The sequence below is a fragment of the Streptomyces sp. 3MP-14 genome (assembly GCF_006334905.2).
Taxonomy (GTDB): Bacteria; Actinomycetota; Actinomycetes; order Streptomycetales; family Streptomycetaceae; genus Streptomyces; species Streptomyces triticirhizae.
In genome coordinates, this window is the sequence record NZ_VDLZ02000019.1 from 113,895 (window position 1) to 162,156 (window position 48,262).

The window sequence follows — 48,262 nt, forward strand, 5'->3', positions numbered from 1 at the left end:
AGGTGACGTCGGCCGAGGTCCGCACCGTCTCCGGCGGGGTGCCGGCGCCGGCCAGCCCGTGCGAGAGCGCCATCGAGAAGCACGCGGAGTGCGCGGCGGCGATCAGTTCCTCGGGGCTGGTCCGCCCCTCGGGGGCCTCCGCGCGCGAGGGCCAGGTCAGTTCGAAGGTGCCGAGCCCGGACGAGTCCAGGTTCACCTTCCCGGCCCCCTCCATCAGAGAGCCTTCCCAGTTGGTCGTCGCGGTGCGTGTGGTTGCCATGGGCGATCCTCCCGAAGGAATAACCAGAAGCAGGTCGCGTACACGCTATCGCTGCGCCACCCACGCCCGGAAAGCGGCGGCCCGCGCCGACGGCCGGGGATGCCCGTCCGGGCACCGGCCGGGCAGAGCCGCGCCGGCTCGGCGCGGAGCCGCGCCGCCGCCGGTCAGGCGAGGGCGGCGACGAGCGCCAAAGGCACCCGGGCGGCCAGTTGAGGATCGCTTCGCACGCAGGACGGGCAGGCATGGATCACCCAACCCCCTCCCGAGAGGCTGACCTCCAGGCAGGGGAGGACGAGCTCGGCCGTCTCCTCGCAGCTTTCGCAGAACGGCGGTTCGGGCTGGGCGGGACTGCTGGGGGAGACGGGCATGAACGCTCCTTGGTCAACGCGAACAACGGTTGGTGCGTTCAGCCTCGTTGGTTGTGTGCGGCCCCGACAGGGACGCAACGTCCCCGTTTGGTGGCGTTAGGTGACTGGTGCTGGCGCGTCAGGTGACACCCAGGAGGTCGGCCAGGCGGCGCAGGCCCGCTGGCGGATGAGGGACGGCGGACAGGTCGCGGACCAGGGAGACGGCCAGGGTGTGGTGTCTGATCCAGGTTGGTGCGACGCGATCGAGTCGCTCCAGGACGCGGACCGCACTCGGCGCGTCACCCAGGTCGGCATGGGCCCTGGCCACGTCCAACAGCAGCCAGGTGCGCCAACTCGGCGGCACGTCCGCGCTTAGCCGCATTCCCTTCGCCAGGGCCAGCGCCTCGTCGGGACGCGCGTGTTGCACGGCGAGCCGCACGCGTTCGATGCGGACCGAGGAGCGGGAGAAGACGGAGACCAGGCGGCCGTCCGCCGACGGGGGGAGCGCGGCCAGGCGACCGGCGGCCGCTTCGGCGGCGGTCATCATCTCGTTGGCGCGTTCGTAGTCGCCCGCGCGGGCGGCGGAGGTGGCCGCCGACATCAACAGTCCGCCCCAGACGCGGACCCCGTCCGTGGTTCCGGCGTGTTCGTGCTCGACCTGATCCGCCGCGTGGACCGCGAGGTTCCAGGCGTCGTCGAGGCGGGCCTGCCGCTGGTATGACCAGGCCACCGAGGTCGAGATCATCCCCGGCAACAGCGGGGCGGACGACAGTTCGGCAGCGGTCATCGCGCGTTCCAGGGCGGCGAGCGCCAGGTCGGTCCTGCTCAGGCGGATGGCCAGATGGCCGCCCAGTTGCAGGGACTTGGCCAGCAGCCCGTGCCCGGCGGCGCGCTGGCGGTCGTTTCCGGCGGCGGCGGCGAAGCGGGCGTTGTTGATGAGCCCCGGCAGCCGGGCGAGTACGTCGTCGAACGTCGCGGCGTGGTAGAGCGTCCAGGTCTGCGCGATGGACGCCCGCAGCGCATCAGCCGAGAGGCCCGCCTCGCTGGGTTCGGGCGGGCGGCCGAAGAACGGGGGAGCGATGGCTCGGCGCAACGTCACCAACTGCGGCGGGTCGGGCTGTTCGACCGAGACGGCGGGTGGTTCTCCGAGCAGCGAGGTCAGCTCCACGCCCAGCCCGTGGGCCAGCGCGTGCAGGGTCGGCAGGCGGGCGGAGTGCTTCCGTCCCTGCTCCAGCTTCTTCACCACATCGACCGACACCCCGGCCCGCTCCGCCAACTGCTCCTGCGTGAGCCGGCCGATCCTGCGCAAGCGGGCGATGCGGTCGCCGAGTTGAGCCATGTGTCCAGGGTAACGACGAGACGGGCACCCGGCTGACTGTGTGGTGACCTTGAGACTATGCAACGCCGGAGGTCTCGGTCGCGCGGGCTCACGTGGTCGCGCGTATGAATGCGAACGTCGGTCATGATCGCGTGAGAAGCCGTTAGTCGATGATCCGGACTCGTTCATCTCCGCGTGGTCCCGCAGTCGGGACCGGAGATCGAGGGATGAACAAGCTCGACATCTTCGCGGCGAACGGCGAAGGCTCGCCAGGTGTCCTCGCCTCCCTCGCGGTGGGCGTCCCAAAGCCAGATCCAGGTGCCCGAGCTTCCGAAGGAGAGCACCGGCCGGTCCACGGGTACGGGGCCGTTCTCCACGGGGATCGGCCCCTCGCCTGTCGGCGTCACACACATCATGTTCGGATGTAGCCCGAGGTAGGACGGCGGGGTGTGCCCTTCCCGGAAGTCCGCCATCGCCTGCTCGGCGGCATCACTGGCGCTTTGGGACGCGAGCGCGATAGCCATCAAAATGTACAGGGCGCAGAACACGGTTACGAGCGGAAGCGTGTAGCGCCAAGGGGCGTAGAAGTAGCGCAGCCAACCCACGGATCCGATGACGAACAGACAGAGTGCCAGGCCGACAGCCAGTGGCTTGGCTGCCGCGAGGAACTCCCACAGTTCGTTGTGAGGGCGTACTTCGGATCGGGGCAAGCCGAAACTGTCCAGGTAGCTGGACTGGATGAATCTTCCGATAGCGAACACCAGCACGCCGAGGGCCGGAAGTGTGATCGACGCGATCAGGGCACCGTTTCTGATGAACCAGCTCGCTCGCAGGGCGTGGTACACGCCGGGCGCCATGGCGACGGTGATGGTGACGCCGATCAGTAGGTAGGCGATTGGGCGAAGACCGAGATCCCGGACTGTGTCTTCTGTCACCTGTGCCAGGAACGCGCTGCCGCCCCACACAAGGGCGGCTCCCGCGAGGACCCTGACGAGATGGATGTTTCGGGGCAAGAGGCTGAGCAGTACCGCGCCGGCCAGCCCCGAACCAACGGGAATGATGTAGCCCACCCCGAAGACCAGGGGACCACTCACTCCGCTGATCAGTGCCAGGAGCACCGCAAGGTGCTGACGTACGACCGAGGCAGTGGAGGCGGGCTGGGTGCGCTTGCTCGCCTCCTCGCGGCTGGCAGGTGGGGGCGGCATGATCTGGTGCTCGTCGACGGAGAACCGGTGACCAGCGAACTGATCTCTCGCAAGCTGGGCTTTGATCTCGGCGTCAGTGGTGTCGGCTGGAACCCAGACATGGCGTTCGTGTCCGGAGAGCTTGGCCCGAAGCAGTCCCAACCATGCTCGATGCGCCCGGGCATCATCCTTGGGGATGACTCGGTAAAGCACCCAGCGGCCCGAGTCGTGAGTGAGTCGCACGGACTGTACGATCCGCAGGGCGAGATCGTGCCTGCGCGCTTTTCTCTGAAGGCGGTGTTCGGCGGCCTTGACCGAGCCCCACCGAGCGCCGAACAATCGCACCTCGACAACGAGATGCCGGTAGCCAGGGCGAGGTGAAGCACTTTCCTCTAGGCCGGGATCTCGGATCGGCCAGCCCTTCGCCTCCATGTGTTCCCGGATCGTCGTCGTCTCCCCGTGCCGATCCAGAACTTCAATGAGGACGTTGACGCGCCTGTTGTAGAGACGGGGTGGAACCTGGGGGGCGGTCTGGTCAGCGTCGTCAGGGGCCGTCTGAGTGCTGGCCGACCGCTGCGCCGATCCTCGACGGGCACCCGACTGGGCACCCAGAGGACTTCTTTGTCTGCGTAGAGTAGTCACGGCTCGCGATGTTAGACCTGCCCGCTCCAGGCCAGCAGTGAGGTAGCAAGGTGGGCGAACCGGGTGGTGAGGTGGATGTTGGGGGTGTGCCTCCCACCCAGCCCGACGGATGTAGGAGACTGCACCGAGTGTGGTCGGGGCCAGGTGTGAACCCTGGCGTTCTCCTGCCGAGAGGCGGTTCGGGTGTCCGTGGTGAAGATCAACGTGTTGGAGGTTCCCGCCGAGCAGCGGGAGGAGTTGGAGCGGCGGTTCGCCGGGCGGGCCGGGATGGTGGAGAGCCAGGACGGGTTCGAGTGGTTCGAGCTGCTGCGGCCCGTCGAGGGCACGGACCGGTATCTGGTGTACACCCGCTGGCGGAGCGAGGAGGACTACCGCAGGTGGGCGGAGGGCTCGATGCGGCAGGCCCACGGCGCCGGCAACGGCGGCAACGGCGGCGGTGACGGCGAGCGTCGGAGGCCGGCCGCGACCGGTTCCGAGCTGTGGTCGCTTGAGGTGGTGCAGCAGGCCGCGCCCAAGGGCTGAGCCGGGGCCGGCAGACGCGGGTGGCCGCGACCTCAGATGGTCAGCGACAGCAGCGTCGTGGCCGCCTGGCGGTTCAACTCCTCGGCGGCGCGGCGGAGTCGGTGCGCCTGGCCGACCGGCAGGGACAGCGCCAGGCAGCCCACGGTCGAGCCGGCGGTCAGCGGCACCGCCGCGCACAGCGTGCCGATGGCGTACTCCTGGAAGTCCAACACCGGCATCGTCGGCGGCTGTCGCTCCAGCGCGCTCAGCAGCACCCGCCGGTCGGTGATGGTGCGGGAGGTGAGCCGGGCGGCGCGGTGCCGGGCGAGGTGGTCCTCGCGGCCGTCGTGGTCGAGCTGGCTGAGCAGGCACTTGCCGATGGCCGTGGCGTGCGCGGCGGACCGGAAGTCGACCCACTCGTTGACCACCGGCGCCTCCGGGGTGTCGGAGATCCGGGGCACCTCCAGCTCGCCGTCGGCGTAACGCGCCAGGTACACGGGGGCGTTGAGGGAGTCGCGGAGCGCGTCGAGGGCGGCCTGGAGCCGTTCGTCGCGGAACCGCCGGCGGCCCTCCTCGCCGTCGTCCCCGACGCCGCCGAGCATCAGCAGGGCGCGCCCCGGGGCGTAGACCCCCTCGACCGGCTCCTCCACATAGCCCTCGGCGAGCAGCATCCCCATCAGGTGTTCCCGCTGGTCCGGCGGGAGTCCGGCGGCCTGGGCCAGGTCGCCCGCGCGTATCCCGTCCGGGTGCCCGGCGATCGCCTCCAGCAGTCGCAGGGCGTATCGCACCGAGTGGAACGGGGCCGTGCGCCCGGGCGTTGTCGCCACGTCGTCCTCCTGCCAGCGTTCACGAGGGCCCGCGTCGCGGGGACGCGGGGGCTGAGCATCCACCAGCGTAGCGAGAACGGCCCCGGTGGTGCGCCGGTTCACGAAGGAAGAAACGGCGCCCCACCGGGGCCGGCCGACAGCGGCGTTGACGACAGGCCCGTTGACTACAGCACCGTCGCCAGGAACTCCTTGGTGCGGTCGTGTTCCGGCTCGCTGAAGATCTTGTCCGGCGACCCGGACTCCACGATCTTCCCCTTGTCGAACATCAGCACCGAGTCCGAGATGTCCCGCGCGAACGACATCTCGTGGGTCACCACCAGCATCGTGATGTCGGTGGAGAGCGCGATGTCCCGCAGCACGTCCAGCACGCCGGCGACGAGTTCAGGGTCCAGCGCCGAGGTCACCTCGTCGAGCAGCAGCACCTGCGGCCGCATCGCCAACGCGCGGGCGATGGCGACCCGTTGCTGCTGCCCGCCGGAGAGCTGGCTGGGGTACTTGTCCAGGTGCTCGGAGAGGCCGACCAGTTCGATCAGCTCCTTGGCGCGCTGCTCGGCCTCGTCCTTGGACAGGCCCAGCACATGCACCGGCGCCTCCATCACGTTGCGCAGCACCCGCATGTTGGGGAAGAGGTTGAAGTGCTGGAAGACCATGCCGATCTTCTTGCGCACCTCGCGCACGTGCTTCTCGCCTGGCTTGACGAGCTTCCCGTTGCGCTCCTCGTGGGTCAGGTACTGCCCGTCGACGGTGATGGTGCCCTCCTCGGGGGTGAGGAGGGTCATCAGCAGCCGCAGGATCGTGGTCTTGCCCGATCCCGAGGGGCCGATCAGGGTGACGTGCTTTCCGGTGTCGACCGAGAAGTCGAGCTGGTCGAGCACCGTCACGTCGCCGAACCGCTTGGTGACGTTGGCGAACCTGACCAGCTCCTTGCCGGCGGCCCGGCTGGACGACTCCGACGGGGCCGACGCGGCGGCCGGTGCCGTGGCGTCGGCGGCGGCGTCGCTGTCCGGGGTGCTCCCGTCGTTCTTCTTCAGGACGTTCTCTGGGTTTTCAGCTGGTGAGGGCAAGACGACGCTCCAGAACTCGGATCAGCAGAGAGGCCGGGTAGGCGATGACCAGGAAGGCGATGCCAACGACGGTGTACGCCTCGATGGTGAAGGTGGTGTTGCTGAAGTTCTCGGCCGCTCCGAGCATGTCCATCGCCCCGATGACCGCGATCATGGGGGAGTCCTTCAGCATCGCGATGACGTAGTTGCCCAGCGCGGGCACGACGCGGCGGATGGCCTGCGGCAGGATCACCGCGATCCAGGTGCGGCCGCGTGGCAGGCTCAGCGCGGTGGCCGCCTCCCACTGGCCGACCGGCACGCCGGCGATGCCGGCCCGGTAGACCTCCGCCGTGTACGTCGAGTAGTGCAGGCCGAGGCCGATGATGCCGGTGGTCAACGCCGACATCGACGGGCCCCACTCGGGCACCACGAAGTACAGGAAGAACAGCTGCACCAGCAGCGGGGTGTTCCGCACGAACTCGGTGAACGCGGTCACGGGCCAGCGCACCCAGGCGAAGGGCGCGCGTTGGGCCATGGCCCAGACCAGGCCGAGCGCGAAGGCGATCAGGCTGCCCAGCACCAGCGCCTGGAGCGTGACCAGCAGCCCGTCCCAGAATTCGGGCATGAAGTCGTTGACGACTTCCCAGTCCCAGTTCACTTGGCCGCACCCCCCGTGGTCAGCGCGCCCGAGCCCTCACCGGCGTTCTCCCGCAGGGAGAGCCGGGCCAGCAGGCCGCCGCGCGGCTGTGGCTTGCCGACGTTCGCGTTGGCGCGCCGTTCGATGACGCGCATCCCACGGGTCAGCGTGAAGGCGAGCAGGAAGTAGAGCACCAGCAGCAGGGTGTAGATCGGCGCGGACTCGTTGGAGCCAAGACGCACCAGGTTGCCGGCGTAGGCCATGTCGGCCACGGTGATCACCGAGACCAGCGCGGTGCCCTTGAGCAGCTCGATCAGCAGGTTGTTGAACGGCGGCACCATGTCGGGCCACGCCTGCGGGATCTCGATCCGCCGCAGGCGCTGCCACCGGGTGAAGCTCAACGCGATCCCCGCCTCGCGCTGCCCTTCCGGTACGGCGGCCAGCGCGCCGCGCACCACCTCGGAGCCGTAGGCGCCGTATGTCAGGCCGAGCGCCAACACGCCCGCGAACATGGGCACCAGGCGCCACTCCAGCAGCAGCGGAAGCGAGAAGACCAGCCAGAACATCAGCACCAGCGCGGACATGCCACGGAAGATCTCGAAGTAGCAGCCCGCCAGGAAGCGCACGATCCACAGCCGCGAGGTGCGCAGCGTGCCGATCGCGAACGCGACGACCACCCCGAGCGCCGCGCTGTAGAGCGTCACCTGGATGGTGATCCAGATGCCCGGCAGGAAGTAGTTGGTGAACATCCCCTCGGTCATCATCAGCAAAGCTCCTCAGCGGTGAGTTCGGTCATCTCCGCCTCGGTGAAGCCGAAGGGCGCCATGATCTCCAGCAGTTCCCCGCTCCGCTTGAGCTTGTGCAGCTCCTCGTTGAACGCGTCCCTGAGGTTCCGCTCGGAGGGCCGGAACGCGAACGCGCCCGCGCCGTACTGCGGTTCGCCGTCCACGATGGGAACGAACGGCTCGGTGGACTCGACCCGGCTGTTGCCCTCGACGACGTCCATCACGGTGACGTTGGTCCCCGCGAACGCGTCGGCCCGGCCCTGGGCGACGGCGTCGAGGCCGGCGACCTGGTCGGGCAGGATCAGAATCTCGCCGCGCGGCACGCCGGCGGCGACCGCGTACTCGATCTCCGCGTACGCCTGCCCGGTGGCCATGGTCAGGCCCTGCTCGGCGATGTCCTCGTATTTCGTGATGTTGTTGGGATTACCTGCGGGAACGATGAAGGAGTCGGGCATCTGGTAGTCGGGATCGGCGAAGAGAACCTGCTCGCATCTCTCCGGCATGATGTACATCCCGGCCGAGACCACGTCGAAGACCTGCGCCTTGAGCCCGGGGATCAGGGCGCTGAAGTCGACGGGGACCGGTTCGACGTTGTCCACGCCGAGGCGGGCGAAGATCACCTTGGCGATCTCGGGCGCCTCGCCGGTGGGCTCGCCGTCGTCGTCGATATAGCCGAAGGGGGGCTCGCTGGCGATGCCCACCTTGACGGTGCCCCGTTCGCGCAGCCGCTCCAGCAGATCGCCCCCCTCCACCGCGTCCTCGGCGGCCACCCGGCTGCACCCGGTGGCCGCGAGGCCGCCGAACACCGCCAGCCCCGTCAGCAGGGAGCGGCGACTGAGCCCGGATTCTCGGCGTCCGTTCTGAAGAAAAACTCTTGTCGGTGGAGCCATGGGCGCGCGGCTACCCACAGCCTTCACATCTATGCGGGCCCGACTGTGGTCCATGTCTCACCGTTGCGAGGTCGTTACGCGCGCTCCTTCTCGTCACCGCACGCCCCCCGTTCATTACCGTGCGCTCCGGCGCGCCAGCGCGCGGCCGCGGAGCGTGAGCACCACGGAGGCGCTCGCCGCCGCCAGCAGCGAGGCCAGCAGCACGGCCGCCTTGACGTGCTCGGTCAGCCGGGGGTCGCCGACGAAGGCGAGTTCCGCGATCAGCAGCGCCACGGTGAAGCCGATCCCGGCCAGCAGCGCGCCGCCGGCCAGGTCGGGCCAGCCGAGCCGGGGGTCGAGCCGGGCGCGGGTGAGGCGGACGGTGAGCCAGGTCGCGCCGAGGACCCCGAGCAGCTTGCCGAGGAAGAGCCCCAGCACCACGCCCACCGCCTCCGGCTCGCCCGCCATCTCGCCCAGCGCCGCCGGCGAGACCGAGACCCCGGCCGCGAACAGCGCGAACAGCGGCACCGCGACGCCGGCCGACAGCGGGTGCACCAGGTGCCCGACGCGTTCGGCCGGCGTCTGGGCCTCGCCGTCGCGCGGGGTGGCGCGCAGCAGCATCCCCAGCGCGACGCCGGCGACGGTCGCGTGCACCCCGCTGTGGTAGGTCAACGTCCAGACGGCGCCGGCCAGCGGCAGATACCAGTACCAGCCGTGGACGCCCCGGGTGTGCAGCAGCCGGTAGAGCACCAGCCCGGCGACGGCGCCGGCCAGCGCCCACACGTTCAGCTCCGAGGTGAAGAAGACCGCGATCACCAGGATGGCGAGCAGGTCGTCCACGATCGCCAGCGTCAGCAGGAACGTCCGCAGCGCGCCCGGCAGCCGGCGGCCCACGACGGCCAGCACGCCCAGCGCGAACGCGATGTCGGTGGCCATCGGCACCGCCCAGCCGTCCGTTGAGCCGCCCCCGGCCAGCGCGACGGCCAGGTAGATCAGCGCCGGGGCGACCATGCCGCCGACGGCCGCGACCACCGGCAGCGCGGCGGCGGCCGGGCGGCGCAGCTCGCCGACGGTCAGCTCGCGCTTCAGCTCGGTGCCGGCCACGAAGAAGAACACGGCCAGCAGCCCGTCCGAGGCCCAGTGGCCGATCGACAGGTCCAGGCCGAGGAACGGAACGGCCAGGTGGTGGTCGCGGACCGTCGCATAGCCCTCGCTCCAGGGCGAGTTGGCGAGCACCAGCGCCACGGCGGCGGCGACCAGCAGCAGCAGGCCGCCGGTGACCTCAAGGCGCAGGAAGTCGGCGAGCGAACGGCGGTCGCGGGCGGCGCGGGAGGGGGCGGTCATGGGTGGCCTTTCCGGTCGGCGGACGACGACGACAACGACTCGCCGACCAGACTTCCCGGCACACCCCAGGCGCCGGGCATCCCACGGGGACGGCCCTCTTGACGCGCCTTTGACGCCACCGTACCCCGTCGTCGTTCCCCGAGTGGCCCGCGTTCGCTCAGGTCAGCTCGGCGAACGCCTCGACGGCCGCCGTCCGGCCGGTCACCACGATCACGTCGCCCGGGTGCACCACCGTCTCGGCCGTGGCGTGGGTGAACTGCTGCCCCGGCCGCTTGACGCCGACCACCGTCACCCCGTGCTCGCGGCGCACCCCGCTCTCGCTCAGCGGCATCCCGGTGGTGGACTCCGGCGCGATCGTCTTGACCAGGGCGTAGTCGTCGTCGAACTCGATGAAGTTCAGCATCCGGCCGGTCACCAGGTGGGCCACCCGCTCGCCCATCTCGTGCTCGGGCAGGATCACGTGATGGGCGCCCAACCGCTCCAGGATCTTGCCGTGTTGGCGGCTGATCGCCTTGGCCCAGAGGTTGCGGACGCCCAGTTCCAGCAGGTTCGAGGTGGTGAGGATGCTCGCCTCGATCTGGGTGCCGATGGCCACCACCGCGCGCGGGAACTCGTGGACGCCCAGCTGCCGCAGCACCTCCTCGTCGGTGGCGTCGGCCAGCACCACATGGGTGAGGACGTCGCGGTGCTGCTGCACCAGCCGTTCGTCGGAGTCGATGCCCAGCACCTCCCAGCCCCGGCGCATCAGCTCCTCGGCCAGCGAGGTGCCGAACCGGCCGAGTCCGACCACGGCGATCCGCTGGTCGCGGTGGTGCTCGGCCGGCGCGTGCGCGGCGGCCGTGCGCTTGCCGCGCCTGCGGCGCATGGCGTGCAGCTGTGAACTCATGGCGCTCCCGTCCCGTGATCCGACGTCACCCGATGATCGGCCGCTCCTGCGGCAGCCGGTACCGCTGTTCCCGCACCCGCATCGCCAGCGCGGACACCAGGATGATGGGGCCGACCCGGCCGACGAACATCAGCACCATGATGATCACCTGAGCCGCTGTCTGGCTGTCGCCGACCAGACCGGTATGCATTCCGACCGTGCCGAACGCCGAGACGGCCTCGAACACGACCAGTTCGGCCCGGACATGGATCAGCGACATCAGCGCCACGATCGCGACGACCAGCACCACCGCGCTCAGCAGGGTCACGGTCAGCGCCTGCCGCACCACCTGCGGGGAGATCCGCCGCCCGAAGAGCCCGGCCTCCCGGTGCCCGCGCACCTCGGCCAGCACCGCGGCGCCCAGCACCGCGACCGTGGTCACCTTGATCCCGCCGGCCGTTCCCGCGCTGCCGCCGCCGATGAACATCAGCACCGAGGTGCCCAGCAGCGTCTCCGGCTCCATGGCGGCGATCTCGGTGGTGTTGAAGCCGGCGGTGCGGGCGACGGTCGAGTGGAAGAACGCGTTGAGCACCTTCTGGCCGACGGTGAACGGGCCGAAGGTGGTCGGGTTGTTCCACTCGAAGGTCAGGGTCAGCACCCAACCGGCCACCAGCAGCAGGGCGCTGGTCGCCAGCGTCAGCCGCAGGTGCAGCGACCAGGGCGTCGAGGTCCGCACGCCGCCCGGGCCGCGCCGGCGGGCGCGGTAGCGCAGCAGCTCGATGATCACCGGGAAGCCCAGCCCGCCGATCAGCGCGGTGGCGGCCAGCGGCAGCAGCGTCCACGGGTCGCCGGCGAACCGGCTGAGGCTGCCCGGATACGGGCTCAGCCCCGCGTTGTTGAACGCCGAGACCGCGTGGAAGACGCCGTGGTAGAGCGCCCGCCCGAGCGGTTCGCCGTGCCCCAGCGTGAGGCGCGCGGTCACCAGCACGGCGGTGACCGCCTCCACGGTCACCGTGATCAGCGCGATCCGCCCCAGCAGCCGCCGGATGTCGCCGCCGCCCGCCGAGGTCTCGGTGTCCAGGCTGAGGGTGGTGCTCAGCCGCAGCTTCCCCGCGACCAGCAGCGCCAGCAGCGAGGCCAACGTCATGATGCCGAAGCCGCCGACCTGCACCAGGACCAGCACCACCACGTCGCCGAAGCCGGACCAGTAGCTTCCGGTGTCCACCACCAACAGCCCCGTGACGCAGACCCCCGAGGTCGCGGTGAACAGCGCGGTCAGCAGCGAGGGCGACTCCCCGGCGGCCGAGGCCACCGGCAGCTTCAACAGCGCGGTGCCGAGCAGGATCACGCCGACCAGCGCCAGCACCACCAGCCGGGCCGGGTGGGTCTCCGCGATCCAGCGCCGCAGGGGGAGGGCGAGATGCGCCACGACGTGCCCGTTTCCGTTCGCTGCCTGCCGGCGGGGCCGTGCCCGGCCGGACCGGTGTCGAGACTGACCGGCCGTCAGCATAGTTCCCGCCGGGGTGTTTCCGACGGTTTGCTGCGGTAGCTAGCGATCTGTCCGTGGCGCGGCGCGTTCCTGTGATCGGTAGGTGGGCGGCGCAGGCGAACCTGGGGAAGGACCGGGCGGCGGTCGGACGCAGACGGGACGGAGGTGGACGCGATGACGGTTCGTGACCCGACGTGGTCGGGAAGTGCACTGGCGCGACGGGGTGTTAAGGATGTATTAATGGAGGACAGGTGACCTTGGGGGGGTGACATGGCGGACTTCTTCGCGACGGCGCTGGAGTTTCCCGCCGTGGTCTTCTCCATCCCGCTCGCCGTGGTGCTGCTCTACTGGCTCTTCGCCCTGGCCTTCGGCGTGGGCGCCGGGGCCGTGGAGGCGGCCGACGGCGCCGCCGACGCCGGCGGCGGCTTCGGCTGGTTCGGGCTCGGCGGCGTGCCGCTGGCCGTTCCGCTGTCGCTGCTGGTCGCGTTGGCCTGGTTCGGCTCGATGGCCGGTGGCGAGCTGATCGACGACGAGGTCGGTCGCGCGCTGGTGCCGCCCGCCGCGCTGCTGCTCGGCTGGGCCGGGGCCTGGCTCGCGGTCCGCCCGCTGCGGCGGCTCTTCGTGCCGGAGTCCGGGATCTACCACCGGGACTTCGTCGGCCGGGTCTGCGAGGTGCGCACCAGCCGGGTGACCGCCTCCTTCGGCCAGGCCGAGGTCGCGGCCGACGACGGCGGCACCGCCATCGTCCAGGTCCGCGCCGAGGGGCCCGAGGCCGCCGAACTGGCCGCCGGGCGCCGGGCGTTGATCTACGGCTACGAGGCGGACGGCGGGTTCTTCTGGGTCGCGCCCTACGACGCCGGCCCGCTGGACCCGGGGCCCGACGAACCCGGGCCCGGTCGAAACCGGGCACTGGACTGACGCGTCCTCACCTGTAAGCCACCGCTCCGCACTGCTTGTCTCCGGATTCCCACCGAATTCTCACCGAACTCTTCGCACACCCGTTTCGCACACCCGTGGCGGCGCCTCGCCGCGCGCGACCGGCCGGGGGCCGGGCCGCGCCCGCCGCCGCGCCCGAAGCGTTGCCCACACAACGCCGACCGGACGCCGCAGCGGCGTCCCACGAACGGCCGGAAGTCCGCGACCCGTCGCGGCGACGCGGGCCCGAGGGCCCGCCGAATCGAAAACACAAGGGGGGCCACCCATGGACACTCTCGGGACCAGCCTCGGCGTGCTGATCGCCGCGGTCCTGATCATCATCCTGGCCACGCTGTTCCTGCTCACCCGCCTCTTCCGCAAGGTGGAGCAGGGCAAGGCGCTGATCGTCTCCAAGGTGCGCAAGGTGGACGTCACGTTCACCGGCGCCGTGGTGCTGCCGGTGCTGCACCGGGCCGAGGTGATGGACATCTCCGTCAAGGCCATCGAGATCGGCAGGACCGGCAAGGAGGGCCTGATCTGCAAGGACAACATCAGGGCCGACATCCGGATCTCGTTCTTCGTCCGCGTCAACAAGACCGTCTCCGACGTCATCAAGGTGGCGCAGGCCATCGGCACCGAGCGGGCCAGCGACCGGTCCACGCTCCAGGAGCTGTTCAACGCCAAGTTCTCCGAGGCGCTGAAGACCGTCGGCAAGCAGCTGGACTTCGCCGACCTCTACACCAAGCGTGACGAGTTCCGCGACCGGATCATCGCCGTCATCGGCACCGACCTCAACGGCTACAGCCTGGAGGACGCGGCGATCGACTACCTGGAGCAGACGCCGCTCGGGCAGCTCGACAGCAACAACATCCTGGACGCCCAGGGCATCCGGAAGATCACCGAACTCACCGCCGCGCAGCACGTGTTGACCAACGAGTTCCGCCGCAACGAGGAGAAGGAGATCACCCGGCAGAACGTCGACGCCCGCGAGGCGGTGCTGGAGCTGGAGCGCCGGCAGGCCGACGCGGAGATCAAGCAGCGCCGCGAGGTCGAGACCGTCCGCGCCCGCGAGGAGGCCGAGACCGCGCGCGTCCAGGCCGAGGAGCGGCTGCGCGCCCAGGCCGCGCACCTGAAGACCGAGGAGGTCCTCGGGGTCCAGAACGAGAACCGCGAGCGCGAGGTCGCCGTCGCCCGGCTCAACCGGGACCGGGTCGTCGCCATCGAGAACGAGCGGATCGAGAAGGACCGCCTGCTGGAGGTCATCGCCCGCGACCGGGAGACCGGCCTGTCGCGGATCGCCGCCGACAAGGAGATCGAGGGCGAGAAGCGGGAGATCGCCGACGTGGTCCGGGAGCGGATCGCGGTGGAGAAGACCGTCGCGCAGCAGGAGGAGGAGATCAAGCGGCTGCGCGCCGTCGAGGAGGCCGAGCGCGGCCGGCAGGCCGTGATCATCGCGGCCGAGGCCGAGGCGCAGGAGCGGCTGGTCAAGGACATCAAGGCCGCCGAGGCCGCCGAGGCGGCGGCCACCCACCGGGCCGCCGAGAGCCTGACGCTGGCCGAGGCCAAGCGGAAGTCCGCCGAGCTGGAGGCGCAGGCCGCGATCCGGCTGGCCGAGGGCAAGCGGGCCGACGCCGCCGCGCCCGGCATCGCCGAGGCCGAGGTCCAGGAGCGGATGGCGCAGGCCATCGCCGCGACGCGGGCCGCCGAGGCGGAGGCCGCCCGCCAGATGGGGCTGGCCGAGGCGGAGGCGCTGCGCGAGAAGATGGGCGCCGAGGCCACCGGGCTGAAGGAGAAGGCCGAGTCGATGGCGGCGCTGGACGCGGCCAGCCGGGAGCACGAGGAGTACCGGCTGCGCCTGGAGGCCGAGAAGGACGTCCGGCTGGCCGGGATCGACGTGCACCGGCAGATCGCCGAGGCGCAGGCCACGCTGGTCGGCGCCGGGCTGGAGAACGCGAAGATCGACATCGTGGGCGGCGACACCGTCTTCTTCGACCGGCTGGTCGGCGCGATCTCGGCGGGCAAGAGCGTGGACGGCTTCCTGGACCGCTCGGAGCACGCCCGCACCCTGGTCGGGCCCTGGCTGGACAAGGACGGCTCGACGTTCACCGACGACCTCTCCCGGATGGTGGGGGGCCTCGGCGCCGGCGGGCTGCGCGACCTGACGCTGGCCGGGCTGCTGAGCGGGCTGATCTCCAAGGGCGGCGACAGCGCCGGCCAGTTGAGTGGCCTGCTGGAGACGGTGCGCGCCCAGGGCCTGGGCGACACCCGGCTCTCCGAGCTGGCGGCGGCGGCCGGACCCGCCGTCAACGGCCGCCCCGCGCGCGGCGAGGGGCCGGTCCTGGAGAAGCAGCCGTAGCCGAGGCGCGGCGGCGGCCCGTTCCCTCGCGGGGGAGACGGGCCGCCGCGCGGCGGCCGGCACGGCACGTGTGACGACATGGGGGGAGCGAGGGTGGAGACGCGGGAGCGGGAGACGGCCATGGCCGAGACCGAGGCCCCTGACCGGGGCGCTTACGAGGTGCTGCGGGACCGACTGCGGTCGGCGGCGGGCGAGTTGGGGGAACGGACCCGGCGGCTGAACGCGGAGCGGGTCGCGACGTTCGGCGGCGGCGATCTGGAGCTGGTCGCCACCGACCGGCTGCGCACCGAGCGCGACAGCCTGCCCCGCGACCTGGTGCGGGTCGGCGGCGCGCTGCTCCTCGGCTACCGGGTGCCGCCGGCGCCCGGCCAGTCCACCGGCGTCGCCGAGGTGTTCCGGCTGTATCGGCAGACCGGCGAAGGATTCACGCCGGCCGGGCCCGAGGCCGTGCCCGGGCTGCTCGACGACCCGGAGTTCCAACGGGACTTCGCGGACCTCTTCCGCTACTTCCAGCAGTCCGCGCTGCTGCGGCTGCGCACCGTCGGCAGCCTGCTGCTCGCGGTCTTCCGCACCGGCGAACGGGTCGACGACATCCGGGTGTTGCGCTGGAAGCTCCACCCCGACGGGCGGCCCGAGTACGTGGACGCCAAGGGCGAGCGCGACCATGTGCCGCCCGACCAGGACGAGGTGGCGTGGACGGCCACCACCCGCGACGACCACGTGCCCGGCGCCGCCCCCGGGCAGCCGCCGCACATCGACATCGACGGCACCCTCCGGCTGGCGACCGCCGGCGGCACCCTGCGCCTCGCCGTCCAGCGGGGGCCGGACGGCGAGGCCGAGGAACGGCACAGCGAGCCGCTGGCCGAGCCGCTCCAGTCGCTGGCCGACGCCCAGGTCCACTACGCGCGCGTCGGCCCGCTGCTGCTGCTCAGGGTGCTGCCCTACAACGAGACCGAGCACCGCCACCTGGTGCACAACACCCGCACCGGCGAGATCGTCCGGCTCGACGGCCTCGGGCAGGGCTGCCGGGTGCTGCCCGAGGACCAGGGCGTCATCTTCCCCGGCGGCTACTACCTGTCGGCGGCGCCGGCCGGCTCGGCCGCCCGCACCTTCGACCTCGACACCGAGGGCCTGGCGTTCGAGCGGCTGCTGCGCTCGCCCAACGGCGAGGACCTGCTCTACGTCTTTCGCGCCGACGCGCGCGGCCGGGCGCTGCTGCTGCCCTACAACCTGATCGACAAGGCGGTGCGGAACCCGATCCCCTGCCTCGGGTTCGCGCTCTTCGACGACGGCCGCCTCGTGGTCTGCCGCGCCGAGGCCGCCGAGGCGTCGCGCGTGCACCCCGTGCAGCTGTGGGCGACGCCGTTCGCCAGCGAGGAGCACGCCGCCGCCCAGCCCGCCGGCACCGGGCCGCTCGCCAGGATCGGCAACGCCGACCTGGTGCGCGGCATCTCCGACGCGTTCACCGTGGTGCGGATGGTCACCGAACTGGAGCCGGACACCGCCGTGTTCGAGGCCGTGGTCGCCGCCTGCGACCGACTCACCGACCAGTACCACTGGCTGGGCCAGCCCGAGACCCACGCCCTGGCCGAGCCCGTCGCCACCCTGCGCGCCACCGCCGAGCAGGTCATCGCCGAGTACGAGCGGGTCCGCCAGCTGCGCCGGCAGGCCGCCGCCGCGCTCGCCGAGGCCGAGGCCGACATCACCGGGCTGGTGCGCCGGGCGCGCGGCGAGGCGCCGCGCGGCGCCGCCGACTGGGTCACCCTGCTGACCCGGCTGCGCCGCGCCCAGGGCCACCTCGCCGCGCTCCGCGACACCCGCCACATCGACACCGCAGCGCTCGACCGGCTCGACGCGACGCTCGTCGAGTCGCTGGCCGCGACCGGCCGCCGCGCCGTCGCCTTCCTCTCCCGGGACGACGCGTTCGACGAGACGCACGCGGCGATCGCCGAGCTCACCGAGCGCGCCGCCGCCGTCGAGAGCGTCGTCGACGCCGAGCCGCTGGCCGCCGACATCGCCGAGCACGCCGACGAACTCCGCACCGTCACCGAGGTGATCGGCACCCTGGAGATCGCCGACGCCGTGGTCCGCACCGAGCTGCTGACCCGCATCGGCGAGGTCACCGGCGCCGTCAACCGCGCCCGCGCGGTGCTCGACGGGCGGCGCCGCGAGCTGCTGGAGACCGAGGGCCGCGCCGAGTTCGCCGCCGAGTACGCCCTGCTCGGGCAGGCCGTCACCGGCGCCCTGGCCTCCGCCACCACCCCCGAGGAGTGCGACGAGCACCTCGGCCGGCTGCTGCTGACGGTGGAGAACCTGGAGGCCAGGTTCGGCACCTTCGACGAGTTCCTCGCCCAACTCGCCGACCAGCGCGAGGAGATCTACGAGACCTTCGCCGCCCGCAAGCAGGCCCAGCTCGACGAGCGGGCCCGGCACGCCGAACGGCTGGCCGCCTCCGCCGAACGCGTCCTGGACACCGTGGGCCGCCGCGCCGGCGCCCAGGGCAGCCTCGACGAGATCAACGCCTACTTCGCCGCCGACCCGCTGGTCGCCCGCGTCCGCGCCACCGCCGACGAACTCCGTTCCCTCGGCGAGGAGGTCCGCGCCGACGAGATCGACGGACGGCTGACCGCGCTCCGCCAGGAGGCCGGCCGCACCCTGCGGGACCGCGCCGAACTCTTCGGCGCCGACGGCACCATCCGGCTCGGCCGCCACCACTTCACCGCCGCCACCCAGCCCATCGACCTCACCCTGGTGCCGCACGACGGCGGCCTCGCGTTCGCCGTCACCGGCACCGACTACCGGGCCGCCGTCGCCGACGCCGAACTGGCCGCCGCCCGGCACTTCTGGGACCAGCCGCTGGCCTCCGAGTCGCCCGAGGTCTACCGCGCGGAGCACCTGGCCGCCAGCGTGCTGGCCGCCGCCGACCAGGACGAGCTGGCCCGCGCCGCCGCCGGGGACCAACTCACCGCGCGGGTCCGCCGGTTCGCCGAGGCCGCCTACGACGAGGGCTACGACCGGGGCGTCCACGACCACGACGCCGCCCGCATCCTGGCCGCCGTGCTCCGGCTCCGCGAGGCCGCCGGGCTGCTCCGCTACCCGCCCCGACTCCGCGCCTGCGCCCAGCTGTTCTGGGCGCACGGCACCACCGCCGAGACCCGCCGCGCGCTGACCGTCCGCGCCCAGTCGCTGGCCCGCGCCCGCGCCACCTTCGGCGCGACGGGCGCCGTCGACGCGCTCGCCGCCGAACTCACGCAGGCCGTCGGCGCGTTCCTCGCCACTCTGCCCGAGGACGCCGGGCTGCCGGCCACCGCCCCGGCCGGCGTCGGCGGCTATCTGCTGGAGGAACTGGCCGCCGGCGGGCCCGCGTTCGTCACCAGCCCGGCCGCCGGCGCGCTGCGCGGCGACCTCCACGCGGCGCTCGGGGAGGCCGGCGTCAAGGAGCTGACCCAGGACCTCGCCGCCGTCGGCGCCGACCTCGCCGCCCGCCACCAGCTGGTCACCGCCTGGCTGACCGCGTTCACCGGCGCCCGGGGCCCACTCGACGAGGCGCACCCCGACCTGCCGGAGGCGGCGGCCCTTGAGCTGACCGCCGACACCCTGGAACACCGGCCCGTGGACGCCCCGCTGACCGCCGTGATCAGCGGCCTGCTGGGCAGCCACCCCAGGCTGGAACGCGGCGAACTCCCGCTGCGCCTCGACGAGTTCCTGACCCGCACCGACACCTTCCGCGCCGAGCGGGTGCCCGCCCACCGGGCCTATGTCCGCCGCCGCAACGCGCTGCTGGAGACCGAACGCCGCCGGCTGCGCCTGGAGAGCTACCGCCCGCGCGTGATGCCGGCGTTCGTCCGCAACCGGCTGCTCGACGAGGTGTATCTGCCGCTGGTCGGCGACAACCTCGCCAAGCAGCTCGGCGCGGCCGGCGACCAGCGACGCACCGACAGCCAGGGCCTGTTGCTGCTGCTCTCCCCGCCCGGCTACGGCAAGACGACGCTGATGGAGTATGTCGCCGCCCGCCTCGGCATGGTCTTCGTCAAGGTGGACGGCCCGGCCCTCGGCCACCACACCACCTCCCTCGACCCGGCCGCCGCGCCCGACGCCGCCGCCCGCCGCGAGATCGAGAAGCTCAACTTCGCGCTGGAGATGGGCAACAACGTCCTCCTCCACCTCGACGACATCCAGCACACCTCGCCCGAACTGCTCCAGCGGTTCATCCCGCTCTGCGACGCGCAGCGCCGCATCGACGGGGTCCGCGCCTCCGACGGCGAGGCAGTCAGCCACGACCTGCGCGGCAAGCGGTTCGCCGTCGTGATGGCGGGCAACCCGTTCACCGAGTCCGGGCACCGCTTCCGGGTCCCCGACATGCTGGCCAACCGGGCCGACGTGTGGAACCTCGGCGAGGTGCTGACCGGCCGGGAGGAGCTGTTCGCGCTCAGCCACATCGAGAACGCGCTCACCGCCAACCCGACGCTCGCCCCGCTCGCCTCCCGCGACCGCGCCGACATCGAGCTGCTGGTGCGGCTGGCGCGCGGCGACGAGACCGCCTCCGCCGAACGGCTCCGCCACCCCTACACCCCGGCCGACCTGGAGCAGATCCTCGCCGTGCTGCGCCGGCTGCTGCGGGTGCGGGACGTGATGCTCAAGGTCAACGCGGCCTATATCGCCTCCGCCACCCAGGAGGACGCCACCCGCACCGAGCCGCCGTTCCGCCTCCAGGGCTCCTACCGCAATACCAACCAGATCGCCGAGCGGATCGTGCCCGTCCTCAACGACGAGGAGCTGGAGGCGCTCATCGACGACCACTACCGCGCCGAGGCGCAGACCCTCACCACCGGCGCCGAGGCCAACCTCCTCAAACTCGCCGAGCTGCGCGGCCGGTTGACCCCGGCCGAGGCCGAGCGCTGGGCCGAACTCAGGGCGGCCCACGCGGCCCGGGCCGCCGGCGGGACCCTCAGCGGGCGAGGCTGATCGCGGTGGCCACCAGATAGCACCCGCCGAAGAACGCCACCAGCCGCACCACCCCCGCGCCCACATACCGCCAGTAGAAGCGGCGCAACGGGGAGGCGTCCTCCGGGAGTCGGGCCAGGGTCGCGGCGGGGGAGCGGCGGCCCCCGCCCGTCAGCCGCCACAGCCGCTCGGTGTGCAGCGCCGGTATCCGCCAGCCGGCCAGCACCCCGCTGATCGCCAACTGGTGCCGCAGCCAGGCCAGTTCGTGCCGCCAGCCGACCTTGCGGACGCGCGGTACCCGGTCCGCCGGCTCCCGCCACTTCAGGAAGCAGTACCGGAAACACAGCGACCAGCCGACCGCCAGCGTCGCCGCCGTCACCGCCATCGGCCACCAGTCGCCCGGCTCTGCGAACACCGGCGCCAGCGTGGCCACGGTGCCCACCACGGTGAGTATCCCGACCGCCCAGCCGGCCAGCGTCCAGCGGAACCGGACGAACGGCGCCGTCCGCATCCCGTGCACCAACTCCCGCTGGTCGCGCGGCCGGAACGCGGTCAGCCGCTCCGTCGAGCGGTGGTACAGCTCGTCGGCGCCCCGCCACAGCGCCTCGCCGTGCGCCGGGCCCAGCGGCGGCAGCGCGTACAACTGCCGCAGCACCGCGTCCCGTTGCTCCTCGCCGGCGCGGAACTCCGCGCCCAGCGGGCCGTGCCGGGGCGTGAGCCGGCGCACCGCCAGCCAGGCCAGCCACGCCAGGCCGGCCGCCACCGGGACGCCCGGCAGCAACCAGCCCGCGTACGCGGACACATCGCTCAGCGGCACCGCGACGCCGACCAGCACCGCGCAGGCGGCGACGGGGACGGCGACCAGCGCCAGCAGCAGCGGCGCCGCGCCCGACCGCTCGTAGTGCTGCCGGTCCAGGGCGACCAGATAGTCGTTGATCGGCCGCAGCCGCCCCAGCCAGTCCCCGTCTCCCGTGCGCACGCCCATGGCCACCATCATGCCCGCCACCACTGACAGTCCGGCCGGCCGCCGAAGGGGCCGCCGGTCAACGGCTCAGCCGCGACCGCCCAGCGGCTCCCTGGTGAGGACCACGTCGCCGCCCTTGCGGGCCTTCGCCACCGTGTCCTCGTCGAACGACACCGTGCGCGCGATCCGCGCCAGATGGTTGGCGAAGACCGAGGTGTGGTGCACGGTCGGCGTCGAGATGGTGAAGTAGACGGTGTAGTCCCTCGGCGCCGGCACCGCCAGCTGGACGAAGGACACCCCCAGCTTGGGCGGCGGCCCCTGCCCGATCCCCGGCGGGCGGGGGAAGGTCATGGACCGCAGCGAGACCGACGTCACCCCGGGCCCTACCGGCAGCTTGGTGGCCAGCAGGGTGTCCTCGGGGCCGCGCAGCCCCTTCGCCAACCGCTCGTCTATCTCGGCCAGTTCGGACTCCGGCACCTCCCGGAAGTACTCCTCCTTCTTGGCCCGGTAGATCGACTCCGCGCAGATCAGCGCCGACTCGTGCCGGGTCGGCAGCAGTCCGACGACCAGCATCCCCAGCGCCAACGAGCCGTTCTCCACGCTGATGTGGACCGCCGTCTTGCAGACCTCCTCCACCTGGAGCATCGGCAGCAGCCGCGGCATGTTGTCCATCGCGTAGGTCCTGCCCTCGCCGCCCACGGTCGGCAGCAGCCGGTCCAGCGTCTCGGACCACTCCTCCGGCGAGGGCGAGTCGGGCAGCGGAACGTAGCTGTCCGGGACCTGTGCGGTGAAGCGGACGGGTATGCCGTCCTGGTCGCCGGACGCCTCCGGCGCGGCGGGCCGGGCCGGGGCGCTCACGCCGCCACCTCAAGCCCGCTGACGAACGAGCCGTCCGCGCCGGCCAGGATCGCGTCCGGGTTGACGGCCGCCGGCACCACCTCGGGCATCGGCACCGGATCGCCCGGCGGCCGCACCTCCGGCATGGGTATCGGGTTGTTCGGCAGCTCCACGTCCGGCATCGGCGCCGGCTGCGAGGGCCCGGACGGCGGTGGCACGAACGTCGCGTCCGGCGCCAGGTGTTCGCCGGCCAGGTCGCCCAGGTCGCGGAACGGGCCCAGGATCGGCACGTCGCCGAACGTGGCGCCGTCGTCCTCCATGCGCCGCCGCTGGCTCTCCGCCGAGCCCAGGTTGCCCAGGATGTTCCCGGCCCAGCCCATGCCCTCGCCGACCAGCGTCCAGGCGCCGCCGGCGCCCCTGATGCCGCTGAACATGCCGCTGCCCAGGCCGGCGATGCCGGTCGCGCCCCTGGCCGCGCCGGCGATCCCCGCGCCCATCACGCCGAGACCGCCGGTGGCGACCGTGATCAGGTCGAAGCCGATGGTCTCCCAGGTGACGCCCTCCGCGCCGCCGGCCATCGCCATGCCGTGGAAGAGCAGCCCGGCCACCCCGGCGCCCAGGCCGATGTAGCCGCCGATGGTGCCGATCGCGCCCAGGATCAGCGCCGCCGTGCCGCCGCTGGCCACGAACAGGCCGATCACCGCGACCGCCAGGCAGATCACCCCGACCACCATGGCGATGTCGGCGAAGATGTCGCCGATCAGCTTCCAGGTGTTGGGGTCCATCATGAAGTCGACGATGTCCGAGACGACATCGGCGATCTTGTCGAAGAGCCCCGGCTCGGGCGGCGCGTCGTCCGCCGCCCTGGACAGCGCCCGCGAGGTGTCCTCGGCCGAGGCCAGATACTCCTCGTGCAGCTGACGGGCGCGCTGGATCACCTCGTTGAGCGCGGCGCTCGCGGAGTTGAGCGCGCTGCCGCGCGCCCGCTCGGTGTCCTCGTGCTCGGAGAGTTCGTCGTCGTCCATCTCCGAGGTGTCCGACGGCAGCGCGTCGACGGCCGCCTGGGCGCTGTCGACCTGCGCCTGCGCGCTGGCCGCCTCCTCCTCCAGCTGCCGCGCGACCGACTTGAAGCGGTCCAGGTCGTTGACCCACCACTCCAGGGCGCGGGCGGCGACGTCCAACGCGTTGACGGCGCGCTGGAGATACGGCGGCACCTCGTCGAACGCCTCGCTGAACGCGTCGGCGGCGCGGCCGACCCAGATGCCGCTGGACGTGTTGATCGCGGTCATCGCGGTGTGCGTGTTCGAGCTGAGGGTCGCCACGTCCCGCATCGTCGCGGCCACCGACTCGGCCGCCGGGAGGTCGCCGGGGCAGGGGTCGAACCCCAGGTTCGGATAGGAGTCGCTCATCGTGGCCTAGCCCCCGCTCCCGCCCTCGGAGAGGGCTCGTTCCAGTTCCTCGTCGGTGGCCGTGTAGGTCTCCGCCGCGTTGATCGCGACCTCGCCGATCCCGCTGGTCAGCTCCGACAGTTGGCCGAAGCCGTAGTCCCAGGAGTCGGCGAAGTCGTCGCACCGGCTGGCCAGTTCGGACGGCCCGATGCTGGCGGCGCTGGTGCCCGAGAGGCTGCGCGACGCCTCCCGCATGTCGTCGCCGCTGGACTCAAGCCGGGCCGCCAACTCCCGCACCTCGTCCTCGAAGAATCTCAAGAAGGACATCGCGTCCGTACGCTCCCCGTTCTCTCCCCGTAAGTCCCGGTTTGTCTCGTCCGGCCCTGTGACAGGGCCTGTGAGAGGGCCTGTGACACGGCCTGCTGACATGCGAAAAGGGCGGTGCCGGATGCCGTGAGACATCCGCGCACCGCCCCTGACGAAGCAGGCGAGGTCAGCCGCCGCGGATCGCGCCCTCAAGGCCCTCGTCGGTCTCGCGGTAGGTGTCGGCCGCGGTCTTGAGGTAGGTACCCATGCCCTCAAGACCCTCGATCACCTTGCGAGCACCCGTGGTGAACTCACGGTAGGACTCGTCGAAGGCACGAGACGCCCGGCTGGTCACGAAGCCGGTCGCGACCAGGTTGTCGATGTAGCTCTGGAGCGACGACAGCTTCTGGTCGATCTGCTCCCGCTCATCGATGAGTCGGTCACCCGCCTCCTGCATATCGTCATAAGTCACATCCATATCGCTCATGGCGGTCCCCTCCTCTGGCCCAGGCGGAAGGCGTCTTCCTCCCGCGTACATGAGGTAACTCACGGCGGTTCGTGGTCCGTGGACCGTACCGCGCCACTCAGCCTACGTGCGCGGCACTTGGGGCGAAAGCCCGGTCTCGGTACCTTCCTCGCGAGTCGTTCGCGACCTCAACGACACCAAGGACGCGGGTCGTTCCCCATCGGTTGCATCCAATCTCTCGGAATCCCCGAGATCTTCGAGATCTTCCCGGCACGGCCCGACCGGCACCCCGAACGCGTCAACACACCACCCCCGCGCACCCCACGCGCCGGCTCCCGCCCCCCGTGGCGCACGCCCCGTACGCCGCCGTCCGTTTCGCGCCCCCCTTCGTCCCCATTTCGCTTCCGGCGCGGGCAAAACTGCGGCATCGTGGAAGAAGCAGGCAACCAACGGGAACCAAGCGCGTTTTCCGCGTCATCTCCGACCGTGGCGGTGACGCCGGCCGTGACGTTCGGCCACCGTTCGGGGGGCCATCGACCGCCCGGCGCACCGTCGGTGCGGGATGCGATGATGAGCGGGTCTTCCAGCCAACTGGAGACCGTGTCAGCAACGGGAGGATGAGTGTGCGCCTGACCCTGACAGTAGTAGACCCGGTCGGGGGTCATCGGGCCGATACCGTGATCGACGCCGACCCGGAGACGCAGATCGCGGACCTGACCCCCGAGTTCGCCCAGGCCGTTGGCAGCCGGTTCGTGCCGGCCCAGGCGGGCGGGCCCCAGGGGTACGCGGAGGCACCCGCCGGCGCCCACCTGTTCGTCAACGGTGAGTACGTCGACCCCGGCCTGACGCTGGCCCAGTCCCCGCTGCGCGAGGGCAGCGTCGTCAGCCTGCACAATCCCAGCGGCTGCTGGCCGCCGGAGCCCAACGGGCTGGTGGAGCTGCGCGTCGTGGGCGGTCCCGCCGCCGGCGCCGTGCACCGCATGGGCGTCGGCAAGCTGGAGATCGGCTACGGACAGCAGGTCCACATCCACGTCCCCGACCCCACGCTGCCCGAGCGCGCCATGACCCTGCGGGTCGCGGCCGACGGCACCTGCCGGGTCACGGTCTACAGCGACGAGCAGCCGCTGATCGACGGCGAGCCGTTCTACCACGACGAGGGCGACCGCGCCGTCTGGAAGCTCGGCAAGCAACTCTCCGTCGGCGACTCCCTCTTCGAGCTGACCCCCTACTTCCCGCCGGACGCCGCGCTCAAGGTCTCCGAGGACGGCGCCGGCCTCGACTACAACCGGCCGCCCCGGCTGCTGCCGCCCGAGCGGCAGACGCAGTTCCAGCTGCCCAAGCCGGTCGGCGAGCGCGAGAAGCGCCCGCTGCCCTGGCTGATGGCCATCCTCCCGGTCGTCGGCGCGGTCGGCATGGCCTCCATCACGGGACGCTGGATCTTCCTGATGATGGCGTTCATGAGCCCGATCATGCTGCTGTCCAACTACTTCATGGACAAGAAGCGTGGCCGGATATCACACGCCAAGAAGGTCGAGGAGTACAAGGAGCGCAAGGCCAGGATCGAGAAGGACGCGCGCGACGCGCTGATCGCCGAGCGGTTCGCCCGCCGGCACGCCGCGCCCGACCCGGCCACCGTGCTCACCCAGGCCACCGGCCCCCGCACCCGCCTCTTCGAGCGCCGCCGCACCGACGACGACCACCTGCTGATCCGGGTCGGCACCGTCGAGCTGGACTCCGAGGTCGTCCTCACCGACCCCGAACAGGACGAGCACAAGCGGCAGGTCGCGTGGAAGATCGCCGACGCCCCGGTCACCCTCCCGCTGCGCACCCTCGGCGTGATCGGCTACGCCGGCTCCGGCGACTCGGCCCGCGCGCTGGCCCGTTGGACCGTCGGCCAGATCGCCGTCCTGCACAGCCCGGTCGACGTCCAGTTCGTGCTCCTCACCGACGGCACGGGGCAGTACAGCTGGGAGTGGATGCGCTGGCTGCCGCACTCCAGGCCGGCGCCGGAACACGACACCAACCTCCTGGTCGGCAACGACGCCGAGACCATCGGCGCCCGCGTCGCCGAGCTGACCGCCGCGCTCGACGCCCGGCAGAAGGCCGCCAAGCAGGCGCGCACCGGCGGCGGCCCCACCTCCTTCAAGGACCCGGACATCGTCGTCGTCTTCGACGGCTCCCGGAAGATGCGCTCCCTGCCCGGCGTGATCCGGCTGCTGCGCGAGGGCCCCTCGGTCTCCATCTTCGCCCTCTGCCTCGACGACGAGGAGCGCTTCCTGCCCGGCGAGTGCCAGGCCGTGGTCATCGCCGAGCCCAACCCGGACCGCGCCACCCAGGGCGGCACCCGCAGGCCCGGCTTCGCGACCGGCTTCCACACCTTCCTCGCCGTCCCCGGCAGCGCGTTCCCCGGGCAGGGCCCGGGCGCCACGCCCGCCCCCCCGATGACCGCCGACCGGCTGCGCGTCGAACAGACCGGGGCCTGGCGCATCAGGGGCGTGCGGCCCGACTGGGTGCTCCCCGAGTGGTGCGAGCTGATGGCCCGTTCGCTCAGCCCGATCCGCGACATCAGCGGCGAGTCCGAGGACGCGGCGCTGCCCTCGTCCTCCCGGCTGCTGGACGTCATCGAGATGGAGCCGCCGTCCGCCGGGGCCATCGCGGCCCGCTGGCAGATGGGCGGCCAGTCCACCGAGGCGGTCATCGGCGAGTCCTACGACGGGGCGTTCGCCATCGACCTGCGCAGGGACGGCCCGCACGGCCTGATCGCCGGCACCACCGGCTCCGGCAAGTCCGAGCTGCTCCAGACGATCGTCGCGTCCCTGGCGGTGGCCAACACCCCGGAGAACATGACGTTCGTCCTGGTCGACTACAAGGGCGGCTCCGCGTTCAAGGACTGTGTGCAACTCCCGCACACCGTCGGCATGGTCACCGACCTCGACAACCACCTGGTGGAACGCGCGCTCTCCTCGCTGGGCGCCGAGCTGACCCGCCGCGAGCACATGCTCGCCGACGTCGGCGCCAAGGACATCGAGGACTACCAGGACCTGATGCGGCGCAACCCGGGCCGGCTGCCCGCGCTGCCCCGACTGCTCATCGTCATCGACGAGTTCGCCTCGATGGTCCGCGAGCTGCCGGACTTCGTGAAGGGCCTGGTCAACATCGCGCAGCGGGGCCGTTCGCTCGGCATCCACCTGCTGCTCGCCACCCAGCGGCCCAGCGGCGTGGTCTCCCCGGAGATCCGCGCCAACACCAACCTGCGGATCGCGCTGCGCGTCACCGACGGCAGCGAGTCCTCGGACGTGATCGACGCGCCCGACGCCGGCTTCATCGCCAAGTCCACGCCGGGCCGCGCCTACGTCCGGCTCGGGCACGCCTCGCTGGTGCCGTTCCAGTCCGGCCGCGTCGGTGGCCGCCGGCCAGGCGCCGTCGACCCGACGGTCTCCCGGCCCTGGTCCGGCCAGCTGGAGTGGAACAACCTCGGCCGCGCCGCGCTGAAGAAGCCGCCGGGGGCCAAGTCCCAGGAGGAGGAGATCACCGACCTCAAGGTGCTGGTCGACGCGGTCATCGAGGCCGACCGCCAGCTCGGTTTCGCCAAGCAGCACAGCCCCTGGCTGCCCGCGCTCGGCGACACCGTGCTGCTGCGCGACCTCGAACACCCGGCGCCGCAGGGCGCGTTGCCGGCCGCCCCGTACGGCGTCGAGGACCTGCCGTCCCAGCAGGCGCGGCGCTCGGTCGCCATCGACTTCCGCTCCTTCGGGCACATGCTGGTCGGCGGCGCGCCGCGCAGCGGCCGTTCCCAGCTGCTGCGCACCATGGCCGGCTCGCTGTCCTGGATTCACTCCACGGCCGACGTCCACATCTACGGCATCGACTGCGGCAACGGCGCGCTCAACGCCCTGACCCGGCTGCCCAACTGCGGCGCGGTCGTCACCAGGAACCAGGTCGAGCGCGTCCGGCGGCTGATCCGCAGGTTCCGCCAGGAGATGGACCGCAGGCAGGAGGTGCTCGCCGCCGACGCGCTCGCCGACATCAACGAGCAGCGCGCCGCCGCCGAGCCCGACAAGCGACTGCCGCACCTGGTGGTCCTCGTCGACCGCTGGGAGGGCTGGGTCTCCACGCTCGGCGAGATCGACCACGGCGCGCTCACCGACGAGATGTTCGTGATGATGCGCGAGGGCGCCTCGGTCGGCATCCACGTGATCATCGCCGGCGACCGCAGCGTCCTCTCCGGGCGGATCTCCACGCTCACCGAGGAGCGGTACGCGATGCGGCTCTCGGACCGGTCGGACTACTCCAACATCGGGATGCCGGCCCGCAAGGTGCCCGAAGAGGTCGCCGACGGCCGCATGTTCAGGAACCAGGCGCTCACCGAGATCCAGATCGCCGTCCTCGCCGAGGAGCTGTCCGGCCAGGCGCAGGCGGCGGCGCTCGGCGCCATCGGCGACTGGGCGACCGAGCGGGACGCGGCGGTGCCGCGCTCCCGACGGCCGTTCCGCGTCGACGTGCTGCCCAGCCGGCTCACCTTCGCCGACGCGTGGGAGATGCGGGACCCGGACGCGTCGAACTCCCGGCTGTGGGGCCTCATCGGCGTGGGCGGCGACGAACTGATGGGCTACGGCCCCGACCTGGCCCAGGGCACCCCGGCGTTCATCGTCGCCGGCCCGCCCAAGTCGGGCCGCTCCACGGTCCTCACGATGCTCGCCAAGTCGTATCTGGCGCAGGGCGTGCGGGTGGTCGTGGCCGCCCCCAGGCCCTCGCCGCTGCGCGACCTGGCCGGGCAGGACGGCGTCATCCAGGTGTTCACCGGCGACGACCTGTACGAGAAGGACCTGCGCGAGGCGGTCTCCACCTCCTCGGTGGAGAACCCGATCGTCGTCCTCGTCGACGACGGCGAGGACCTGCGGCGCTGCGACGCCGCCGACGAGTTGAAGGCCCTGGTGACCCAGGGCTCGCAGCTCGGCCGGTATCTGGTGCTCGGCGGCGACGAGGGCGAGATCTGCGGCGGGTTCTCCGGCTGGCAGGTGGACGCGAAGAAGGCACGCCGAGGCGCGCTGCTCTCGCCGACCACGCACCGCTCGGGCGACCTGATCGGCGCGAAGCTGCCGCGCAGTGCGGCGGCCGAGCAGCCGACGCCGGGCCGCGCGATCCTCCATCTCGGGGATGGCACGGCGTTCTCGGTGACGACGCCGGCGCCGTGACGCGTCGCTGACGGATCGCACGGTTGGGTTGACCCTGAGGTCCCCGTGCTCCGCGCCCCCTCGGGGCGCGGAGCACGGGGACCTCGGCCGTGTGGGGTGGTACGCGTCGCCGGCGCCGTGGCCGGCCGCCTCGGCCGGAGTGTCAGTGGCACCGGTTACGCTCCGAACACGCGGAGTGAGGAGCGGATGATGACCGACGGCCGGACGGCGAGCGATGACCAGGTTCCCCGGAGCGACCTGACCGGCGGGGTGCCCGAGGGGGTGCTGGGCGCGGGGCTGGGGGTGGACTTCAGCGGCGGGGTCAACGTCGCGATGAAGATCCCGGCCCCCGACTGGGCGGCGACCGTCGCGTTCTACCGCGACACCCTGGGACTTGAGGTCGTCGACGAGGCGGAGGGCGAGGCCACCGGCACCGCCACCGTCTCGCACACCGTCGCGGTGCGGTTCGGTCCGACGACGCTGTGGCTGGACCGCGTCCCCGGCGCGGCCCGCTCCGACGTGTGGCTGGAACTGCGCACGCCCCACCTGGAGTCCGCCATGGAACGCCTCGCCCGCGCCGGCCACCAACCCCTCGACTCGGTCGAGCCCTTCACCGCCCCCGACACCCGCGCCCACTGGTACCGCAACCCGGCGGGGGTGGTGCACCTGCTGACGGAGGAGTGAGGGGGGTTACCCGGCGGGGAGACCGTGGCACCGGAGTCAGGAACGCAGTGCCGTCATGCGTGCTCATTCGGTAACGTTGACAGGACGCTGGAAAACGACCCTGGGGGGATCGTGGCTCGACCGTCTGACTGGTCTCCGGTGGACATGGATCGGGACCCGACTCCCGGTGACCCGGACGAGGTGCGCGAACTCGCGGACGAGTTGCGGGAGTTCGCTGACGATGTGGGGGAGGCGCTGGGGAAGATCCGGGGGTTGGCCTCGGAGCGTGCGGTGTTGGACTGGGCGGGGTTGTCCGCGGACGCGTTCCGCCGCGAGTTCGAGGGCGTGCCGGACAACCTGACGAAGCTGGAGGACTCCTACTCTCTCTGCGCCCAGGCACTGCATGGGTATTGGCCGAAGTTGCAGACCGCGCAGGGCATGGCGGACCGGGCGTTGGACCGGGCCATCTCCGCGCAGGCGGATCTCGCGTCCGCTCAGTCGGCGTTGGGGGACGCGCAGGATTGGGTGGGCCGGGCCGGTGATGAGGCGGAGCGGCTTCAGCGCGAAGGGGAACGGGAGAACGTCGAGCCGCCCGATGAGGCCGACGTCCGGGCAGCCGCTCGGGATCAGCAGGCCGCTGAGGCGGCGGCCGGTGCCGCGCAGGGCCGGGTCGACGACGCGGAGGAACGCCTCGCAGCCGCCCGTCAACTCGCCCTCGACGCCCAGGAGATGCGCGAGGAGGCCGCCCGGGAGTGTGCCCGTGACATCGACGAGGCGTCCGACGCCGGCATTCAGAACCGGCGTTGGTGGGAGAAGGCCATCAAGTGGGTGACGGACAACTGGGACACGCTGGTAGACATCTGCAAGGTAATCGTCGCCGTCCTCGGGGTCGTCGTGATGATCATCGGCGGCCCGCTCGCCTGGGTCGTCCTCGCCGCAGCGCTGGTCGTCCTCGCCGACACTCTCGTCAAGTACGCGCGTGGTGAGGCGGGACTCCTCGATGTCGCCTTCGCCGCACTCGACTGCATCCCGGGGATGAAGGGGCTCACCACACTCGGCGGCCTCGCAGCCGGACTCCGCGGCCTGGCCCGTGGAGGGCTGCGCGGGATCGCCAACGGGGCCGCCGGACTAGCGCGCAACGCCCGTGGCGCGATTGGCGACGGGGTCACCGGTGCCTTCGACCGGCTGCGCAATGTGGTGCGCAGTGGTGGAACGGACCCTATTGACCTCGCTACCGGAGCGATGTTTTTGTCGCAGACCGATCTCCGCCTAGGCGGCGCCCTGCCCCTCGTGATCAGCCGCCGTGTCGCCTCCGACTACCACACCGGCCGCTGGTTCGGGCCCAGTTGGGCCTCCACTTGCGATCAGCGTATCGAGGTGGACGAGCAGGGTCTCGTCCTAGTCGACCAGGACGGGCTGCTGCTGTCCTATCCCCATCCGGCTGAGAGTGGCGACGAGGTCTGGCCCGAGCGTGGTCCCCGCTGGCCGTTGACTGTGGAGCCCGACGGAGGCTACACGGTTTCGGACCTGCTGACCGGGCAGGCCCGTCGCTTCAGGCCACCGGATGAGAGTCGAATCGCTTTGCTGGAGCGGTTGTCGGACCGCAACGGGAACCAGGTCACTTTTCACTACGACGCGACGGGCGCTCCCACTGACATCCGGCACTCCGGTGGTTACCACCTCCGACTGACCACGGAGGAGTGCCGGATCACACGGCTGAGTCTCATGACCCCGGACAGCCCCGAATCTGAGATCACCGTATGTGAATACGGATATGACAGAGGCAATCTCACCGAGGTGATCGGTTCGCTCGGAAGACCACTGGAATTCGCCTACGACGAGCGACTGCGGATCACCTCCTGGACCGACACCAACGGCCACGGCTACCACTACACCTATGACGCACGGGACCGCTGTGTCGGGGAGCAGGGGGACGCTGGCGAACTAGCTGTGACCATCGCCTACGACGGTTCGCTCCCGGAGTGGCCCGAAGCTGCCCGGGTGACCACGCTGACCACCGCCGAGGGCGCGGTCAGCCACTTTGTCGTCAACGACCTCTGTCAGGTGGTTGCCGAGATCGATCCGCTCGGCGGTGTCACCCGCCGTGACCATGACGCGAACCATCAGGTGGTAGCTCACACTGACCAGTTGGGACACACCACCAGGATCACGCGGAACCTGGTCGGCCAACCGATCGAAGTGACCTACGCGGACGGTACGACCACTCGCTACACGTATGGGGCGCACCACCGTCCCATCAGCATTGTCCTGGCCGACGGCACCGCCTGGACGTGGGAGTTCGACGAGCGAGCCAACTGTGTCGCCGTCATCGATGGCACGGGCGCTACCTGGCGCTACGCCTTCGACCAGCAGGGCCGATTGACCCACCTCATAGACCCGCTCGGTGCCACCACCCGGGTGGTCTGCGACGCGACCGGACAACCCGTGCAGCTTACCGATCCCTTGGGGAACCGAGTTGCTAAGGAGCGCGACGCGTTCGGCCGCGTCGTGCGCATCACGGACCCGCTGGGTGCCGTCACGCGCCTGGAGTGGACCGTCGAGGGGCTTATCCGCACGGCTGTCGCCCCAGACGGCGGAATCCGTCGCTGGGACTACGACGGCGAGGGGAACTGCGTCGCCCAGACCGACGCTGGTGGCGCCACCACCCACTTCGAATACGGCCCGTTCGACCGGCTCAGTGCCCGGATCGAACCGGACGGCAGGCGCTACGAGTTCACCCATGACGAGGCGCTGCGGCTGGTCGCGGTGACCGACCCGAGGGGCCTGGTCTGGGAGTACTCGTACGACTCGGCTGGGAGGCTGCTTGCCGAGAAGGACTTCGACGACCGCCGCGTCGAGTACCGCAGGGACACCGCGGGTCGAATGGCAGCCCGTGTCAACGCGGTCGGGCAGGTGGTCGGTTACGCCTACGACCCGCGCGGACAACTCGTCGAAAAGACCGTGGACCGACCAACGGGTGACCAACCTGACCACTTGGACGACCCTGCGCGGTATTCGTTCACCTACAACGTGCGTGGCCAGATGGCCACCGCGACCGGCCCGGACGCCAAGATCACTTGGGAACGTGACGGGGCAGGGCAGCCGCTCAGCGAGACTCTGCACACCGGGGAGGTCGCCCGCCGCACCACCTATCGCTACCGTCCCGACGGCCGACGGGTTCTCCGGAAGACTCCCGGCGGGGCCGTCACCACCTATGGCTATGACGCCGCCGGGCGGCGCACCAGTATGGACATCGACGGTCACCGGATGGTCTTCGAACACGACGCCGCAGGCCGGCAGACCCTGCGCACCGCAGACGACTTCCTGGGCTTCGGCCAGGAGTGGGACGAAGCCGGCCGCCTCGTAGCACGCTCCATCACCGTGCCCGGTGAGCCGACTCTGCGTCACTCCTACGAGTACGGTGCGGATGGGCAGCTGCTCAGCGTGGACGAGGCGGACCACGGCCGGACCACCTTCCGTCGTGATGCCTCGGGGCGGATCTGCGAGGTCTCGGCACGAGGGTGGAGCGAAAGCTACGCCTATGACGAGGCTGGCAACCAGACGCGGGCCGCGTGGCCCGACCGACATCCGCTCGGTGACGCGCGGGGCGACCGCGAGTACACCGGAAATCGGCTGGTCAGGGCCGGCGCGGTGCGCTACGAGTACGACGCGGCGGGCCGAGTGGTGACTCGGATGAGGACTCGGCTGTCCCGCAAGCCGGATATCTGGCGGTACTCGTGGGATGCCGAGGACCGACTCACGGCCGTCGTCACGCCCGACGGCACCCGCTGGCGCTACGGCTACGACCCGCTCGGCCGGCGGGTGTTCAAGGAGCGGCTGGGCGTCGAGCGAACGACGAGTGTGACGGGCGCGGCCGTTGACGCATGTGTTCCGGGTGCCGAGCGAGCCGTCAGAGTACGGACGCGGGTTGTGGAGCGGGTGGACTTCACCTGGGACGGCAGCATCCTGGTGGAGCAGGTCTCCACCACCGCCGACATGCCCCGGCCGGCCGTCATCACCTGGCAGCACGACGGGCTGTACCCGGTGGCCCAGAGCGAGCACCTCGGGCAACCGGATGCGCCGCAGGAGGCCGTGGACCGACGCTTCTTCGCGATTGTCACGGACCTGTCCGGCGCACCGACCCGGCTCCTCGACGAGCACGGGACGGTCGCCTGGCGTGCCCGGAGCACGCTGTGGGGCTCCACAGCCTGGGCCAGAGGCGGCACCGCCTACACGCCAGTGCGGTTCCCCGGGCAGTACCACGACTCCGAGACTGGGTTGCACTACAACCTCAACCGGTATTACGACCCTGAAACTGCTCGCTACACCACCCCCGACCCGCTCGGGCTCGGCCCAGCGCCCAATCCGGCCGGCTACGTGCCCGACCCGACGGTGCAGAGCGACCCGCTCGGGTTGGCACCCTGCGGGTCCGGCACCGCCATCGACTTCATGAACGGCGCGGACAACGCCATCCCTGCAGGCAACCCGGTTACCCACGGCCCCAACGGCACACTGATCGGCAACGACCCGGCCAGCGTCCGAAACTTCCAGAACGTGCGTAACGAGGGACGCCACGACGTGGTGGCGCACGGTTCGCGCGATGGCTTCCTGGCCATGCCGGAGGGAAATGTCAATGGTGGCCAGATATCGGACGCTATTCGGAACAACCCCAACTATGACGGTGGGGACCTGCGCCTGATGGTCTGTCACTCAGGCTCGGACACCTCGGGAATCGCTCAGGACCTGGCTAACGAACTGGGCGTTACAGTGAAGGCGCCCACTGACATGGTCGGCACCCAGCCAGCGCTCGGACCAGGCCAGACACCACGCATCGCCAACAACGGCTCGTGGCGAATTTTCCTGCCCATTGTGGCCGGTTGATCCCGAAGGGTGACCTGACTTGATCTATCTCGGCTTCTATCGAGAGCTGAACCCTGACGGCGTGCCCGTCCCGAACAGGGGCGGCGTCTACGTCCAATCCATTCAGGAGGTGTTGACGCCGCCTGGCGACTACCCGGCGGACACCGTCGCCGGCTACCTGGACGCCGGACACCCGATGCTGGATGTCATGGAACTGACCCAGGACGTGGTACGCCACGCGTTCCAGGTCCCCGGTGGTTCCTCGGTGTTGACCGATGGCGAGTACGCCTGGCGGCTGGACCTGGCGCAGTACGTCAGGCGCTACGCCCCGGAGCTTCCGGAGGCGTTCCTCAGCCGGGCGCTGGACCCGGCCGGCGTGCCCGCGCTGCCACAGGACCGACTGATCGCCCTCTCCGACCGTATCGCCGCCGATCTGGGATTCCGCGCCAGCTGACCGTAGGGCACCTGGCCGGTGAGGGGGCGGGGGCGGAACGGTGGGAGCGGAACGAGGGCTGGCGCAGGTCCGGCAAGAGAAGCCCGACTGGTAGGGGTGCGTGGTTGGTTGTGCGCGGGCGGTGACTAAGCTGGGATTCGCTCGGATGTGTGACTCGCCTTCTGTGATACGGAGTTGCTGTGGCTCGTCGGAACGGGATCGTGTACGGGGCCGTGGTCGCGGCCAGCGCGCTGGTGCTGACCGCGTGTGGTGGGGATGGGGACTCGGCCGAGGACGACGAGATCGCGGGCGTCCAGACCCCGACGGAGGAGTCGGAGCCGGAGCAGACCGAGGACCCGGAGCCGACGGAGGACCCGGAGGCCGGCCGCCCGGAGATCGACCTGGGACCGGACTTCGAGAACGTCTACGAGGTGGAGCCGACAGGGGACGCGGTGGTGGACGCGGCGCTCCTTGACCTACGAGGCTTTCAAGATGCGGTGGCAGAAGCGGTTGTCACCCATGAGAATGACCGTCCCGCGCTGAGCTACTACGTGACAGGTGAAGCGCTGAGCCAGGTCTTCTCCACGCTGGAGTACGTTTTCGAGACGGGAAACTCCTCGGGTGGGACCACTCGCTACTACAACATGAACGTGACCCCGGTGGATGACGTGTCTGCGACCTTCAGTTTCTGTCGCGACTTCACCGAGGTCTACACGATTGACCTGGCGACCGGTGAGGTCGTCGAAGAGGCTGATCCCAATGCCGTGCCCGACTACTACTTCGGCCGTCTGGAACTCAACGACGCGGGGGTCTGGCAGACGGTTGCGTACGATCTTGAGTCCGGAAATCCGTCATGCTGAAGACTCGGCTGACAACCGGTGCCGTGCCTTTAGTTGCTGCCGTCGTCCTCCTGGGGATCTTCCCGGCAACCGCCCGCGCGGACCTGACCAGCGATGGCGATCACGAGACCACAGGCGGGAGTCAGGGGCCGATCATCGATTCGGCGGTCGGGGTGGCGCGGATCACCTATGACCCAGCAGAAGTTGGCGCTGGGAGGGGGCCGACCGCCGCACAGACAACCTGGTCGCCGCCGGCCTGCTATTACGCGCCCACGCACACGCCGGAGGAGTACCAGGCCTACTGGGACGAACTCTCCCGTGACTTCTACAGCTCCGGCAATCCGCAGGAGGACAAGGACGCCCTGCGAGACTCCCTGGAGGACTCCTACGGCGAGGACGGGGAGTTCCCGAACTACAACATCGACCGGCAGGGGGAGGGGATGTTCTGGCGGGTGGTGCGGAACGAGAACCATCCTGACCGGGAGGCGCAGTACGCCTGTGAAACCCGTACCTTCTGGGTTGACTTCGGGGACCCGCCGCCCGTGGATGTGCCGGAGGTGGTGGATGTCGAGATGCTCGCGGAGTTGGCGTACGAGCGGATTCGGGTGCCGGATACCGCGATCGAGATGAATCCGGGTGGGGCGCAGACCGTTAATCTCGCGACGTGGGTCTGGTTGGAGCAGGGGGAGTTCGAGCCGGTGTCGGTGACGGCGTCGCTGGACGACTACGGGTTGTCGGCGACGACGACGGCGACGCCGGTGGGGTTGTCGATCGAGCCGGGGACCGGGGACGCCGTGACGCATCCCGGTTCGGGGGAGTGCGCGATCGACGCTGCGGCGTACCGGGAGGGGGCGGCGGGCCAGGAGCCCCCGTGTGGGGTGACGTATCTGCGGTCCACCCCGGAGGGCGGCGCCTACGAGTTGACCGCCTCGGTGCGGTGGGAGATCGCCTGGGAGGGCTCGGACGGCTCGGGCGGAACGTTGCCGGACGGCGTCTTCGAGACGACCTACGACGTGACCGTCGACGAGGTGCAGACGATCGTCCGTTGAACTCCCGTGACGGGGGGCGCGCGGGGTGCGATATGTTGCGCGACCGCCGTTGTAGGCGCCGTGAGCGGACTGATAGCGTGCGAATCACCGGATAGGGTAATGAGACCGTTCTTTTGCGTGAGCGTTCAGGCGATGGCCGTGAACGCCGCCTCCACGTGGGAACCGGGGTTGGCGGATGAGAACTGAGGACCGGGTCACCACGGCTGCGAAGAAGTCGATCGCCGTTGGTCCAGTGGCCGGGGATCGGCTGCCCGCTCCCCCGCGCGAGCGGAAGCCCGCGTTGGCGGCGCTCGCAGCGTTGTTGGTGCTGATCGGCGCCCTGGGCGCGACGGTGCTGGTGATGCGCGCCGGCGACCGGGTGGAGGCGATCCGCATCACCGAGCGCGTCCCGATGGGCCAGCAGATACCGGAGTCCGCGATGGAGTCCGTGCTGGTCGCCGAGGACGACGCGGTGAGCTATGTCCGTTGGGAACAGCGGCAGACCGTGATGGAGAGCCTGCGGCCCACCACCGACCTGGTCGCCGGAACGGTGCTGGTCGGCGAGATGCTCACGGGCGAGCCGACGCTCCCCGAGGGCGAGGTCATGGTCGGGGTGTCGCTCCAACCGGGCCAGTTCCCCTCGGGACTTGAGGCGGGCGACACGGTCGCGGCCTACTGGGTCGGCGACGACGGACCCGCCGGCAACGCCGAGCAGGAGGGCGCGCAGCAGCCCGACCAGGACACGTTGTTGACGGACTCGGCCCAGGTGGCGGCGATCCACGGGGACGGCGGGGGCAGCGGCAACAGCACGCTGCCGGTCACGCTGCGCGTGGACGAGGCCGTGGTGGCCGAGTTGACCAGGGCGGCCGCCGCCGGCGACGTGTCGCTGGTGGTCGTCGCGGCCCCCGCCGAGTGACCGACGACCACGACGACCACGACGATCAGCGAGGGGACGAGGGACCGGTGCGCGGGGGAGGAACGGGGAGCGGATGGCACTGATCGCAGTGGCCGCTGACAAGGGCGCGCCGGGCGTGACCACCACGGCCGTCGCCCTGGCCGCGCTCTGGCCGCGCCGGGTCCTGCTGGCCGAGATCGACCCGGCCGGCGGCGACCTGGTGTACCGCTCGGTGACGGAGAACGGTCGCCCGCCCGACCCGACGACCGGGATTCTCTCGCTGGCCGCGACCGCCCGCAGGGGCGTCGTCGCCGAGCAGCTGTGGGACCACGCGCAGCGGCTCTCCGGCGGCCTCGACGTGCTGGTCGGCCTCGCCAACTCGGACCAGGCGGCCGGACTGACCGGCCAGTGGGGCGCGTTGGGCCGGGCCTTCGCCGAGCTGGCGCAGTCGCCGCACCACGAGGTCGCGGCCGACGTGTTGGCCGACTGCGGGCGGCTGGACGCCGGTTCGCCGGTGCACGCCCTGCTGCCGCACGCCTCGGTGCTGCTGCTGGTGACACGTTCCTCGCCCGAGCAGATCGCCCATGTCCGCGACCGGGCCGCCGCGTTGCACAACAAGTTGCACGGCGGCCAGCGCGGCACCGCGCAGTTGGCGCAGCCGCAGATCGGGGTGGTGCTGGTGGCCGACCCGCAGCGCGGGGAACGGGTCGCCACCCAGGTGAACGAGATGCTGATCGCCTCCGGCACCGGTTCCCGGGTGGTCGGCCTGCTGGCCGAGGACCCGGTGGGCGCCGAGCAGTTGGCCGGGCGCAGACGCGGCCGGCTGGAACGTTCGCTGCTGGTGCGCTCGGCGCGCCGGGTGGTGGCGGATCTGCACCAGGTCTACCGCTCGGAGTTGACGCCGTCGGTGAGTGGCGCGACCGGCCCGCAGCAGGTGCCGCCGCCCGGCGCGCAGGGCGTGCCGGCGCCGCAGGGCGCGCCCCCGGCGGGCGGGTACGGAGCGCCGGGGAGTTACGCGCCCCCGCCCGGGTATGGCGCGCCGCCGCCCGGCTATGCCGGTCAGCCGGCAACCGGTCAGCCGGCGGGCTACCCGCCGCCGGGGTACGGCCCGCCGGCCGGCAACGCGTCCGGCGCGGGCGCCCGTTCGGACCAGGCGCCGGGCCCGGCAACGGGCGGAGTCGGTCAACAGGCGGGCGGGGTCGGACAGCAGGCGGGCGGGGTCGGACAGCAGGCGACTATGGGCGGTCAGCTGACCAGCCCGACCGGTCAGCTGCCGAACGCCGGCGGGCAGCAGACGTATGCCGCAGGGCAGGCGCCGCGCCCCGCCGATCAGGCGTCGCACGCCGGCGGTCAGCTGCCTAACGCCGCTGATCGGCAGGCGTACCCGGCCGATCAGCAGACGTACGCCGCCGACCAGCGGGGGTACGCCGGCGATCAGTCCGTCTACCAGGCCGATCAGTCCGGCTATCCGGCCGGTCAGCCGGCCTACCCCGCCGCCGCGACGGGCACCGCGCCCGGCCCCGACGGCCACCCCGGGACTGCCGACTACGCCCACCCCGGAACCACCGACTACGGCCAGCCCGCCGGCCAGGCACCGGCCGGCCAGGCACCCGCGCCGCAGGGCGGCCCCTGGCACCCGCCCGCCCCCGGCCCCGCCGGCCAGGCGCCCGCGCCCGGCGCAACGCCCGGAGGCGAGGCATGAGCGGGGTCGCCGGCTTCGGCGTCGGCGGCGTGGGCGGCGTCGCCCCGGCCGCCGCTGCGGCCGTCGTCGCCGAGGGCGGCCGGGCCGGCGAGGTCAACCACCAGCTGGTGAAGCGGTTCCGGCAGGACGCCGGCGACCGCATAGCCGAGCAGCGCCGCATCGACCAGGCCAGCGGTGTGCGCCCCATGTCCTCCGAGGACGAACGGCACTACGCGCGCGCCGTGATCGCCCAGGTGCTGGAGGAGTACGCCCGCGCGGAGATCGCCGAGGGCCGCGCCCCGCTGGACGCCGCCTCCGAGGAGGCGTACGCCGCCGCCGTGCACGCCGCGCTCTTCGGCGTCGGCCGGCTGCAACCCCTCCTCGACGACCCCGACGTGGAGAACATCGACGTCAACGGCTGCGACCAGGTCTTCATCGGCTACTCCGACGGCCGCGAGGTGCGCGGCGACCCGGTGGCCGAGAGCGACGAGGAACTCGTCGAGCTGATCCAGATCCTCGGCGCCTACTCCGGCCTGTCGTCCCGCCCGTTCGACTCCGCCAACCCGCAGCTGGACCTGCGGCTGCCCGACGGCTCCCGGCTGTCGGCCGTGATGGACGTGACCCGGCGGCCCGCGCTGTCGATCCGGCGCGCCCGGCTGGGCAAGGTCTTCCTCGCCGACCTGGTCGGAAACGGCACGCTCACCCCGGAGTTGGGCCAGTTCCTCACGGCGGCCGTGCGGGCCAGGAAGAACATCATGATCGCCGGGGCCACCAACGCCGGCAAGACGACGCTGCTGCGCGCGCTGGCCAACGAGATCCCGCCCGAGGAGCGGCTGATCACCGTGGAGCGCGCGTTGGAGCTGGGCCTGGACCAGTTCCCCGAACTGCACCCCAACGTGGTCGCGTTCGAGGAGCGGCTGCCCAACTCCGAGGGCCAGGGCGCCATCACGATGGCCGAGCTGGTCCGCCGGAGCCTGCGCATGAACCCGTCCCGGGTGATCGTCGGCGAGGTGCTGGGCGACGAGATCGTCACCATGTTGAACGCGATGAGCCAGGGCAACGACGGCTCGCTGTCCACGATCCACGCCAACAGCTCGTCCGAGGTGTTCAACCGCATCTCGACCTATGCGCTCCAGGCGTCCGAGCGGCTGCCGATCGAGGCCAGCCAGATGCTGATCGCGGGCGCGGTGAACTTCGTGATCTTCGTGGAGCGGCGCAACACCTATGCACAGGGCGGCACGTTGCGCCGGTTCGTCTCCTCGATCCGCGAGGTGAACGGGGTGGACGGCCGGGTGCTCTCCAGCGAGGTCTTCGCCGAGGGCGCGGACGGGGTGACCCGGCCGCACGCGGCGCTGGCCTGCGCCGAGGAGTTGGCGGCCTACGGCTATCGCGGCGGATGGGGGTGACGGGGTGACGGTCTCCGGTGGGCTGTTCTCGCTGACCACCCTCTACGCGCTGCTCTGCGGCGTGGCGGTGGGCGGCGGCCTGGCGCTGCTGGTGGTGGCGATCCGTGGGCTGCCGCCGACCAGCGTCGAGGAGCGCGCGGCGCGGCAGCGGCGGCGTTCGGAGCTGGCGGCGTTCTTCGGCCGGCGCGGCACGGTCGCGGTGGCGACGGCGCTGGTGGTGCTGCTGCTGACGCGCTGGCCGATCGCCGCGCTGGCCACGGCGCTGCTGGCGTTCGTGTGGAACCAGCTCTTCGGCGGCGCGGCCGAGGAGCGCGCCGCGATGCGCCGGGTCGAGGCGCTGGCCGGCTGGACGGAGTCGCTGCGCGACACCATCGCCGGCGCGGTCGGCCTGGAGCAGGCGATCCCGTCCTCGGCGCGGGCGGCGGCGCCGGCGCTGCGCGGGCCGCTCAACAACCTGGTGGACCGGCTGCGTTCGCGCACCCCGCTGCCGGACGCGCTCCAGGAGTTCGCGGACGAGCTGGACGACTCATCGGCCGACGTGATCATCGCCTCGCTGATCCTCAACGCGCGGCTGCGCGGGCCCGGGCTGCGCGAGGTGCTGGGCGCGTTGGCGAAGTCGGCGCGCGAGGAGGTCGACATGCGGCAGCGGGTGATGGCGCAGCGCGCCTCGACGCGGCGCAGCGTGCAGATCGTGGTCGGGGTGAGCGTGGCGTTCCCGCTGGGCCTGGCCATCTTCAACCCGAGCTTTGTCGAGCCGTTCGGCGACCCGCTGGGCCAGGCCGTGTTGGCCGTGGTCTGCGGCCTGTTCGGGCTCGGCTTCTGGTGGATGCGGCGGCTGTCGACGATCGAGACGCCGGAACGGTTCCTCGCCAGGTCGGAGCCGGTCGAGGCGCTGCGCGAACGGGAGCAGGCGAACGGGCTGCTGGGCCGGGTGCCCGGCAGGTTCGACAGGGGGGCGAGCCGGTGATGGACTCGATGGTGACGACGGCCGTGGTGGTCGGCGCGATCTTCGGGCTCGGCCTGTACGCGCTGGTGCGGGCGCTGGTGCCGAGCCGGCGCGGGCCGGTCTCGACGGTGGCGCGGATCGACGAGCTGCGGGCGCGCGGCGGGATCGGCGGCTATCCGTCGGCCACGCCCTCGGCGCCCGGCGCGAGCGGCGAGCAGGGCACCCGGCGCCGGGACCAGCTGCTGGCCAGGGTCGGCGACCGGGTGGCCGAGCTGTATCTGCAACGGGGCTGGGAGCAGCGGTCGTTGCGGGCGGACCTGGCGCTGCTGGACCGCACCTGGGAGGGGTTCCTCGCCAACAAGGTGGTGCTGGCGGCGCTCGGCCTGTTCTTCGGCCCGTTCGTGTTCTCGATGGCGTGGCTGCTGGGCTTCGGCAGCAGCCCGGTGGTGCCGGTGTGGCTGGCGTTGGCGTTCGCCGGCGCGTTCTTCTTCCTGCCGGACCTGGAGGTGCGGCGGGACGCCAAGGCGAAGCGGCGGGACTTCCGCCGGGTGGTGGCGGCCTATCTGGACCTGGTGGCGATGAGCCTGGCCGGCGGGCGCGGCCTGCCGGAGGCGCTGAAGGCGGCGGCCGAGGTCAGCGACGGCTGGGCGTTGAAGCGCATCCAGACGGCGCTCGCCGACGCGCGGATCACCGGGCTCACCCAGTGGCAGGCGCTGGGGCGGCTGGGCGACGAGGTCGGCGTGGACGAACTCAAGGACCTGTCCACCTCGTTGGCGCTGGTCGCGGACGACGGCGCGAAGGTGCGCGCCTCGTTGTCGGCGCGGGCTGAGACCATGCGACACAGGGAACTCGCCGACATCGAGGGGAGCGCGGGTGAGAAGTCACAGTCGATGTTGATCGCTCAACTGCTGCTCTGTATGGGTTTCTTGATCTTTCTGATCTTTCCGGCCGGGATGCGCGTCTTCCAGGCGTGACGGCGGCCGAGCAACGTAGTGAAGTGTGGAGGAAAAGCCATGGTGCGCCATCCGGCGACTGACTATCTGATCGGGTTTCTTCGGACCCGGCTGGCCAGGGCCAGATCGGGCGAGTTGGACCGGGGTGCCTCGGCCATCGAGTGGGTGATCATCGCGGCGGTGGTCGTCGGCATCGTGGCCGGCGTCGCGGCCGTGATCATGAACGCCCTGGACGACCGCGCGGAGAGCGTCGGCGACTGCATCGAGGGCGCCCAGAACTACGCCAACTGCTAGCCGTGGTCGGGCGGCTGGTGGGCTTCCTGCGCCGCCGGGTGGCGCAGGGCGCCGACCGGGGCGGCTCGGTGGTGCGCGCGGGGGACCGGGGGAGTTCGGCGATCGAGTTTGTCTTCTTGACGCCGGTGATGTTCTTCATGATCTTCGGTGCGGTGCAGTTCGCGCTCTATTCCTTTGCCGAGCATGTGGCCAAGGCGGCCGCGCAGGCCGGGGCGCGCACCGCGCGGGCCCAGGCGGACGCCGACCCGGACGGCTGGCGGGGCGCGGCGGAGAGCAAGGCGTACGACTACATCGACCAGTTGGGTCCCGGCCTCTTCACGGCCAGGCCACGGGTGGACGCCCTCCCGGGCACGGGGGCGTTCACGGTGCGGGTCGAGGTGGAGGGCAACGTGCCGTCGATCCTGCCGGGCGTTGACCTGACGGTGAGCGCGGCCTCGGAGGGCCCGGTGGAACGCTTTGTGCCGGACGGGGGGTGAGGGTGCCATGGCGCGTGCGCTGGCGCGGCGGTTCGCCGTGGGCGGTGGCCGGGGTCAGGACGGAGCGGACCGGGGCAGGGCCGGAGCGGACCGGGGCATGTCCTCGCTCGAAGTGGTCCTGCTCGCACCGCTGATGATCGCGTTCATTCTGCTGCTGGTCGGTTTCGGCCAACAGGTGTCGGGCCGGAACGCCGTCAACGGCGCGGCGCGGGATGCCGCGCGGGCCGGCTCGTTGGAACGCTCCACCGGCGCCGCGATGAGCGCGGCGGCCACCGTGGCGGAGGGCCAGCTGGGCGACGTCTGCGTCGGCGGCACGGTGTCGGTGCGGCGCACCACGCCGGCCGGGCACGAGCCGGGCTCGCTCTTCGGCGTCGAGGTCTCCTGCGAGGTGCGCGGCCTCGACATGCTGGGCATCGGGCTGACCTCCACGCTCTCCGGCACGTCGAGTTCGCCCATCGACCCCTACCGGAGGTCCGGATGAGGGCGTGGACCTGGTTTCAGCGACGACGCCCCGGGAACGACGGGGACGCCGACCGGGGCTCGGGCGCGATCGTGGTGATCTTCTTCGCCGTGGTGGTGTTGGCGCTGGCCGCGTTCGTGGTGGACGGCGGGCTCTCCATCGCGCAGCGGGAGCGGGCCGCCGACATCGCCGAGCAGGCCGCCCGTTACGCCGCCCAGGACCTCGACGAGGCCGCGCTGCGCGAGGGCGTCTCGCCGGCGCCGATCAACTTCGGCAACTGCGCGAACCGGGTCGCCGAGTACGCCGACTCCGTCGGCATGGACCCGGCCGACATCGCCGCGTCCGAGTGCGTCGCGGCCGGCGTCAACGAGGTCACGGTGCGCATCCGGCTCACCTACCGGCCGGTCTTCGCCGGCATCGTCTACGACCAACCGCTGACCGTCTGGGGCGAGGCCACCGCCGAGGCCCAGGTCGGATAGCCCGCCCCAACAGACCGCCCGCAGACCTCCGTTCCGTTCCATTCCGTTCCGTTCCGTTCCGATCCGTTTCTTCCGACTCACGGGAGCACCCGTCATGGCTCGCACTCCACCGCCCGTTCCGGGGAACCGGACGCCCGTCCCGGTGCGGGGGCGGCGCGGCCCCCGCGAAGTGCTGCTGGCCCTGGCCGCCGTGCTGGCGCTGCTCTGCCTGGTGGTGGGCGTGCCGTTGGCGCTGGCCAGCGTCATCGGCTGGCCGCTGCCGCGCACCGCGCCCAGCGTGGAGATGCTGACCGAGGAGATCGACGTCGGCACCTTCGTCCGGGTGCTGGCCGTGCTCGTCTGGGTCGCCTGGGCGCAGTTCACCGCCTGTGTGCTGGTCGAGGTGTGGGCGGCGGTCTCCGGGGTCGGCATCCCGCGCCGGGTGCCGGGCGCCGGCCCCAGCCAGCTGCTCGCCCGGCAACTGGTCGGCGCCGTGCTGCTGTTGACGTCGGCGGCCGCCTCGTTGACGCCGGGGCTCAGCCAGTTGGGCGCGACGTTCGACTCGCCTGGTCAGGGGCAGGTGGTGGCCGAGGCCCAGCGGGTGCCGGGTGGCGGCGCCACGATCACGCTGGCCGCCGGCGCCGCCGACGACGTCAAGGTGAACCCGGCCGACCCGGGCGCGTCGGAGCTGCGCACCGCCGACGCCTTCGAGGACGAGGAGCGCGCCGAGGCCATCTACTACCGCATTCAGCCGCCCGAGGGCCGCCACCACGACACCCTCTGGGGCATCGCCGAGCGGCACCTGGGCGAGGGGATGCGGTACAAGGAGATCTACCAGCTCAACAAGGACCGCCTCCAGCCGGACGGCTCCCGGCTGACCGAGGCCAGCCTGATCAGGCCGGGCTGGATTCTCCAGATGCCGGCCGACGCCCAGGGCGGCGAGCTGGTCGAACTCCCCGACGAGGCCGAGGAGCTGACCGCCGACGAGGCCGCCGAGTACGAGGAGTACGCCGGAACGGGCGAAGCGCCGCCGCCCGCCGAGACGCCCGAACTGCCCGACGAGCTGCCCGAGACCGACGACCGCCCGGCGGGCGGTGGCAAGGGCACCGACCGGCCGGCCGTCCTCGACGACGGCGCCGAGGACGGGGACGCCGGCCTGGACCTGCCCGGCGAGCGGGCCGCGGCCGAGGACGGCGGCTCGGCCGGGCTGCCCGACGCGCTGGTCGCCGCGCCGCTGTTGGCGGCCGGGCTGCTGATGGCGCTCGGCCGCTCCCGGCGGACCGCGCTGTGGCAGGCGGCGGCCGGGGTGCTGCCGCGTTCCGTCGGGGACGACCTGGGGCCGGGCTCGCCGCGCGCGTTCGCGGCCAGGGACGCGCTGCTGGTGGGCGCGGCGCCCGACCAGGTGGCGTTCCTGGACCGGGCGTTGCGGCTGCTGTCGGCGGCGCTGGCCGACGAGGGCCGGGTGCTGCCGGCCGTCTACGCGGCCTGGCTCGGCCCGGCCGAGCTGCACCTCCAGCTCGCCGGCCCGGTCGGCCGCCCGCCGGCGCCCTGGACGCAGGGCCAGGACCAGACGTACTGGACGGTGGAACGGGCCCAGCTCCCGGCCGACGACGAGCCGGCGCCCGACGCCGAGGCGCCCTACCCGGGCCTGGTCAGCCTGGGGATGCGCGACGACCTGCGGCTGCTGCTCAACCTGGAGTCGGTGCCGGGCATCGTCGCCGTGCGCGGCGCGCCCGCCGACCGGGAGGCGGTGCTGTCCTCGATCGCCGCCGAGCTGGCGACCAGCGGCTGGTCGGACCGGATGACGGTGACCCTCGTCGGCTTCGCGCCCGAGCTGACGGCGCTGGCCCCGACCCGGGTGCGGCATCTCGACGACATCGCCGGGCTGTTGGAGGTCATGGAGACCGAGACTGGGCTGCGGCGCGGCGCGTTGCGGCACTCCGGGCACGAGTCGCTGCTCAGCGGCCGGACCGGCCCGGCCCGCCAACAGCAGTGGGCGCCCCACCTGGTGGTGATCGGCGCGACGCCCACCGAGGAGGAGGCGGACCGGCTGGCCGGCCTGGCCGCCGTCTCGGCCCAGCTGGGCATCGGCTATCTGTTGGGTACCGAACAGGCTGATCCGCCGGGCGTGGCCTGGGAGTTCGCGATCGCCCCGGACGGGACGCTCAACGAGCCCGAGATGGGCCTGACGTTGGCGGCCCAACTGCTGCCGGCGGCGCACCGGGCGGCCGTCGTCGAGCTGTTCACCGGCCTGACCCGGGGCCGCCCCGGGGGCGCGCCGCCGGCTGGCGGGCCGACCGTCGACCTGTCGACCGGCCGGCCCGGCGTCTACGTCCGGCTGCTGGGCGGGTTCGAGATCACCGGCCTCGACGAGCCGGAGCCGGAGCGCGCCGCCCGCCTCAGGGAGGCGCTGGCGTTGCTGTCGCTGCACCGGGAGGGCGTCCACCCGCGCGTGTTGGGCTCGGCGCTGTGGCCGCGCGGCGGAACGGACGAGCTGCGCGACGCGCTGCTCGCCCGCCTCGGCCAGTGGCTCGGCGCGGACGCGGCCGGCCGGCCCCGGCTGCTGGGCGGCGGGGACGGGCGGCTGGCGCTCTCGCCCGACGTGCTCTCCGACTGGGACGTGCTGCGCACGCTGCACCACCAGGTGCTGGTCAGCGAGAACCCGACGGAGGCCGGCCGGCCCTCCGACCGGATGCGGAAGCTGACCGACGCCCTCGCCCTGGCGCGCGGCGCGCTGCTGGCCGGGCACCGCGAGGGCGGCGGCTTCGGCTGGCTGGAACACGAGATCGTCGACGCCCAGTACCCGCTGCTGGTCGCGGAGTTGGCGCTCACCCTCGCCACCGAGCACCGCGCGGCGGGCGAGGGCGAGGCAGCCTATGCCGCCGTCCGTTCGGCGCTGGCGACGGCGCCGACGGACGAACGCCTCTGGAACGAACTGCTGCGCTCGGCCCACGCCACCGGCCGCGCCGAGTGGCTGACCGGCGCCGCCCAGTGGCTCGTCGGCCACCACGGCCAACTCTTCGGCCCGGCGACCCCGTTGCCCTCCCAGACGGAGGCCCTCCTCGACGAACTGCTCCCCAACTGGCGCGAGGCGGTGGCCACGGCGGGGTGACCGGGGCGGGGCGCCGTTCGCCCTGGGGGCGAACGGGCGCGGAGGGGTGGGTGCGGGTGGGTGCGGGTGGTGGTGGTTGGGTGCGGGGTTTGTCTGCGGGGCGGTGGCCGGTGCGGGGCAGCCCGACTGGTCGTTCTGTTGGTTGACGAGACTCTGCGGTGTGGTTGGGGTTCTGGCGCGGGCTACTACGCCGGGCCTAGATGGCGCACGATCGGCCGGGTGCGGGCGTAACGAATGCCGGCAGGAGGCTGGCTGGGAAGGGGGGCGCGGCTTCCGGGAGGTGGAGTTCGTTGCCGCC

General features: G+C 71.8%; 37 protein-coding genes (1 of these 37 running past the window's edge). 20 read left to right on the forward strand and 17 right to left on the reverse strand.

Annotation, left to right across the window (positions count from 1 at the left end; all coding sequences use genetic code 11):
* The 4 genes from FH609_RS27095 to FH609_RS27110 form a co-directional block, all read right to left on the reverse strand.
* Positions 1-259, reverse strand: partial view of an OsmC family peroxiredoxin gene (locus tag FH609_RS27095; protein ID WP_139673068.1) — the 5' portion only. The gene continues 170 nt to the left of window position 1, outside the view; only the first 259 of its 429 coding nucleotides appear in the window; the start codon lies at positions 257-259; its stop codon lies off the left edge, out of view.
* 164 nt (positions 260-423) lie between these two features.
* Positions 424-627, reverse strand: a complete 204-nt coding sequence (locus FH609_RS27100) for a hypothetical protein (protein WP_139673065.1) — start codon at positions 625-627, stop codon at positions 424-426.
* Positions 628-745: 118 nt separating this feature from the next.
* Positions 746-1,945, reverse strand: a complete 1,200-nt coding sequence (locus FH609_RS27105) for a helix-turn-helix domain-containing protein (RefSeq protein WP_139673063.1) — start codon at positions 1,943-1,945, stop codon at positions 746-748.
* 164 nt (positions 1,946-2,109) lie between these two features.
* Positions 2,110-3,540 (reverse strand): hypothetical protein, encoded by a 1,431-nt coding sequence (locus FH609_RS27110; RefSeq protein WP_139673060.1) that lies wholly within the window; start codon positions 3,538-3,540, stop codon positions 2,110-2,112.
* A 393-nt stretch (positions 3,541-3,933) separates the two neighbouring features.
* Here FH609_RS27110 and FH609_RS27115 point away from each other — a divergent pair, with 393 nt between their 5' ends.
* Positions 3,934-4,272, forward strand: a complete 339-nt coding sequence (locus FH609_RS27115) for an antibiotic biosynthesis monooxygenase family protein (RefSeq protein ID WP_139673057.1) — start codon at positions 3,934-3,936, stop codon at positions 4,270-4,272.
* 32 nt (positions 4,273-4,304) lie between these two features.
* Here the strand turns inward: FH609_RS27115 and FH609_RS27120 are convergent, their stop codons facing one another.
* The 8 genes from FH609_RS27120 to FH609_RS27155 form a co-directional block, all read right to left on the reverse strand.
* Entirely contained in the window at positions 4,305-5,078 is a 774-nt protein-coding gene (locus FH609_RS27120) for an IclR family transcriptional regulator (RefSeq protein WP_139673054.1), read from the reverse strand.
* A 164-nt stretch (positions 5,079-5,242) separates the two neighbouring features.
* Positions 5,243-5,998, reverse strand: a complete 756-nt coding sequence (ehuA, locus tag FH609_RS27125) for an ectoine/hydroxyectoine ABC transporter ATP-binding protein EhuA (RefSeq protein ID WP_139673287.1) — start codon at positions 5,996-5,998, stop codon at positions 5,243-5,245.
* A gap of 127 nt (positions 5,999-6,125) precedes the next feature.
* Positions 6,126-6,779 (reverse strand): ectoine/hydroxyectoine ABC transporter permease subunit EhuD, encoded by a 654-nt coding sequence (gene ehuD / locus FH609_RS27130; protein WP_139673051.1) that lies wholly within the window; start codon positions 6,777-6,779, stop codon positions 6,126-6,128.
* Positions 6,776-7,522 carry an ectoine/hydroxyectoine ABC transporter permease subunit EhuC gene (gene ehuC, locus FH609_RS27135; protein ID WP_139673049.1) on the reverse strand — a complete coding sequence of 249 codons (747 nt, stop codon included), beginning with the start codon at positions 7,520-7,522 and terminating at the stop codon, positions 6,776-6,778. The genes ehuD and ehuC overlap by 4 nt, the downstream gene beginning before the upstream one ends.
* Positions 7,522-8,433 (reverse strand): ectoine/hydroxyectoine ABC transporter substrate-binding protein EhuB, encoded by a 912-nt coding sequence (gene ehuB / locus FH609_RS27140; protein WP_139673046.1) that lies wholly within the window; start codon positions 8,431-8,433, stop codon positions 7,522-7,524. Before ehuB ends, ehuC begins: the two co-directional genes overlap by 1 nt.
* Before the next feature lie 114 nt (positions 8,434-8,547).
* A complete protein-coding gene (gene nhaA / locus FH609_RS27145) occupies positions 8,548-9,756 on the reverse strand; it encodes a Na+/H+ antiporter NhaA (protein WP_139673043.1) in 1,209 nt (402 codons plus the stop codon).
* Positions 9,757-9,913: 157 nt separating this feature from the next.
* Positions 9,914-10,642 carry a potassium channel family protein gene (locus tag FH609_RS27150; RefSeq protein ID WP_139673040.1) on the reverse strand — a complete coding sequence of 243 codons (729 nt, stop codon included), beginning with the start codon at positions 10,640-10,642 and terminating at the stop codon, positions 9,914-9,916.
* Between the two features lie 25 nt (positions 10,643-10,667).
* A complete protein-coding gene (locus tag FH609_RS27155) occupies positions 10,668-12,050 on the reverse strand; it encodes a TrkH family potassium uptake protein (protein WP_226961983.1) in 1,383 nt (460 codons plus the stop codon).
* 330 nt (positions 12,051-12,380) lie between these two features.
* Here FH609_RS27155 and FH609_RS27160 point away from each other — a divergent pair, with 330 nt between their 5' ends.
* The 3 genes from FH609_RS27160 (at position 12,381) to FH609_RS27170 (ending at position 20,346) form a co-directional block, all read left to right on the forward strand.
* Positions 12,381-13,028 (forward strand): hypothetical protein, encoded by a 648-nt coding sequence (locus FH609_RS27160; RefSeq protein WP_139673034.1) that lies wholly within the window; start codon positions 12,381-12,383, stop codon positions 13,026-13,028.
* Positions 13,029-13,311: 283 nt separating this feature from the next.
* Positions 13,312-15,381: an SPFH domain-containing protein gene (locus tag FH609_RS27165; protein WP_139673031.1), complete on the forward strand. Its 2,070-nt coding sequence runs from the start codon at positions 13,312-13,314 to the stop codon at positions 15,379-15,381.
* A 120-nt stretch (positions 15,382-15,501) separates the two neighbouring features.
* Positions 15,502-20,346: a DNA repair ATPase gene (locus FH609_RS27170; RefSeq protein ID WP_139673028.1), complete on the forward strand. Its 4,845-nt coding sequence runs from the start codon at positions 15,502-15,504 to the stop codon at positions 20,344-20,346.
* On the opposite strand, the gene FH609_RS27175 is transcribed toward FH609_RS27170, so the two are convergent.
* The 5 genes from FH609_RS27175 to FH609_RS27195 form a co-directional block, all read right to left on the reverse strand.
* Positions 20,330-21,310: a hypothetical protein gene (locus FH609_RS27175; RefSeq protein ID WP_139673025.1), complete on the reverse strand. Its 981-nt coding sequence runs from the start codon at positions 21,308-21,310 to the stop codon at positions 20,330-20,332. The genes FH609_RS27170 and FH609_RS27175 overlap by 17 nt on opposite strands.
* 66 nt (positions 21,311-21,376) lie before the next feature.
* A complete protein-coding gene (locus tag FH609_RS27180) occupies positions 21,377-22,147 on the reverse strand; it encodes a hypothetical protein (RefSeq protein WP_139673022.1) in 771 nt (256 codons plus the stop codon).
* Positions 22,144-23,535, reverse strand: coding sequence for a WXG100 family type VII secretion target (locus FH609_RS27185; protein ID WP_139673019.1), 1,392 nt, complete (start codon positions 23,533-23,535; stop codon positions 22,144-22,146). Before FH609_RS27185 ends, FH609_RS27180 begins: the two co-directional genes overlap by 4 nt.
* A gap of 6 nt (positions 23,536-23,541) precedes the next feature.
* Positions 23,542-23,841 (reverse strand): hypothetical protein, encoded by a 300-nt coding sequence (locus FH609_RS27190; RefSeq protein ID WP_139673016.1) that lies wholly within the window; start codon positions 23,839-23,841, stop codon positions 23,542-23,544.
* A 166-nt stretch (positions 23,842-24,007) separates the two neighbouring features.
* A complete protein-coding gene (locus FH609_RS27195) occupies positions 24,008-24,292 on the reverse strand; it encodes a WXG100 family type VII secretion target (protein ID WP_264372978.1) in 285 nt (94 codons plus the stop codon).
* A gap of 617 nt (positions 24,293-24,909) precedes the next feature.
* Between FH609_RS27195 and FH609_RS27200 the strand changes: the two genes are divergently transcribed.
* The 16 genes from FH609_RS27200 (at position 24,910) to FH609_RS27275 (ending at position 47,964) form a co-directional block, all read left to right on the forward strand.
* Positions 24,910-29,481, forward strand: a complete 4,572-nt coding sequence (locus tag FH609_RS27200) for an FtsK/SpoIIIE domain-containing protein (RefSeq protein ID WP_139673285.1) — start codon at positions 24,910-24,912, stop codon at positions 29,479-29,481.
* Between the two features lie 189 nt (positions 29,482-29,670).
* Positions 29,671-30,144 carry a VOC family protein gene (locus tag FH609_RS27205; RefSeq protein WP_193318073.1) on the forward strand — a complete coding sequence of 158 codons (474 nt, stop codon included), beginning with the start codon at positions 29,671-29,673 and terminating at the stop codon, positions 30,142-30,144.
* 144 nt (positions 30,145-30,288) lie between these two features.
* A complete protein-coding gene (locus FH609_RS27210) occupies positions 30,289-35,004 on the forward strand; it encodes an RHS repeat-associated core domain-containing protein (protein WP_226961992.1) in 4,716 nt (1,571 codons plus the stop codon).
* A 61-nt stretch (positions 35,005-35,065) separates the two neighbouring features.
* The gene (locus FH609_RS27215; protein ID WP_139673008.1) at positions 35,066-35,437 is read left to right on the forward strand and encodes a hypothetical protein; all 372 of its coding nucleotides are present in this window, start codon (positions 35,066-35,068) and stop codon (positions 35,435-35,437) included.
* 179 nt (positions 35,438-35,616) lie between these two features.
* The gene (locus FH609_RS27220) at positions 35,617-36,276 is read left to right on the forward strand and encodes a hypothetical protein (protein ID WP_139673005.1); all 660 of its coding nucleotides are present in this window, start codon (positions 35,617-35,619) and stop codon (positions 36,274-36,276) included.
* The gene (locus FH609_RS27225) at positions 36,270-37,304 is read left to right on the forward strand and encodes a hypothetical protein (RefSeq protein WP_139673002.1); all 1,035 of its coding nucleotides are present in this window, start codon (positions 36,270-36,272) and stop codon (positions 37,302-37,304) included. The genes FH609_RS27220 and FH609_RS27225 overlap by 7 nt, the downstream gene beginning before the upstream one ends.
* Positions 37,305-37,479: 175 nt before the next feature.
* Positions 37,480-38,199, forward strand: coding sequence for a hypothetical protein (locus FH609_RS27230; RefSeq protein ID WP_226961984.1), 720 nt, complete (start codon positions 37,480-37,482; stop codon positions 38,197-38,199).
* 73 nt (positions 38,200-38,272) lie between these two features.
* Complete coding sequence (locus FH609_RS31940; RefSeq protein WP_226961985.1) at positions 38,273-39,880, forward strand: MinD/ParA family protein; 1,608 nt, start codon at positions 38,273-38,275, stop codon at positions 39,878-39,880.
* On the forward strand, positions 39,877-41,265 hold the full coding sequence (locus tag FH609_RS27240) for a CpaF family protein (protein ID WP_226961986.1): 1,389 nt from the start codon (positions 39,877-39,879) through the stop codon (positions 41,263-41,265). Before FH609_RS31940 ends, FH609_RS27240 begins: the two co-directional genes overlap by 4 nt.
* A gap of 4 nt (positions 41,266-41,269) precedes the next feature.
* Positions 41,270-42,232, forward strand: coding sequence for a type II secretion system F family protein (locus FH609_RS27245; RefSeq protein ID WP_226961987.1), 963 nt, complete (start codon positions 41,270-41,272; stop codon positions 42,230-42,232).
* On the forward strand, positions 42,232-43,185 hold the full coding sequence (locus FH609_RS27250; RefSeq protein WP_139672997.1) for a type II secretion system F family protein: 954 nt from the start codon (positions 42,232-42,234) through the stop codon (positions 43,183-43,185). Before FH609_RS27245 ends, FH609_RS27250 begins: the two co-directional genes overlap by 1 nt.
* 39 nt (positions 43,186-43,224) lie before the next feature.
* Positions 43,225-43,458 (forward strand): hypothetical protein, encoded by a 234-nt coding sequence (locus tag FH609_RS27255; RefSeq protein WP_122399581.1) that lies wholly within the window; start codon positions 43,225-43,227, stop codon positions 43,456-43,458.
* A gap of 2 nt (positions 43,459-43,460) precedes the next feature.
* A complete protein-coding gene (locus FH609_RS27260; protein ID WP_319789625.1) occupies positions 43,461-43,934 on the forward strand; it encodes a TadE family protein in 474 nt (157 codons plus the stop codon).
* Between the two features lie 97 nt (positions 43,935-44,031).
* Positions 44,032-44,415, forward strand: coding sequence for a TadE/TadG family type IV pilus assembly protein (locus FH609_RS27265; protein WP_226961988.1), 384 nt, complete (start codon positions 44,032-44,034; stop codon positions 44,413-44,415).
* Entirely contained in the window at positions 44,412-44,873 is a 462-nt protein-coding gene (locus FH609_RS27270; protein ID WP_139672992.1) for a pilus assembly protein TadG-related protein, read from the forward strand. The genes FH609_RS27265 and FH609_RS27270 overlap by 4 nt, the downstream gene beginning before the upstream one ends.
* Positions 44,874-44,967: 94 nt before the next feature.
* On the forward strand, positions 44,968-47,964 hold the full coding sequence (locus FH609_RS27275) for a LysM peptidoglycan-binding domain-containing protein (RefSeq protein WP_139672989.1): 2,997 nt from the start codon (positions 44,968-44,970) through the stop codon (positions 47,962-47,964).
* The last annotated feature ends 298 nt before the right edge of the window (positions 47,965-48,262 follow it).

Coding starts and splice junctions, on each gene's coding strand:
- FH609_RS27100 (WP_139673065.1), bottom strand. CDS start 627: ATGCCCGTCTCCCCCAGCAGTCCCGCCCAGCCCGAACCGCCGTTCTGC.
- FH609_RS27105 (WP_139673063.1), bottom strand. CDS start 1,945: ATGGCTCAACTCGGCGACCGCATCGCCCGCTTGCGCAGGATCGGCCGG.
- FH609_RS27110 (WP_139673060.1), bottom strand. CDS start 3,540: ATGGAGGCGAAGGGCTGGCCGATCCGAGATCCCGGCCTAGAGGAAAGT.
- ehuC (WP_139673049.1), bottom strand. CDS start 7,522: ATGATGACCGAGGGGATGTTCACCAACTACTTCCTGCCGGGCATCTGG.
- ehuB (WP_139673046.1), bottom strand. CDS start 8,433: ATGGCTCCACCGACAAGAGTTTTTCTTCAGAACGGACGCCGAGAATCC.
- nhaA (WP_139673043.1), bottom strand. CDS start 9,756: ATGACCGCCCCCTCCCGCGCCGCCCGCGACCGCCGTTCGCTCGCCGAC.
- FH609_RS27150 (WP_139673040.1), bottom strand. CDS start 10,642: ATGAGTTCACAGCTGCACGCCATGCGCCGCAGGCGCGGCAAGCGCACG.
- FH609_RS27160 (WP_139673034.1), top strand. CDS start 12,381: ATGGCGGACTTCTTCGCGACGGCGCTGGAGTTTCCCGCCGTGGTCTTC.
- FH609_RS27165 (WP_139673031.1), top strand. CDS start 13,312: ATGGACACTCTCGGGACCAGCCTCGGCGTGCTGATCGCCGCGGTCCTG.
- FH609_RS27170 (WP_139673028.1), top strand. CDS start 15,502: ATGGCCGAGACCGAGGCCCCTGACCGGGGCGCTTACGAGGTGCTGCGG.
- FH609_RS27175 (WP_139673025.1), bottom strand. CDS start 21,310: ATGGGCGTGCGCACGGGAGACGGGGACTGGCTGGGGCGGCTGCGGCCG.
- FH609_RS27185 (WP_139673019.1), bottom strand. CDS start 23,535: ATGAGCGACTCCTATCCGAACCTGGGGTTCGACCCCTGCCCCGGCGAC.
- FH609_RS27190 (WP_139673016.1), bottom strand. CDS start 23,841: ATGTCCTTCTTGAGATTCTTCGAGGACGAGGTGCGGGAGTTGGCGGCC.
- FH609_RS27205 (WP_193318073.1), top strand. CDS start 29,671: ATGACCGACGGCCGGACGGCGAGCGATGACCAGGTTCCCCGGAGCGAC.
- FH609_RS27210 (WP_226961992.1), top strand. CDS start 30,289: ATGGATCGGGACCCGACTCCCGGTGACCCGGACGAGGTGCGCGAACTC.
- FH609_RS27225 (WP_139673002.1), top strand. CDS start 36,270: ATGCTGAAGACTCGGCTGACAACCGGTGCCGTGCCTTTAGTTGCTGCC.
- FH609_RS27230 (WP_226961984.1), top strand. CDS start 37,480: ATGAGAACTGAGGACCGGGTCACCACGGCTGCGAAGAAGTCGATCGCC.
- FH609_RS31940 (WP_226961985.1), top strand. CDS start 38,273: ATGGCACTGATCGCAGTGGCCGCTGACAAGGGCGCGCCGGGCGTGACC.
- FH609_RS27240 (WP_226961986.1), top strand. CDS start 39,877: ATGAGCGGGGTCGCCGGCTTCGGCGTCGGCGGCGTGGGCGGCGTCGCC.
- FH609_RS27250 (WP_139672997.1), top strand. CDS start 42,232: ATGGACTCGATGGTGACGACGGCCGTGGTGGTCGGCGCGATCTTCGGG.
- FH609_RS27255 (WP_122399581.1), top strand. CDS start 43,225: ATGGTGCGCCATCCGGCGACTGACTATCTGATCGGGTTTCTTCGGACC.
- FH609_RS27265 (WP_226961988.1), top strand. CDS start 44,032: ATGTCCTCGCTCGAAGTGGTCCTGCTCGCACCGCTGATGATCGCGTTC.
- FH609_RS27270 (WP_139672992.1), top strand. CDS start 44,412: ATGAGGGCGTGGACCTGGTTTCAGCGACGACGCCCCGGGAACGACGGG.
- FH609_RS27275 (WP_139672989.1), top strand. CDS start 44,968: ATGGCTCGCACTCCACCGCCCGTTCCGGGGAACCGGACGCCCGTCCCG.